We start from the raw sequence: 56,938 nt of genomic DNA, 5'->3' as shown, positions 1-56,938 counted from the left end.
CCTGACCGACGAAAGCAAATGGGCGCCGCTGTGGATTATCGACTTCCCGATGTTTGAAGACGACGGTGAAGGCGGCCTGACCGCGATGCACCACCCGTTCACCTCGCCAAAAGACATGACGGCGGCGGAGCTGAAGGCAGCACCGGAAGATGCGGTAGCGAATGCCTACGATATGGTTATCAACGGCTACGAAGTGGGCGGCGGCTCCGTGCGTATTCACAGCGGTGAAATGCAGCAGACCGTGTTCGGCATTCTGGGCATTAACGAGCAGGAGCAGCGCGAGAAGTTTGGCTTCCTGCTGGACGCCCTGAAGTACGGTACGCCTCCGCACGCGGGTCTGGCCTTCGGTCTTGACCGTCTGACCATGCTGCTGACCGGCACCGACAACATCCGTGATGTTATCGCCTTCCCGAAAACCACCGCAGCGGCGTGTCTGATGACCGAAGCGCCAAGCTTTGCCAACCCGGCCGCGCTGGCCGAGCTGGGCATTGAGGTGGTGAAGAAGGAAGAGAAAAACTGATATGGCATACAAGCTTCCCGTTTCTGTCTTAGTTGTCATTTATGCCCTGGACACGAAGCGGGTGCTGATGTTGCAGCGGCGCGACGATCCTGATTTCTGGCAGTCGGTTACCGGCAGCCTGGAAGAGGGGGAGACCGCGCCGCAGGCCGCCGCGCGTGAAGTAAAGGAAGAGGTCGCCATTGACGTTGCTCGCGAGCAACTGACCCTGAAGGACTGTCAGCGCACGGTGGAGTTTGAAATTTTTAGCCATTTACGTCATCGCTATGCGCCGGGCATTGAGCGCAATACGGAATCGTGGTTCTGCCTTGCGCTTCCCCATGAGCGGGAGATCGTGTTCACTGAACATCTGACCTACCGCTGGGTCGATGCGGCGGATGCCGCCGCACTGACCAAGTCATGGAGCAACCGGCAGGCGATTGAAGAATTTGTAATTAACGCTGCCTGAGAAGGCGCGATTTTTGGAGAACTTTTTATGGCAGGTCATAGTAAGTGGGCCAACACCAAACACCGTAAAGCGGCACAGGATGCCAAGCGCGGTAAAATCTTTACCAAAATCATTCGTGAGCTGGTAACAGCGGCGCGTCTGGGCGGCGGCGATCCGGCCTCTAACCCGCGCCTGCGTGCGGCGGTGGATAAAGCCCTGTCCAACAACATGACGCGTGACACCCTGAACCGCGCCATCGCACGTGGCGTGGGCGGTGACGAAGACGCGAACATGGAAACCATCATTTATGAAGGTTACGGCCCTGGCGGTACGGCGGTAATGGTTGAATGCCTGTCTGACAACCGTAACCGTACCGTTGCGGAAGTGCGCCACGCGTTCACCAAAACCGGCGGTAACCTGGGCACTGACGGCTCCGTAGCTTACCTGTTCAGCAAAAAAGGCGTCATCTCCTTCGAAAAAGGCGACGAAGACGTCATCATGGAAGCGGCGCTGGAAGCAGGCGCGGAAGACGTGGTGACCTACGACGACGGTGCGATTGACGTTTACACCGCGTGGGAAGAGATGGGTGCCGTGCGCGATGCGCTGGAAGCGGCTGGCCTGAAGGCGGATAACGCTGAAGTGTCCATGATTCCGTCCACCAAAGCGGATATGGATGCGGAAACCGCGCCTAAGCTGCTGCGTCTGATCGACATGCTCGAAGACTGCGACGACGTACAGGAAGTGTATCACAACGGTGAAATCTCTGATGAGGTGGCTGCGACGCTGTAATGCGCCAGCCTGAACCGTTTACGGGAGACGCGTGATGTCGATTATCCTTGGGATTGACCCCGGCTCGCGCGTCACCGGCTATGGCGTTATCCGTCAGGTGGGACGCCAGCTAACCTACCTCGGCAGCGGCTGTATTCGCACTAAAGTGGACGATCTGCCGTCGCGCCTGAAGCTCATTTATGCGGGCGTGTCGGAGATCATCACCCAGTTCCAGCCGGACTATTTTGCCATTGAGCAGGTCTTTATGGCGAAGAACGCGGATTCGGCGTTAAAGCTCGGTCAGGCGCGCGGCGTGGCGATAGTTGCCGCCGTGAATCAGGACCTGCCGGTATTTGAGTACGCGGCCCGTCAGGTTAAACAGACGGTAGTGGGCATCGGTAGCGCGGAGAAAAGCCAGGTGCAGCATATGGTGCGCACCCTGCTGAAGCTTCCCGCGAACCCGCAGGCCGACGCCGCGGATGCGCTGGCGATTGCGATTACCCACTGCCACGTCAGCCAGAACGCGATGCAAATGAGCGAGTCGCGGCTCAATCTGGCGCGAGGCAGGTTACGATAATAAGAAATCAGGCTGGATGTTTATCCAGCCTTTTTTTATTATGTCGCCAGTTAACACTTTTCCAGAACGCAGGAGCGTCACGTGATAGGCAGACTCAGAGGCATCATCATTGAAAAACAACCCCCGTTAGTGCTGCTGGAAGTGGGTGGCGTGGGCTATGAAGTCCATATGCCGATGACCTGCTTCTACGAGCTGCCCGACGCGGGCAAAGAGGCGATTGTTTTTACCCAGTTTGTCGTGCGTGAAGACGCTCAGCTGCTGTACGGCTTCAATAACAAACAGGAACGCACCCTGTTCCGCGAATTAATCAAAACCAACGGCGTCGGGCCGAAGCTGGCGCTGGCGATTTTATCCGGTATGTCAGCCCCGCAGTTTGTGAACGCCGTTGAGCGCGAAGATCCGGCTGCGTTGATTAAACTCCCGGGCATCGGCAAGAAAACCGCCGAGCGCCTTATCGTCGAGATGAAAGACCGCTTTAAAGGCCTGCATGGCGATCTGTTCACCCCGGCCGCCGATCTGGTGCTGACGTCACCGGGCGGGCCAGCGACGGATGACGATGCCGAGCAGGAAGCGGTTGCCGCGCTGGTAGCGCTGGGATATAAACCTCAGGAGGCCAGCCGGATGGTGAGCAAAATCGCTAAACCGGACGCCAGCAGTGAAACCCTGATTCGTGAAGCGCTGCGCGCTGCATTGTGAGGTAAAGGATGATTGAAGCAGACCGCCTGGTATCGGCAGGCACCATTCAGCCAGATGACGTGGTGGATCGCGCGATCCGTCCAAAACTGCTGGATGAGTACATCGGCCAGCCGCAGGTTCGTTCCCAGATGGAGATTTTCATCCAGGCGGCAAAGCTGCGCGGCGATGCGCTCGATCACCTGCTGATTTTTGGTCCGCCGGGCTTAGGTAAAACCACCCTGGCAAACATCGTCGCCAACGAGATGGGCGTAAATTTGCGTACCACTTCCGGCCCGGTGCTGGAAAAAGCGGGCGATCTGGCGGCGATGCTGACCAACCTCGAACCGCACGACGTGCTGTTTATCGATGAAATCCACCGTCTGTCGCCGGTGGTGGAGGAAGTGCTCTATCCGGCAATGGAAGATTACCAGCTGGATATCATGATTGGCGAAGGGCCGGCGGCGCGCTCCATTAAAATCGATCTGCCGCCGTTTACCCTGATTGGCGCCACGACGCGCGCCGGGTCGTTGACCTCTCCGCTGCGCGACCGCTTTGGCATTGTCCAGCGTCTGGAGTTTTATCAGGTGCCCGATCTCCAGCACATTGTGGGCCGCAGCGCGCGCTACATGGGGCTGGATATGAGCGAAGAGGGGGCGTTTGAAGTGGCGAAGCGTTCCCGCGGTACCCCACGCATCGCCAACCGTCTGCTGCGCCGCGTGCGCGACTTCGCCGAAGTGAAGCACGACGGCACCATATCGGCTGAGATTGCCGCCCAGGCGCTGGACATGCTGAACGTGGATGCCGAAGGCTTTGACTATATGGACCGCAAGCTGCTGCTGGCGGTACTGGATAAGTTCTTTGGCGGGCCGGTAGGGCTGGATAACCTGGCGGCGGCAATCGGTGAAGAGCGCGAGACCATTGAGGACGTGCTGGAGCCGTATCTTATCCAGCAGGGCTTCTTACAGCGTACCCCGCGCGGTCGTATGGCGACGGTGCGAGCGTGGAATCATTTCGGGATAACGCCGCCGGCGATGCCTTAAATCATGCCGGGTGGCGGAACGTTTTTGTAGCCCCGGTAAGCGAAGCGCTACCGGGGACATGCTGACTACTGCGCGGTCTTTTTCATCATACTGAAAACAAACAATACCGCCGCACTCAATACCACCGACGGTCCTGCCGGCGTGTCATAAAACGCCGAGAAGGTTAACCCGCCCGTGACGGCGATCATCCCGATAACCACCGCGATACCGGCCATTTGCTCTGGGGTACGTGCAAAACGGCGCGCCGTGGCGGCAGGGATAATCAGCAGCGACGTGATAATCAGTGCCCCGACAAACTTCATCGCCACGCCAATGGTCAATGCCGTGACCAGCATCAGCAGCAGCTTCACGCGCTGAAGCTTCACGCCGTCGACAAAGGCCAGATCCGGACTGACGGTCATCGCCAGCAAATTTCGCCACTGCCACAGAAGTATGCCCAGCACCACCACTACGCCAATGGCAATGGAAACCAGATCCTCTGGCGTAACGGCAAGCAGATCGCCAAACAGATAGGCCATCAGGTCAACGCGGATGTTTGACATCAGGCTCACCACCACCAGGCCCAGCGACAGGGCGCTGTGCGCCATAATGCCGAGCAGGGTATCAATTGCGAGGTGAGGGCGTTTTTCCAGCCAGACCAGACCGGCGGCCAGCAGCAGCGTGACGACTATCACCGCATAGAACGGGTTCACGTCCAGCAGCAAACCAAACGCGACGCCCAGCAGTGAAGCATGGGCCAGCGTATCGCCGAAATAGGACATTCTGCGCCACACGACAAACGAGCCGAGTGGACCCGCGGCGCAGGCAAGCATAATCCCGGCCAGCCAGCCGGGCAGTAACAGTTCAATCATGAGTGTCCATTTCCCCGACGCAGGACAATTCGTCCCTGTAAATCATGGCGGTGATTGTGATTATGGCGATAAATGCCCAGCTGTTCGGCGCCACGATGGCCAAACATGGAGATAAATTCAGGATGCATTGACACCACTTCCGGCGTACCGGAACAGCAGATGTGGTGGTTCAGGCACAGCACTTCGTCGGTTTTCGCCATCACCAGATGCAGGTCATGGGAAACCATCAGCACCGCACAGTTCAGTTCACGGCGAAGCTGGTCGATGAGGTCGTACAGCGCAACCTGACCGTTAACGTCAACGCCCTGCGTCGGCTCGTCCAGCACCAGCAGCTGAGGGCTGCTGAGCAGGGCGCGGGCAAGCAATACGCGCTGGGTTTCCCCGCCCGAAAGCTTTTGCAGAGGGGCATCGACGAGGTGGCCCGCCTGAACGCGCTTCAGTGCCGGGAGGATATCCGCTTTTCGCGTACCGGGGCGCAGGCGCAGGAAGCGGCTCACCGTCAGGGGCAGCGTGGCGTCGAGATGCAGTTTTTGCGGCACATAGCCGATACGCAGCTTGTCTTCGCGGGCGATCAGCCCTTCATCAGGCGTGACCAGGCCTAGCACGACGCGCACCAGCGTTGATTTACCCGCCCCGTTAGGGCCGAGCAGCGTCAGTATTTTGCCGGGCTTCAGAACCAGCGACACGTCAGAAAGGACGCGGCGCTGGCCGAATGAGACCGACACATTTTCAAGAGAAACTAAAGTCGTCATGTCAATTTAAGCTTGCAGAAGTTATCGAATGTTATAATATCACATTCCACACATTCATTACGATGATTAGTCGCATTATGTTACAGAAAAATACGCTTCTTTTCGCTGCTTTATCCGCTGCACTTTGGGGTACAACCGCACAAGATGTTAACGCTGCCGTTGTCGCTTCGCTTAAACCGCTAGGCTTTATCGCCGCTGCCATCGCCGATGGGGTCACGGAGACCCAGGTTCTGCTGCCTGACGGCGCCTCCGAGCATGATTATTCTTTGCGCCCGTCCGACGTAAAACGCTTACAGAACGCGGACTTAGTTGTCTGGATCGGTCCTGAGATGGAAGCCTTCATGCAGAAAACGGCGAAACAGGTTCCCGCCGCGAAACAGGTGGCGATTGGTGAGCTGTCCGGCGTGAAACCGTTGCTCATGAAAGGATCTGAGGACGACGGTGACGAACACGACCACGGTCATGCTCACGACGAAAAAGGTGACGACCATCACCATCACGGCGAGTACAACATGCATCTCTGGCTTTCCCCAGAGATAGCGCGGCTTTCAGCGGTTGCAATCCACGACAAATTAGTGGAACTTATGCCGCAAAGTCGAGTCCAACTCGACGCCAACCTGAAGGATTTTGAGGCTCAGTTAGCCGCAACCGATAAACAGGTAGGTAACGAGCTCGCACCGCTTAAAGGAAAAGGGTACTTCGTTTTTCATGATGCTTACGGCTATTACGAAAAACATTACGGTCTGACCCCGCTGGGGCATTTTACCGTCAACCCTGAAATTCAGCCTGGTGCGCAGCGTTTACATGAAATCAGAACACAGTTGGTTGAGCAAAAAGCGACATGCGTTTTTGCTGAGCCACAGTTCAGGCCAGCGGTCGTAGAAGCCGTGGCCAGGGGAACAACCGTGCGCATGGGAACCCTTGACCCGCTAGGTACGAACATCCAGTTGAGCAAAGCGAGCTATTCGCAGTTCCTCAGCCAACTGGCGAATCAGTATGCGAGCTGCCTGAAAGGAGATTAACGAGGAAGTGAATACGTGCAACAGATAGCCCGCTCTGTCGCCCTGGCATTTAACAATCTGCCTCGACCCCACCGCGTTATGCTGGGGTCGCTTACAGTTCTCACCTTAGCGGTCGCCGTCTGGCGGCCCTATGTTTACCACCCGAGTTCTGCCCCTATCATCAAAACCATCGAACTGGAGAAGAGCGAAATCCGCTCTCTGCTGCCCGAGGCCAGCGAGCCTATCGATCAGGCCGCTCAGGAAGATGAAGCGATTCCCCAGGACGAGCTGGATGACAAAATCCAGAATGAAGCCGGCATTCATGAATATGTGGTTTCGACGGGCGACACGCTGAGCAGCGTGCTGAACCAGTACGGTATCGACATGGGCAACATCAGCCAGCTTGCCGCCTCCGATAAAGAACTGCGTAATCTGAAAATTGGTCAGCAGCTTTCCTGGACCTTAACCCCCGATGGCGATCTGCAACGTCTGACCTGGGAAATGTCCCGCCGCGAAACCCGCACCTACGATCGCACGGCAAACGGTTTCAAAATGACCAGTGAAATGCAGCAGGGCGACTGGGTGAATAGCGTCATGAAAGGGACCGTTGGCGGCAGCTTTGTTTCCAGTGCACGCGATGCCGGCCTGACCAGCGCTGAAATCAGCTCGGTGATCAAAGCCATGCAGTGGCAGATGGATTTCCGCAAACTGAAAAAAGGCGATCAGTTCTCTGTCCTGATGTCCCGCGAAATGCTGGACGGCAAGCGCGAGCAGAGCCAGCTGGTGGGCGTGCGTCTGCGTTCAGATGGCAAAGACTACTACGCCATTCGCGCGGAAGACGGTAAGTTCTATGACCGCAGCGGTACGGGCCTGGCAAAAGGCTTCCTGCGTTTCCCAACGGCTAAACAGTTCCGCGTCTCCTCCAACTTCAACCCGCGTCGTCTGAACCCGGTAACGGGCCGCGTAGCGCCGCACCGTGGCGTTGACTTTGCCATGCCGCAGGGTACGCCAGTGCTGGCGGTAGGGGATGGTGAAGTGGTGATGGCGAAACGCAGCGGCGCTGCTGGCTATTACGTGGCTATCCGTCACGGTCGTACGTATACCACCCGCTACATGCACCTGCGTAAACTGCTGGTCAAACCGGGCCAGAAAGTGAAACGCGGCGACCGCATCGCGCTGTCCGGGAACACCGGCCGTTCGACGGGCCCGCACCTGCACTACGAAGTGTGGATCAACCAGCAGGCGGTTAACCCGCTGACGGCGAAGCTGCCGCGCACCGAAGGGCTGACCGGGAAAGATCGCAAAGATTACCTGGCGCAGGTGAAAGAGGTGATGCCACAGCTGCGCTTCGACTAAGCTAACACCCTCAAAAATAAGCCGGCGTCAGTGTGCGCCGGCTTTTTCTTTTGTACGCGGACGGCTGCCTCGCTACACTATCTGAATATATTTTTGCGTCACCAGACCCTGGAACCCGCATGGAAACCAAAAAAAACAATATTGAGTACATTCCCGAGTTTGAAAAATCTTTTCGCCACCCGCGTAACTGGGGCGCCTGGCTTGGCGTATACGCGTTTGCTGGCATGGCGTTGCTACCTGCTTCCCTCCGCGATCCGGTGCTCGGCAAGGTCGGGCGACTGGCAGGCCGCTTAGGAAAAAGCGCGCGCCGTCGAGCGCAAATCAATCTTCTGTACTGCTTCCCGGATAAAACCGACGCCGAACGCGAAGCAATTATTGATGATATGTATACCACCGCGCCACAGGCGATGGCGATGATGGCGGAACTGGCGCTGAAAGGGCCGGAGAAGATCGTCGACCGCGTTGACTGGAAAGGGCTGGAGATCATCGACGAGATGCGTCGCAATGATGAAAAGGTGATTTTCCTGGTGCCGCACGGCTGGGGAGTCGACATTCCGGCGATGCTGATGGCCTCACAGGGCCAGAAAATGGCGGCGATGTTCCATAACCAGGGAAACAAAATCTACGATTTCGTCTGGAATACCGTACGCCGTCGCTTTGGCGGACGTTTGCACGCGCGTAACGATGGCATCAAGCCCTTCATTCAGTCCGTGCGTCAGGGCTACTGGGGCTACTACTTGCCCGATCAGGACCACGGCCCTGAGCACAGCGAGTTTGTTGATTTCTTCGCGACCTATAAAGCGACGCTACCCGCGATTGGACGCCTGATGAAAGTCTGTCGCGCCCGCGTGATCCCGCTGTTCCCGGTGTATGACGGCAAAACGCATCGCCTGAGCATTGAGGTACGTCCGCCGATGGACGATCTGCTGACCGCAGACGATCGCACCATTGCGCGCCGTATGAATGAAGAGGTGGAAGTGCTGGTGGGGCCGCATAAGGAGCAATATACGTGGATCCTTAAGCTGCTCAAAACGCGTAAGCCTGGCGAAACGGAGCCGTACAAGCGTAAAGAGCTGTTCCCTAAGAAATAGGAAACCCTCTCCCTTAGGGGAGAGGGGATCGGGTCTTACTCTACGGTCAGTACGCGGGTGGTGTTGGTTGAGCCGATGGTGCTCATCACGTCACCCTGCGTCACGATAACGATGTCGCCGGACACCAGGTAACCTTTGTCGCGCAGCAGATTTACCGCATCGTGCGCAGCGGCCACGCCGTCGTTAGTGCTGTCGAAGTGCACCGGCGTCACGCCGCGATACAGCGCCGTCAGGTTCAGCGTACGCTCGTGACGGGACATGGCGAAGATCGGCAGCCCGGAACTGATGCGGGACGTCATCAGCGCGGTACGGCCAGATTCGGTCATGGTGATGATTGCCGTGACCCCTTTCAGGTGGTTTGCGGCGTACATCGCGGACATCGCAATCGCTTCTTCCACATTGTCGAACTGGATATCCAGGCGGTGCTTGGAGACGTTAATGCTTGGGATCTTCTCTGCGCCCAGGCAGACGCGCGCCATGGCGGCCACGGTTTCCGCCGGGTACTGACCGGCAGCGGTTTCGGCTGACAGCATTACCGCATCGGTACCGTCCAGCACGGCGTTGGCCACGTCCATCACTTCCGCACGGGTCGGCATTGGGTTGGTGATCATGGATTCCATCATCTGGGTGGCGGTGATCACCGCACGGTTCAGCTGGCGCGCGCGACGGATCAGCGCTTTCTGGATGCCGACCAGCTCAGGATCGCCGATTTCTACACCCAGGTCACCACGGGCAACCATCACGACGTCAGACGCCAGGATCACATCATCCATCGCGTCCTGATCGCAGACTGCTTCCGCGCGTTCAACTTTCGCAACGATTTTCGCATCGCAGCCTGCGTCGCGCGCCAGACGGCGAGCATAGTTCAGATCTTCGCCGCAGCGCGGGAAGGAGACGGCCAGATAATCTACGCCGATCTGTGCTGCGGTCACGATATCCGCTTTGTCTTTATCGGTCAGCGCTTCGGCAGACAGGCCACCGCCGAGCTTGTTGATGCCTTTGTTGTTGGAGAGCGGGCCGCCGACGGTCACTTCCGTGAACACCTTCATACCCTGAACTTCCAGCACTTTCAGCTGTACGCGACCGTCGTCCAGCAGCAGGATGTCGCCTGGCACAACGTCAGCAGGCAGTCCTTTGTAGTCGATACCCACTTTCTCTTTATCGCCTTCACCTTTGCTCAGGTTGGCATCCAGCAGGAATTTGTCGCCGATGTTGAGGAAGACTTTGCCTTCTTTGAAGGTCGATACGCGAATTTTTGGACCTTGAAGATCGCCGAGGATAGCAACATGGCGGCCCAGTTTAGCTGCGATTTCACGCACTTTATCGGCACGTAATTTATGATCTTCTGGCGTACCGTGAGAGAAGTTCATACGCACCACGTTGGCACCCGCGGCGATAATCTTCTCGAGGTTATTATCGCGGTCAGTGGCCGGGCCTAAGGTGGTAACGATCTTGGTTCTGCGAAGCCTTCTGGACATGTAATACTCCGTTGACTGAAACAACTTTGGTGTTGCGTGAACATTGAATCGGACTTCATCTATTGCAAGGCAGTAGCGAGGGGACCGAATGCCGTAAATCGTACTTCGTCGTTATTAGGGAACATCGCTCTTTATAAGCAATTCTTTATCAAAACGCGATTCTTTCAGGGCTTCCTTGACCCGCTTCAAGTTATCCCGGAATTTTGCGCCCCGGCGTAAGGTAAAACCGGTCGCCAGCACGTCAATGACCGTCAACTGCGCCAGGCGGGAGACCATCGGCATGTAGACGTCGGTGTCCTCCGGTACGTCCAGGGTAATGGCGAGCGTCGCTTCCCGGGCCAGCGGCGTACCCGCCGTCGTCAGGGCGATGACCATCGCATCATTGTCACGCGCGAGCTGCGCCAGCTCGACCTGGCTCTTGGTGCGGCCCGTGTGGGAGATGAGGACCACGACATCATCTTCGCTACAATTCATACAGCTCATGCGTTGCAGCACAATGTCATCGGAATAAATCACCGGCACGTTGAAGCGAAAGAATTTATTCATGGCGTCATGTGCTACGGCAGCCGACGAGCCAAGGCCAAAGAAGGCAATCCGTTTGGCCTGTGTGAGTAAATCAACCGCGCGGTTCACCGAACTCATATCCAGAGACTGGCGCACGTGGTCGAGCGTCGCCATAGCCGACTCAAATATTTTCGCAGTGTAAGCATCAACGCTGTCGTCTTCATCCACATTGCGATTAACATACGGGGTGCCGTTTGCCAGACTTTGGGCCAGATGCAGTTTAAAATCAGGAAAGCCGCGCGTGTCCAGACTACGACAGAATCGATTAACCGTCGGTTCGCTGACGCCCGATTCCTGTGCCAGAGCGGCGATGCTTGAATGAATCGCCTGAGCGGGGGCGGCGAGAATAACTTCAGCCACTTTGCGCTCGGATTTGCTAAGGTGTTCCAGTTGAAACTGGATTTTTTCCAGCATGTTCATTGTTAACAAGACGCTCATGAGGGCATAAACGATTTCATACAGAGATGAAACCCTGATTCGATTTAGCCGATATTAACCCCGGGACTTCCGAAAGGGTAACCGTCGACAAGAAATGTTGTTGTTTTTTTTCATTACTTGATCGAGGTCGGGTTTTGCCCTGACTCCGTTGCGCAAAGAATCGACGTTTGTTGCGTCATTAAACGGGCTGAAAGGTCTGGACGACGAAAAATCGCCGTATCGCACGTGACGTTAAGCGCTAATGGTTTCAGGAAATGCGTAAAAGCAGTACAGTGCATTGTAATAAAATTACAACGATACCTGGCAGAGTACCAGGCGATCTAACTGAGGAGAATGACATGGCGGTAACGCAAACAGCCCAGGCATGTGACCTGGTCATTTTCGGCGCGAAAGGCGATCTTGCACGCCGAAAATTGCTGCCTTCCCTGTATCAGCTGGAAAAAGCGGGCCAGATCCATCCCGACACCCGAATCCTTGGGGTAGGGCGCGCCGACTGGGATAAGGAAGCTTATACCAAAGTCGTGCGCGAGGCGCTCGAAACGTTCATGAAAGAAAAAATCGATGAAAGTCTGTGGGATAAGCTGAGCGGGCGCCTCGATTTTTGTAACCTGGACGTCAATGATGTCAGCGCCTTTACCCGTCTGGGTGAAATGCTGGACCAGGAAAATCGTGTCACCATTAACTATTTCGCCATGCCACCAAGCACCTTCGGCGCCATCTGCAAAGGTCTGGGCGAAGCGAAGCTGAATGCCAAACCGGCGCGCGTGGTGATGGAAAAGCCTCTGGGCACGTCGCTGGCAACCTCTCGTGAAATCAACGACCAGGTGGGCGAGTTCTTTGAGGAGTGCCAGGTTTACCGTATTGACCACTACCTGGGCAAAGAGACGGTTCTGAACCTGCTGGCGCTGCGCTTTGCTAACTCCCTGTTTGTGAACAACTGGGACAACCGCACCATCGATCACGTGGAAATTACCGTGGCGGAAGAGGTGGGTATTGAAGGCCGCTGGGGTTACTTTGACCAGGCCGGTCAGATGCGCGACATGATCCAGAACCACCTGCTGCAAATTCTGTGCATGATTGCCATGTCTCCACCGTCGGATCTGACGGCCGACAGCATTCGTGACGCCAAAGTAAAAGTGCTGAAATCACTGCGCCGTATCGACCGCTCCAACGTGCGTGAGAAAACCGTTCGCGGTCAGTACACCGCAGGTTTTGCCCAGGGGAAAAAAGTCCCTGGCTATCTGGAAGAAGAGGGCGCGAACAAGTCCAGCAATACCGAGACGTTTGTGGCGATCCGCGTGGATATCGACGACTGGCGCTGGGCCGGCGTGCCGTTCTACCTGCGTACCGGTAAGCGTCTGCCGGCAAAATGCTCCGAAGTGGTGGTCTACTTCAAAAACCCGGAACTGAACCTGTTCAAAGAATCCTGGCAGGAGCTGCCGCAGAACAAACTGACCATCCGTCTGCAACCGGACGAGGGTGTGGATATTCAGATCCTGAACAAAGTGCCGGGACTTGATCACAAGCACAACCTGCAAACCACCAAGCTGGACCTGAGCTACTCAGAAACCTTCAACCAGACGCATCTGGCCGATGCTTACGAGCGTCTGCTGCTGGAAACCATGCGCGGTATCCAGGCGCTGTTCGTCCGTCGCGATGAAGTGGAAGAGGCGTGGAAATGGGTCGACTCCATTACCGAAGCGTGGGCTGCCGATCAGGATGCGCCAAAACCGTATCAGGCGGGAACATGGGGACCAGTTGCCTCCGTTGCGATGATCACCCGCGATGGCCGCTCCTGGAACGAGTTTGAGTAAAGCCCTCTAGCCCATAGGTGTTATTTTACCGGTAACATGATCTAACACAGCAAGTGGCATCATTTTTACTTTTTAAGCTCCGCGTGGATTCACCCGCGGAGCTTTTTTTATTACACTCCTCTTAGACATTTTGCCCCTGCGCTCCGGATAACAGGCGTTTCAGCGTTGTTAACAACCGTCAGAACCTGTGTAAACTCCCGAGCCCGGACAGATAAATTAGAGGAGCTTTTATGAATCCGACATTGTTACGCGTAACACAACGCATTGTTGAGCGCTCGAAAGAGACCCGTTCTGCCTACCTCGCCCGCATCGAACAGGCGAAGAGCGAAACGGTCCACCGCTCGCAGCTGGCCTGCGGGAATCTGGCCCACGGCTTCGCCGCCTGTCAGCCTGGCGATAAAGACGCGCTGAAAAGCATGTTGCGTAACAACATCGCCATTATTACCTCCTATAACGACATGCTCTCTGCCCACCAGCCGTACGAGGTTTACCCGAACATCATTCGCAACGCACTGCATAGCGTAAACGCGGTGGGCCAGGTTGCGGGCGGCGTGCCGGCCATGTGCGACGGCGTCACCCAGGGGCAGGACGGCATGGAGCTGTCGCTGCTGAGCCGCGAAGTGATCGCCATGTCTGCGGCGGTTGGCCTCTCGCACAATATGTTTGATGGTGCGCTCTATCTGGGCGTGTGCGACAAAATCGTCCCGGGGCTGGTGATGGCCGCGCTGTCGTTTGGCCATCTGCCAGCGATTTTTGTGCCGTCAGGTCCGATGGCAAGCGGTCTGCCGAATAAAGAAAAAGTACGTATTCGCCAGCTGTATGCCGAAGGAAAAGCGGATCGTAAGGCGCTGCTGGAAGCGGAAGCCGCGTCCTACCACGCACCGGGCACCTGTACGTTCTACGGTACGGCCAACACCAACCAGATGGTGGTGGAGTTTATGGGGATGCAGCTGCCGGGCTCCTCGTTCATTCAGCCGGACGCGCCGCTGCGTAAGGCGCTGACCGAAGCCGCAGCCCGTCAGGTCACGCGCCTGACCGGTAACGGCAACGAATGGATGCCGATGGGCAAAATGGTGGATGAAAAAGTCATCGTCAACGGTATCGTTGCCCTGCTGGCAACCGGCGGCTCAACCAACCACACCATGCACCTGGTCGCAATGGCGCGCGCGGCGGGCATTCTGATCAACTGGGATGACTTCTCCGATATCTCCTCCGTGGTGCCGCTGATGGCGCGTCTGTACCCGAACGGTCCGGCGGACATCAACCACTTCCAGGCGGCGGGCGGCGTGCCGGTGCTGATGCGCGAGCTGCTGAAAGGCGGCCTGCTGCATGAGGATGTCAACACGGTGGCGGGCTTTGGCCTGCATCGCTATACCCTTGAGCCATGGCTGAACAACGGTGAGCTGGACTGGCGTGAAGGGGCGAGCGACTCGCTCGATCCGCAGGTCATTGCCACCTACGAAAAACCGTTCTCTCCTCACGGCGGCACCAAAGTGCTGAGCGGTAACCTTGGGCGTGCGGTGATGAAAACCTCTGCCGTGCCGGAAGAGAATCAGGTGATTGAAGCCCCGGCCGTGGTGTTCGAAAGCCAGCACGACGTTTTACCTGCCTTTGACGCGGGTCTGCTGGATAAAGACTGCGTGGTCGTTGTGCGTCATCAGGGACCAAAAGCGAACGGGATGCCAGAATTACATAAACTTATGCCGCCGCTTGGTGTATTATTGGACCGCCGTTTCAAAATTGCGCTGGTCACCGATGGACGCCTCTCCGGGGCATCCGGTAAAGTGCCTTCAGCTATCCACGTCACCCCGGAAGCCTACGACGGTGGCCTGCTGGCGAAAGTCCGTGATGGTGACATGATCCGCGTTAACGGTCAGACAGGCGAGTTAACCCTGCTGGTGGATGAAGCAGAGCTGGCGGCACGTCAGCCACATATTCCTGACCTGAGCGCGTCGCGCGTGGGTACCGGACGTGAAATGTTTGGTGCGTTGCGCGAGAAACTCTCCGGTGCGGAGCAGGGCGCAACCTGTATTACGTTTTAAGACGACTTGATTTTAACGATCTGGCGAGAGAAAACTCTGATGAAAAACTGGAAAACAAGTGCAGAAGCAATCCTGACCACTGGCCCTGTCGTGCCGGTTATTGTGGTAAATAAACTGGAGCACGCTGTTCCGATGGCGAAGGCGCTGGTTGCGGGTGGCGTTCGCGTTCTGGAAGTGACCCTGCGTACTGCCTGTGCGATGGATGCGATCCGCGCTATCGCCAAAGAAGTGCCGGACGCGATCGTTGGTGCAGGTACGGTTCTGAATGCGCAGCAGCTGGCGGAAGTGACCGAAGCGGGCGCACAGTTTGCCATCAGCCCGGGTCTGACCGAGCCGCTGCTGAAAGCCGCAACCGAAGGATCTATTCCTCTGATCCCGGGTATTAGCACCGTTTCTGAACTGATGCTGGGCATGGATTACGGCCTGAAAGAGTTTAAATTCTTCCCGGCTGAAGCGAACGGCGGCACCAAAGCGTTGCAGGCGATTGCGGGTCCATTCTCGCAGGTGCGTTTCTGCCCAACGGGCGGTATCTCTCCAGCCAACTACCGCGACTACCTGGCGCTGAAAAGCGTGCTGTGCATCGGCGGCTCCTGGCTGGTTCCTGCGGATGCGCTGGAAGCGGGCGACTGGGATCGCATCACTAAACTGGCTCGCGAAGCGGTAGAAGGCGCGAAACAGTAAGCGATTCGCAGTAAGAAAAACGGGCCACGTGGCCCGTTTTTTTTATCCTGCAACGCTGACGTTCGCAGCCGCTATTTTCGCTCTTGCAACGGCTTCGTCCACGTTATCCCCGGTTGCTAACGCCACGCCCAGACGACGGGTGCCGTCGATCTCCGGTTTGCCGAACAGTCGGACCTGCAAGCCTGCGCCAACCGCACCTTCGACGTTATCAAAGGTGACATTCTGGCTGGTCAGCTGCGGCAGGATCACCGCGGAGGCAGCCGGGCCGTACTGGCGAATGCCGCCAACCGGCAGGCCGAGGAAAGCGCGCACGTGCAGCGCAAACTCGGAGAGATCCTGTGAAATCAGCGTGACCATCCCGGTATCGTGCGGGCGAGGGGAGACTTCGCTGAAAATCACCTCGTCGCCGCAAACAAACAGCTCCACCCCGAACAGGCCGTAGCCGCCCAGCGCCAGCACCGTCTTGCGGGCGATCTCCTGCGCGCGCGCCAGCGCCAGTGCGCTCATCTGCTGCGGCTGCCAGGATTCGCGGTAATCGCCGTCTTCCTGACGATGACCAATCGGGTCGCAGAAATAAACGCCGTCCACGGCGCTGACGGTAAGCAGGGTAATTTCGAAATCAAACTTCACCACGCCTTCCACGATGACGCGCCCGGCACCGGCACGACCGCCCTGCTGGGCATAGTCCCAGGCCTGGTCCAGCGTACTGCTGTCGCGGATAAAGCTTTGCCCTTTGCCGGAGGAGCTCATTACCGGCTTAATGATGCACGGGTAGCCAATCTCTTCGACGGCCTGGAGAAACGCAGCTTTATCCCCGGCAAAACGGTAGCTTGACGTTGGGAGCTGTAATTCTTCTGCGGCCAGGCGACGAATGCCTTCCCGGTTCATGGTCAGTTTTGCTGCTGTGGCGCAAGGCACTACGCGCTGGCCTTCCTGCTCAAGGGCCACCAACACATCAGTGGCAATGGCCTCAATTTCAGGCACCACGAAATCCGGTTTTTCTTCGGCAATCAACGCCCGCAGGGCATTGCCGTCAAGCATATCGATGACGTGCGAGCGATGCGCGACGTGCATCGCTGGGGCATTCGCGTAACGGTCCACCGCAATCACCTCCACGCCCAAACGCTGGCATTCAATGGCCACTTCTTTACCCAGTTCACCCGATCCCAACAGCATTACGCGCGTCGCGGCAGGGCGCAGCGCGGTTCCTAAACGAGTCATAAAATCCCCCTGAAAAAGTTGCGGGCAGTATAAACGAAAACGTTTGCGTCTGTCTTGTATGGGGATAGCCAGGGCAGGGGAGAAATTTGCGCTTCTTTAGCACTGACAGACATTTCCTGACACCTGCTCGCTTAGGCTGTGAAAGTACGCACCGTAACGTGAGGAAAAATATGTCAGGCTGGATGAATCAACTGCAATCCCTGTTGGGACAAAAAGGCTCGTCGTCCGGCGAGCAGGGTCTAAGCAAGCTGCTGGTGCCGGGAGCGCTCGGCGGGCTGGCCGGTTTGCTGGTTGCCAATAAATCATCGCGGAAGCTGCTGACGAAATATGGCACCGGCGCGCTGCTGGCGGGCGGAGGAGCTATTGCGGGCAGCGTTTTATGGAATAAATACAAGGACAAGGTGCGCAACGCGCATCAGGATGAACCGCAGTACGGGAAGCAGGCGACGTCGCTAGACGTACGTACCGAGCGTCTGATCCTCGCGCTGGTGTTCGCGGCCAAAAGCGACGGGCATATCGATGCCAGTGAACGCGCCGCGATCGAACAGCAGATGCAGGAAGCGGGCGTCGAGGAGCAGGGCAGGGCGCTGGTGGCGCAGGCCATTGAACAGCCGCTCGATCCGCAGCGCCTGGCGCAAAGCGTGAAAAACGAAGAAGAGGCGCTGGAACTCTATTTTCTGAGCTGTGCCGCCATCGATGTCGATCACTTTATGGAGCGCAGCTACCTGAACGCACTCGGCGATGCGCTGAAGATCCCGCAGGACGTTCGTGAGGGGATCGAGCAGGATATTCAGCAGCAGAAACAGACCCTCGCGGGCTAGAAGGGCATGTTTCGCTTGCATCATACGCGCGTTTTGCCAACCTTATAGGATGTAAAACGAAAAAGTAAGAATGCCATGCCTCCAAAAGCCCGACGTACTCCTTATGCGATCGTCACGCATGGCGATACGCGTATAGATAACTACTACTGGCTGCGGGACGATTCTCGTTCCCGGCCAGAGGTGCTCGACTATCTGCACGAGGAAAACGACTATGGCCGAAAGGTCATGGCCAGCCAGCAGGCGCTTCAGGACAGGCTCCTGAGCGAAATGGTGCAGCGTATTCCCCAGCGCGATGTCTCAGCCCCATGGTGTAAAAACGGCTATCGCTATCGCCATATTTACGAGCCGGGAAACGAATATCCCATCTATCAGCGCCAGTCGGTGCTGAGTGCCGAGTGGGACGAATGGGATATCCTGCTTGATGCTAATAAACGTGCGGCCCACAGTGAGTTTTACACGCTGGGCGGCATGTCGATTTCGCCTGATAACGCCATTATGGCGCTGGCGGAGGATTATCTTTCCCGCCGGCAGTACGGTTTGCGCTTCCGCAATCTTGAAACGGGAAACTGGTATCCCGAAATGCTGGATAATGTTTCCCCCGATTTCGTCTGGGGCAACGATTCAGAAACGGTCTACTACGTTAAAAAGCATGCCTCAACGCTGCTGCCTTATCAGGTCTGGCGTCATACGGTGGGGACCGATTCCGCCGACGACGAGCTGGTGTACGAGGAAAAAGACGAGACGTTTTACGTCAGCCTGCATAAAACCTCATCTCGCCACTACGTGATTATCTTCCTTGCCAGCGCCACCACCTCTGAGGTGCTGCTGCTGGATGCCGAACTGCCGGATGCGCAGCCGCTGTGCTTCCTGCCGCGCCGTAAAGATCATGAGTACAGCCTGGATCACTTCCAGCACAGCTTTTACCTGCGTTCAAATCGCGAGGGCAAAAACTTTGGCCTTTATAAAACCAAAGTGCGCGATGAACGGAAGTGGGAAGTGTTAATTCCCGCGCGCGATCAGGTGATGCTGGAGGGGTTCACCCTGTTTACAGACTGGCTGGTGGTGGAAGAGCGTCAGCGCGGGCTGACCAGTATCCGCCAAATCAACCGCAAAACCCGCGAGGTGGTGGGTATTGCGTTTGATGACCCGGCTTACGTCACGTGGATTGGCTTTAACCCGGAACCGGAATCGTCCCGCCTGCGGTATGGCTATTCGTCGATGACTACCCCGGACACGTTGTTTGAACTGGATATGGACACCGGGCAGCGTCAGGTGATTAAGCAGGCGGAGGTCCGGGGATTTGAGTCGGAGAATTATCGCAGTGAGCACCTGTGGGTGACCGCGCGCGACGGCGTCGAAGTTCCCGTGTCTCTCGTCTACCACAAGGACCACTTCAACAAAGGTAAAAACCCCATCCTCGTCTACGGTTACGGCTCCTACGGATCCAGCATGGACGCCGATTTCAGCAGCAGCAGGCTGAGCCTGCTCGACCGCGGGTTTGTTTATGCGATTGCCCATATTCGCGGCGGCGGCGAGCTGGGGCAGCACTGGTATGAAGACGGTAAATTTCTCAAAAAGAAAAATACCTTCAATGATTACCTGGACGTCTGCGATGCGCTGCTCGCCCAGGGGTATGGCGATCCGCAGCTCTGCTTTGGCATGGGGGGCAGCGCCGGAGGCATGCTAATGGGCGCTGTGATTAACCAGCGGCCTGAACTTTTTAAAGGCGTTATCGCCCAGGTGCCGTTTGTGGACGTGGTGACGACCATGCTGGATGAGTCTATTCCGCTGACCACCGGTGAGTTTGAGGAGTGGGGGAACCCACAGGATGAAACATATTACCGTTACATGAAAGAGTACAGCCCGTACGATAACGTCGAGGCGAAAGCCTATCCGCATATGCTGGTGACCACCGGTCTGCACGATTCCCAGGTGCAATACTGGGAGCCAGCGAAATGGGTGGCGAAGCTGCGCGAGCTGAAAACAGACGATAATCTGCTGCTGCTGTGTACCGATATGGACTCGGGGCACGGGGGGAAATCAGGGCGATTTAAATCCTATGAAGGGGTGGCGCTGGAGTATGCCTTTTTGATTGGCCTGGCGCAGGATACGCTGCCAGGCCGCGCGGGAACTCAGGCTTCGCCTAAATAATACTTCAGCGTCAGGCGCAGTTCCGGGCTCATTCTGTCGAGGTTGTTGTACAGCCAGCGCAGGTAGCCCGGATCGTTGTCCGCCACTTCCGCTACCGGTTTCCCCCGGTATTTACCGAACGTGAAGGTGGTCAGTAGTGCGGGGCGGCCGGTAATGGTCGCCATATCGTCTGGCGTCCAGCCGGATGTATTCATGATATCAATCAGGAGCGCCGCGGTGATGTAGCAGTCATACAGGGCGCGGTGATGATGCAGCCCTTCCGGCGTCCGCACGCTGAGTTTGCGCGACTTATACAGCGCCATATTGCTGTATTTGATCCCCGGCCACAGGCGGCGCGCCAGCTTCATGGTGCAAATCCATTCGCCGGGCATCTCCGGCAGCACACGGCGGTCAAAACTGGCGTTATGCGCGACGTACCACTGGCTGCCGTGGTAGAGGGGGATGATCTCTTCAATCCACGGCTTGTCCGCCACCATCGATTCCGTAATGCGATGAATGGCCATCGCCTGCGCACTGATGGGGCGATCCGGGCGCACCAGATGGCTCATTGGGTTGACTATCTTTCCGTCAATCACGTCGACAGAAGCGACTTCCACAATTCCGCCCTGCAAATCGCAAGTTTCGGTATCAATAACGCGTAGCATTGATCGCTCCTGATCCTAAAAGGCTTAGCCTAATGGAATGATATCGCCTTGCCAACCCTGTCGGCCTAAAGAACCGGTTAACAGCAGTTCGCCCTTGTCGGCACGCACGATAAGCTGACCTTTTTCATCCCATAACGCGCTGCCGCTGCGCGCGTTCGCCATTAACACCGCGATGGCGTATTTATGCGCGAAGCGTTGTAACGAACCGATGGACTGCCGCCAGCGGTGCTCGCCCACCGCCAGGCTGCTGGTGAACAGGGTTGCCTCCGGGTCCAGTTCCGGGGCGTCAGCCTGGTTATCAACGATGGATAGTCGTTTATCGCCAGGTATCACACCCGCACCGTTGCCCTGCGGATAACGCCGGATGGTCGACAGGCTGGGCGTGAAAAGCGCGAGTCCTTTCTGACGCTGACCGTGTTGCTGGAGCGTAATACCGGCAATCACCGTGATGAAACGTGACTGCGCGGCGTGAAGGAGGGGAGCGAGCTGCAAATCGTCAGGCGGTGGGGGTAAAGTTGCCCCGCCAGGGCCGGTAAGGGAAAGCTCGGGAAAGACGACTAAATCGCACCCCTGGCAGGCCGCCTCGTCAATGAAGTGCAGGTGGTGTTTTACGTGCTCATCAACACAGTTGTGCCGCGGAGCATACTGGGCCGCGGCTATATTCCATCGTGACATCGTGACTTCCTTATACACTAAGTCGCTGGGATTTTAAGATTACACCTAAATTTATCAGGGTTTTCTTATCCTGCCACATAACGCGTAAGGAAGTGTAACGAGACGTTAAGCTTATTTAACTTTAGGTTCGTACGGCAGGCGCGAGAGGTTGACGGAAGCGAGGCGATGCGCGATCAGACGTTCGCGAAACCAGTCGCGCAGATGCGCAGGCTGTTCACGCTCTACCACTTCAGCCACGACGGGCATGTTGTAACGCTCTTTGAATGCGACACCCGCGGCGGCGAGATCGACATTCACTTTGTCCATCTCGTCCTGAGGAAGGGCGGCCAGGTTAACGTTCATTTCCTTCTCCTTTTTCTGCGGCGGCAACGTTACCGCGATTGTTCAACGATGACAAGGGAGCAAAGGATGTTCCTCGACTCGTTAATTATACAGAGTTATTCTTTAGCATTCAGGCATAACGAAAAGGAATGATTGTGATGCACTTTACCCCTTCCCGCGTCGCGTGCGCGCTGGTTTTTCTGCTCTCTTCAGCAACCGCGCCCTCAGCTCTGGCCCATGCGCACCTTAAGCAACAATCCCCGCAGGAGAATACCGTCGCGACGGCACCCGACGTCATTACCCTGAATTTCTCGGAAGGCATTGAGCCAGCCTTTAGCGGCGTTGTGGTGACGGACGCGCAGAAGCACACGATCCAGACCGGTGCGGTGAAGCGTGACGAGAAAGATAACGCAAAGCTGATTGTTCCCCTTGAGAAACCGTTACCGACCGGCACCTACACGGTGGACTGGCACGTGGTCTCCGTGGACGGCCACAAAACCAAGGGCAGCTATCACTTTAGCGTGAAATAGTATGCTGGCCCTGAGCTACGTAGCGTTACGCTTTATCCATTTTGCTGCGCTGATGCTGCTTTTCGGCAACGCGCTTTACAGCGTCTGGTTTGCACCGTCTTCGTTGCAGCGCCTCATGACGCAACGTTTCCAGCGCCAGCAGAAAATCGCGGCCTTAATCAGCCTGATGGCTGCTCTGCTGATGTTCGGCCTGCAAAGTGGGTTAATGGGTAACGGCTGGGGCGACGTCATTAGCCCGGCGGTCTGGCGCAGCGTGCTGGGAACGCAGTTTGGTGGCGTCTGGCTGTGGCAAATGGTTTTGGCCGCTGTGACCGCGGGCGCGGCATGGCTTACTCCACAGAAAGGTTCGCGGTTGTTACTCCTGGCCATGGGGCAACTTGTGCTGCTGGCGGGCGTCGGACATGCCGCAATGAACGGCGGCGCACCGGGAGCGTTGCATCGTCTGAACCATGCGCTTCATCTGCTGTGCGCCGCGACCTGGGTGGGCGGGTTACTGCCGCTGCTGTTCTGTATGCGTCTGGCGAAAGGCCGCTGGCAGCCAGCCGCTATCTTCACCATGATGCGCTTCTCCCGCGTGGGGCATTACGCCGTTGGCGGCGTGCTGCTGACCGGGATCATCAACACGCTCTTTATTGTGGGCTTAGACGTGCCGTGGCAGGCGCCTTATGTACGGCTGTTGTTGTTCAAATGTGCGCTGGTCATCATGATGGTGGCAATTGCGCTGGCGAATCGGTATTTTCTTGTGCCACGCTTTCGCCCTGATGCCGGGCGGGAACAACAGATTTTTATCAGGATGACACAGGCAGAAGTGGTGCTGGGCGCGCTGGTACTGGCGGCCGTCAGCCTGTTCGCGACCTGGGAACCCTTCTGACAAGGTTAAATAACATATGAAAAAGACGCTGCTTTCTCTTTTACTTCTCACCTGTGCCAGCAGTGCGCTGGCCGCGCCGCAGGTCATCACCGTCAGCCGGTTCGAGGTGGGCAAGGACAACTGGGCTTTCAACCGTGAAGAGGTCATGCTCACCTGCCGTCCCGGCCACGCGCTGTACGTCATTAATCCCAGCACGCTCGTGCAGTATCCGTTAAATGACGTTGCGGAGCAGCAGGTTGCCAGCGGCAAAAGTAACGGACAGCCTGTCAGCGTGATCCAGGTCGACGATCCGGCAAACCCCGGGCAGAAGAAGAGCCTGGCGCCGTTTATTGAGCGCGCTGAAAAACTCTGCTAGCAGTCAGGTTTCCAATAAAAAAAACCGCAGGTGCTTGTAAAAGCTCTGCGGTTTTTCACATTTAGTGATGTTTTAACGCTTTTTTTCAGGCCACTTTTACTGTGGACTGGAAAACCTGACGTCGTCATCTATTCTTAAAGGGCAAGGCGATTGAGCCTGCATTAATGCCAACTTTTAGCGCACGGCTCTCTCCCAAGAGCCATTTCCCTGGACCGAATACAGGAATCGTATTCGGTCTCTTTTTATCTGCTTCATAGTAAACGATAAAATCCGGTTTTCGTCTCAGCAGAAGGTTCACTTCCTGTGCGCCTGCTTAAAACATACCACAACCCGGCAGGCGTAAGTCCAGTCCTTTTTGGCTGTTTTGTTAAATTTTTGTTTGTTTTTCGCCTGAGGTCGACAAGGGCTCAATCCGCGCATTGACGGAAGCCGCAATATTATCGAGAAGCGCAAAGCGGCGGCGGTATTCTGCGCGTTTCTTGCTGGCGATCTCATCCAGCGATTTGCGCACTATCCGCAGCGGCAGCTGCCAGCAAAGAGGTGAGAGCTGTTTTCCGTTCAGGCTTTCCCAGAACTCGTCGTAGCTGGCGTGGAAATGTCGGCCTTTGCTCAGCCGGTAGCGCAGGGCGCGAAATACGTGCCCCTCATCGCTGACGGCAAAGATAGCGCTGATGTTCGAGTGTGAGGCGAGCTGGAAGATCACCTCCATCAGCACGCGCTTCGGGAACAGCCCGTGGCAGGCGCGTGTGGCCTGCTTGATAACGTCCCGCGAGACGCTGCGGCGCGGGCCCTGAAGGCCGCCAATAACCAGCACAGAGCGCCCGTTGCTGCGCGCAACGCAAAATGTCAGGCTGGCGAGAAGGGTGTCTTCATGGTCGTGCAGCCACAGCGTGCTTTCGCCCTCGCGTTCGGCCTTGCCCGCGGAGGAGGCTGTAACGGTATAGATCACCCCATTTTTTGCCTCAAACTGCGCCACGGGCAACTCATTGGGGCTCGCGAGGGCGTGAGCGAGCATCCGGTCTTTCAGGCTGTCAATCCAGTGGTAGTGGCTGACGATGGCGTCGGCTCTGTCATTGGCGTTCAGGCCGCGCATCAGGTACTGACGGTGGGTTTTGCTCGGCAGCGTAATTTGCGCCGCCAGTAATCTGTCAAAATCATCGCGTCCGGATAGCGCCTCCAGCATACGATGGGTGGAAGACCAGAATAAAAGCGAGCGCAAAAGAAACTTCAGACGGTATTCCCGTTTTTGCCAGATAGGCCCTGGAACGCGTTTTCCCTTAATCAGTTCCGAAATAATATTTGTGCGATGCGGATAAAAAACATCATTTTGCAGGTGTAAGTTCGACACGTAAAAATCCCTCGTTTTATTGCGCTCTATTTTAGGGGGCAGGTAATAAAGGATTAATAGCGCGGCAGGGTTTATTTCCGGCTGGTTGAGGGTTTGTTGGGGTTTGTAATATCTGACTGGACTCTTTCTGCTGCGGCTATACTTCAGAATGGAGGGCTTATGTATCAGAAAATAGAGGGTAAAGACTGGCGTCATGTCTGGGTTGTCAGCGATATTCATGGTTGCTATCAGCAGCTTTTGGATGCGCTGAAACGTCGGCATTTTAATCCTGATACGGATCTGCTGATCTCCGTGGGAGATATTATCGATCGCGGGCCTGACAGCGTAAAATGTTTACAGCTGATACAGGAAAACTGGTTTTATGCGGTGCGCGGCAATCACGAGCAAATGGCGTTAGATGCGCTGGAAAATAATGATTTTAGCCTGTGGTCGATAAATGGCGGTGTTTGGTTTAGCGCGCTTAAGGGTGAGCAACAAAAACAGGCGCTGACGTTATTCAACGCCTGCCGGACCTTACCGCACGTCATTGAAATAACCTGCATAAATGGCCTGAACGTTGTGGCTCATGCGGATTATCCCTCAGCCGAATATGTCTGGCAAAAGCCGGTTGATGCCAGGCGCGTGCTGTGGGACCGCGATCGTTTAATGGGCTTTATGGTGGGTAAAGGTCAGGGCGTTAGCGGCGCGGATCACTTCTGGTTTGGACACACGCCCGTAGACAAGCGGTATGACTTTAACAATCTGCACTATATCGATACGGGGGCGGTATTTGGGGGCTTCCTGACGCTGGTGCAGCTTCAGTAATAAATAACCCGCCTTCGGGCGGGTTCTCTTTGGGTCAGGCAAGACGCAGGACCCAGGCATCGGTTTTACTGTCGTAATGCTCACGGTACAGAACGGAATGTTCCCCATCAAGGATCGCCGGGACGCTGGTGTCTGCATCCCAGGCGTCCAGTTGCATGCACAAATCCGGATCGGATTTGCAGGGAATACTTAACGTTCGATCGCCTTGTGCTTCGCCGCGCAATTCAGCGTCGTCGATTTCAAAAGCGCCAATGCGTACGCTGGTTTTCGTCATAATGCTCTCCGGTTTGTTGCCCAAAATCTGGTATGACCAGTGCAGTCACCCATTTTTGATCCTAGACAAGGAGAGCGAAATCGCCAGTAAAAAAATGCGTTTTTTTCAGGCGGTGCGGCTGTTACCGGTAAACAGACGGCCATCGCGAACCAGTTCACGCGGATAACTGTTTTTCAGCCGCGAGCCGACTTTTTTCGCCAGACCCAGCGGAAAACCCTGATACGTCACGATCGTTTCATCCTGCGCCGGACCGTTTTCCGGATAAACGTCACGACCGCGATACCACTCTTCCGCTTCCTGATGCGTCAGGGCGAACGTGTTTTCATGACCAGCCAGCGCAATGACCGCTTCATGCTGCCAGCGATAGCCTTTGTTGTGGATCTCCGCCAGGCGAATACCAAGGCGGGAGAAACGCACTTTACCCATCAGCGGTTCGATATGGGTCGGGAACAGCCACAGCTCTTTGTCACGCATCCAGAGGTGCAGACTCTCATCCCAGCGCAGCCCCACTTTATTTGCAGCCGCCTCCACCTGTGCCGCTTCACGGCCTTTAACCGGCGTGAAGGGGAATTTACCGACCTTAAACGTCGGCGCGGGCAGGGGCTCCACGGCGCCGGTTTTACGCAGGCGCGCGACGAAGAAACCTTCGCAATCGTAAATCTGCGGGAAGACATGCAGGAAGCCTTCAGGCGTGGCGGCTTCACTGGCCGAGTCAAACAGCGTATCCAGCGGTAAAAACTCGACGGCGTCCGGATAGCGCGCCTTCAGCCACAGGCAGACATCCTCGTTTTCATCTCGGTTCAGCGTGCAGGTGGAGTAAACCAGCGTCCCGCCGGGGCGCAGGGCATGGAACGCGCTGTCGATCAGTTCACGCTGCGTGGCGGCGATCTCAAGGTTGCTTTCAACGGACCAGTTTTTTAATGCATCAGGATCTTTGCGCACCACGCCTTCGCCGGAGCAGGGCGCATCAAGCAGGATGGCATCAAAGGCTTCCGGCAGGGCAGCCCCAAAAACGCGACCGTCAAAGTGCGTTAACGCGACGTTGTGGATCCCGCAGCGGCTGATATTGGCGTGGAGAACCTTCACGCGGCTGGCGGAAAATTCGTTGGCGAGGATCGCGCCGCGGTTGTTCATCCGGGCGGCAATCTGCGTGGTTTTAGAGCCCGGCGCCGCGGCGACATCCATCACCCGTTCAGGCTGGTTATCATCGGCAAACAGCGCGGCAACCGGCAGCATGGAGCTGGCTTCCTGAATATAAAACAGCCCGCTCAGGTGCTCGGCGGTGCTGCCGAGGGGCAAACTTTCCTCGTCATCCCGCTCGATCCAGAACCCTTCTTCACACCACGGCACCGGCGTCAGCTGCCAGCCGTAGGGGGAGACGAGATCCAGAAATGCCCCGACGCTGATTTTTAGCGTATTGACGCGAATACTGCGGCGCAAAGGGCGCTGGCAGGCGGCGATGAAATCGTCGAATGAGAGATGAGCAGGAAGCGCCTCGCGCATCTGCGCGAGGAATTGTTCGGGAAGAAATACGGAGTTTTGAGCCACGGGCACACCACAGGGAAACATTCAGGCGCGCAGTGTAACATAAAGGCTCCGGCGCGTTGACACCGGAGCCTGCGAGATTAACGCGGCAGCGCCGTTCCCCATTCGCGCCACTCTTTCGGTTCACTTTCCAGCAGCAGGAAGTGTTTACCTGCCTGCGCCTTAGGTGCAAGAGGCGTGCCAGGCGGCGTCGCGAAGGCAATGCCGCCGCGAATGAACTGGTTAAAGGTACCCGTTTTCACCACGCCGCCGGTCAGGCCGAAGTCGAGGGAGTAACCTGAAGCCAGCCAGAACACCGAGTTGTTGCGGACCAGATGCTGATAACGCTGGCTGATGCGCAGGCCGACCATCACGCGATCGGACAGATTACCCAGCGTCAGGCTGGTTACCGTCCCGACCTCAATGCCGCGGAACAGCACCGGCGTGCCGATGCCCAGCGAACCGGCTTCCGGCACTTCAACCACGATGCTCAGACCGTCCAGATAACGGGAATCGGTGATGGTCGCCTCCTGCAACTCAAACTCACGACGTGCGTTGCCGCGACCCGGTTCAACGTTAATGTACGGCTGAAGTATAGTGTCGAGGTGCTCAACCCCTGCGGCAGAAATTTGCGGCGTAACCACCGAGAAGCGCGAGCCAGCGCGGGCAAACGTCTGCACATATTCCGGATAAAGCACGGCAGTGGCCTGGACTTCATTGCGCGCGGTGATGAGCTTCAGCTTCTGGACCTGCCCGATATCAATGCCGAGATAGCGGATAGGCATCCCCTCCGCCAGTTTACCGGCGTCAAAGGTATGTAGCGTAATCTGTCCCCCGACGGCGCGCGCTGCGGTTTCAGACGGGAAGAGGATCCGCTTGTCACCTTTACGCATGTTGCCGCCCGCGCCGCTCAGGTTGTCAAAGCTGATCGCACCGCGCAGGGCACGGGAGAGGGGAGACGCCTGTACGGTCAGGCCGCTGCCGTTAAGCTGCACCTTCGCGCCGCCTTCCGCCCAGAACACGCTGTTTGGCGTGAGCAGCTTGCGGTACTCCGGCTTGATGTGCAGTTCGATATCAAACGCGTCCGCGCGAGGGCGAACGGTGATCACTTCCCCGACCTCAAACTTGCGATAGAGCACCACGGAGCCCGCCTGGACATCCGGCAGCGTTTCAGCACTTAAGGTCAACGTGGTGGTCGGCAGGTCGCCCATGCTGTTTTCAATGGCTTTGTCCAGATTTGCGAACAGCGGATAGCTCTCGCGCAGCGCACCTTTGCTGCCCGGCAGAATGCGGATCCCGCCGTTAACCCACTCGCTGGCGCTGGCGCCGAGGAACTCAACGCCGTCCAGGCCCACCTTCACGTCGACCCGGCTGTTGACCACAAATTTACTGTCACCGTGCACCAGATTGCTGTACTGCGGATCGATGGCGGCGGAGAAGGAGACCCCTTTTTCTGTCAGCTTACGCTCGAGAACCTGGCCTACCTGCACACCGTGCAGGATCAGCGGCTGTCCGGCTTCGATGCCATAGCTCTCCGGTGCGTTCAGGGTAATCGTCTGCACGCCCGGCTTTTGCAGCAGCGCTTTATCCGCCGGGGCGATAACAAAGGTTTTATTCGGCTGGCCTTCTCCCGGGATCAGCTCGAAGGTACTGCCGGTCAGCAGTGAACTGATGCTGGCGTCGCTGAGCGACAGCTTCGGATTACGCAGCTCGATACGCGTCTTCTCCCGCAGGAGATCGACAACGCTAGGATCCACGGTCATTTCGCCGGTGACGGAGCCGCCTGCATTGAGGGTTAATTTCGTCAGCTGGCCGACCTCTAATCCCTGGTACATCAGCGGGGTCGAGCCGGCTTTCAGTCCTTTAGCATCCGGCAGGGTCAGCTTAACGATGACGCCGCGCTGGCTGTGCGCCAGGTCAGCATACAGGCCAAACGTATCTTCAGCGGCGGCAGGGCTTGAGCCTTCCGGGGAATCGAAGGCGATAGCGCCATTCACCAGCGCCGCCAGGCTCTCAAGCTTCACTTTCGCACCGCTTAAGCTCAGATCGGCATCGACGCCGGAGACGTTCCAGAAGCGGCTGCCTTTTTTCACCAGGCTGGTAAAGCGCCGTTCGATCAGCACGTCGATGGTCACGCCGTCTTTGTTCGGGTTAATGGCGTAATCGTACACACGGCCAACCGGAATTTTGCGGAAATAGACAAGAGAACCGCTGTTCAGCGATCCTAAATCCGGCGCGCGGAGGTGGATCATCAAATCGCCGTTATTCAGCCGGTATTTCGGCTGCGTATCCAGCGCAACGAAGTGATCCTGCGGCTCACCTTTACCGGGCATCATGCCGATATAGTTACCGCCCACAAGCGCATCCAGCCCGGAAACGCCGGCCAGCGAGGCTTTTGGCGTTACCAGCCAGAACTGCGTTTCGGCGCGCAGCGCGTCCTGCATATCGGACTTAATGCTCGCCCGCACCTGGATTTTGTTCAGCCCTTTGCCAAGGGAGATATCCTGCACGGTACCCACTTCCACCCCCTGGAAGCGAACGGGGGTACGTCCGGCGACAATGCCGTCCGCAGACTGGAAATCAATCGTGATGGTACTTCCGCGATCTTCATAGCTCGTCCAGATAAGCCAGCCTGCGATCATCAGCGCGATGACAGGCAGCAGCCAGAATGGCGAAATACGACGTTTTGTTTTAATTCTCGCTTCAGTCGGCGAAGCGGGCGTTTCCTGACTCATGTGCGTCCCAAAGTAAGCGGCTGTCCAGCCATTCCACTGCAAGAATAGTCAATATCACCGCAGAGCCGAAATAAAAAGCTGCGGGTCCCATGGTAAAAGCAAGTAACTGATCGCGATTGATGAGCGACATCATCAGCGAAATCACGAACAGATCCAACATCGACCAGCGACCGATCCAGGTCACGAATCGCAGAAGCAGGATGCGGGTGCGGAGTCCTTGTTCGCATTTAAAGTGAATGCTGATAAGTAGCGTAAACATCACCACCACTTTGGTAAAGGGCACCAGAATACTGGCGATAAAAACAATCGCGGCGACCCCCACGTTACTGTGCGCCAGAGAAATAATCCCGGAGAGGATAGTATCTTCCTGGCGGGCGCCGTTCACGTAAATCACCGAGATGGGCAGCATGTTGGCCGGGAACAAAAATACCAGAGAGGCGATCAGCGCCGCCCAGCATTTTTGCAGGCTATTGTTGCGTCGCAATCTTAGCGGAATATGGCAGCGTGGGCACCTGCCGCGTTTATCCGGAAAACCGGTGTAATGACATCCCAGGCAGACACGCAGGTTTTCATCAGGCCGTGTCGCGGGGCGCTGAGGGTAAAAGCGCTCCCAGAGCTGTTCAACGTTCAGATGGATCATGGTCAAAATGCTCAGCAGGACCAGCGATATGAATGCAAAAAGGCCAATGCCGGGCTGTAAAAACGCGTAGTCCTGCACCTTGATGGAGGCCACGCCGACGCCCACCAGATAGATATCCAGCATGACCCACTCTTTGAGCTTATCCAGCATCAGCAGCACCGGGCGCAGGTTCATCCCCAGAATATTGCCAAACCACAGGTAGGCAATCGCCGCGACCAGCACCAGCGGCGCGCCGACGACGCAGAACAGCACCATCGCGCCGGTGAGCGGATCGCCCTCGCGCGTCATCTGCCAGATCCCCTGAAATACGTTGGCGTCGATGCGCACGCCCAGAAGATAGAGCTTCAGCAGCGGTTCGGTCCAGGCAAACGGCATCAGCAGCAGCATGGTGACCGCCATTGCGGCCAGACGCGTTAGCGACCAGTCTCGTCCATCGCGAATTTTGGCATCGCAGCGAGGACAAAAGGCGCTTTGGTGCGATTTCATCTTCGGCAACATAAAAAGCGTATCGCACTGGGGGCAACGCTGATAATGTGCACGAGGCAAAGCTTCGCTTACCGTATGGATAACGATCTTTCCTGTCGGCGTAATTTTGGGTGTTTTTATGGCCATGAGTCGCGCACGGTTTAGTATTGTTGAAAGTTATAATAACTCATGTACGGATTCATCTTGAGCATGAGCGCATTTAATGCTTATTTTAATAGGCTATGCGGTAAATTTGTAAGTTAACTAAGTGATTGAAGAATGAACAAAACAGAATTCTACGCGGATCTGAATCGCGATTTTAAAGCATTAATGGCAGGGGAAACCAGTTTCTTAGCCACTCTGGCAAATACCAGCGCGTTACTCTTCGAGCGCCTCTCTGACGTGAACTGGGCCGGCTTTTATCTGCTGGAAGACGACACGCTGGTGCTTGGGCCGTTTCAGGGCAAGCTGGCCTGCGTTCGCATTCCGGTAGGACGTGGCGTGTGCGGTACCGCCGTGGCAACGCGTGAGGTTCAGCGCGTTGAAGACGTCCACGCGTTTGACGGCCATATTGCCTGCGATGCCGCAAGCAACGCTGAAATCGTACTGCCGCTGGTGGTAAAAAATCAGATTATTGGCGTTCTGGATATCGACAGCACGGTCTTCAGCCGCTTCACTGCCGAGGACGAACAGGGGCTGCGCACGCTTGCGGCGAACCTGGAAAATGTTCTTGCAGAGACCGATTATCATAAATTCTTTGCGAGCGTCGCAGGATAATCAACGGATAACGTAGCATTTACTGATAGCGTCATTATAATGTCGCCTGTTCATGCCTGCGCTTGTTGGCAACGTCCGTTGTAATCAGGAAATTTCATGGAAAATCAACCTAAGTTGAATAGCAGTAAAGAAGTTATCGCATTTCTGGCCGAGCGTTTCCCGCAGTGCTTCAGCGCTGAAGGTGAAGCGCGTCCTCTGAAAGTCGGTATCTTTCAGGATCTGGTCGCGCGCGTTGAGGGGGAGATGAACCTCAGCAAAACGCAGCTTCGCTCTGCATTACGCCTTTATACCTCGAGCTGGCGTTACCTGTACGGTATCAAGCCGGGTGCGACCCGTGTCGACCTTGACGGCAACCCGTGCGGTGAGCTGGACGAACAGCACGTAGAACATGCGCGTAAGCAGCTTGAAGAAGCCAAAGCTCGCGTGCAGGCACAGCGTGCGGAACAGCAGGCGAAAAAACGCGAAGCCGCAGCGGCAAACGGTCAGGAAGACGCCCCTCGTCGCGAGCGTAAACCGCGTCCGGCACCGCGTCGTGCAGAAAATAACGATCGCAAACCGCGTGCTGACAAACCAGCAGCTAAAGCCCCACGTGCGCCGCGCGAAGAGCCGCGCCACACCCCGGTTTCTGACATCAATGCGCTGAGCGTGGGTCAGTCTCTGAAGGTGAAAGCGGGTAACAACGCGATGGACGCCACCGTACTGGAAATCACCAAAGATGGCGTTCGTGTACAGCTGACTTCTGGTATGTCAATGATTGTACGCGCAGAACACTTGTTGTTCTGAAACGGAGGCCGAGCCTGGCATGAACACTTTTTTTAAGCTCACCGCGTTGGCTGGCCTGTTTGCTATAACAGGCCACGCTTTCGCTGTGGACGATATTACGCGTGTCGATCAAATTCCGGTTCTCAAGGAAGAGACTCAGCACGCGACGGTGAGTGAGCGCGTGACGTCGCGCTTTACTCGTTCGCACTATCGTCAGTTCGATCTCGATCAGGCCTTTTCGGCCAAAATCTTTGATCGTTATCTGAACTTGCTGGATTACAGCCATAACGTACTGCTGGCCAGCGATGTCGAACAGTTCGCGAAACGCAAATCCGAAGTGGGTGATGAGCTGCGCTCCGGAAAGCTGGATCTGTTTTACGATCTCTACAACTTATCGCAAAAGCGCCGTTTTGAACGTTATCAATACGCGCTCAAAGTGCTGGAACGTCCAATGGACTTCACCGGCAACGACACCTTTAATCTGGACCGCAGCAAAGCGCCATGGCCGAAAGATGAGGCTGAGCTGAATGCGCTGTGGGACGGAAAAGTCAAATATGATGAACTGAGCCTCAAGCTCACCGGCAAAGACGAGAAAGAGATCCGTGAGACGTTAAACCGTCGCTACAAGTTCGCTATTCGTCGTCTGGCGCAGACCAACAGTGAAGACGTTTTTTCACTGGCGATGACCGCGTTTGCGCATGAAATTGACCCGCACACCAACTATCTCTCTCCACGTAACACCGAACAGTTCAATACCGAAATGAGCCTGTCTCTGGAAGGTATCGGTGCAGTGCTTCAGATGGACGATGACTACACCGTTATCAACTCCATGGTGGCCGGTGGCCCTGCGTCTAAAAGCAAAGCGATCAGCGTAGGCGACCGCATTGTCGGTGTTGGTCAGACCGGAAAGAGCATGGTGGACGTGATTGGCTGGCGTCTTGATGACGTTGTTGCGCTGATCAAAGGGCCGAAGGGCAGCAAAGTGCGCCTGGAGATCCTGCCAGCCGGTAAGGGCACCAAAACCCGCATCATTACCCTGACCCGTGAGCGTATCCGTCTGGAAGATCGCGCGGTGAAAATGTCGGTGAAAACCGTGGGTAAAGAGAAGGTTGGCGTACTGGATATCCCGGGCTTCTACGTTGGCCTGACCGATGACGTGAAAGTGCAGCTACAGAAGCTTGAGAAGCAGAATGTCAGCAGCGTAATCATTGACCTGCGCAGCAACGGCGGCGGGGCGCTGACCGAAGCCGTCTCGCTGTCCGGGCTGTTTATCCCGTCTGGCCCGGTGGTGCAGGTGCGCGATAACAACGGTAAAGTGCGTGAAGATGCCGATACCGATGGCGTGGTCTACTATAAGGGGCCGCTGGTGGTCCTGGTGGATCGCTTCAGTGCCTCTGCATCGGAAATCTTTGCTGCCGCCATGCAGGATTATGGCCGGGCGTTAATTGTCGGCGAACCGACCTTTGGCAAGGGCACCGTTCAGCAGTATCGCTCTCTGAACCGTATTTATGACCAGATGCTGCGCCCTGAATGGCCGGCGTTGGGTTCAGTACAGTACACCATTCAGAAGTTTTACCGCGTCAACGGCGGCAGTACGCAGCGTAAAGGCGTCACGCCGGACATCATGATGCCGACAGGTACCGAAGAGACGGAAACCGGCGAGAAGTTTGAAGATAACGCGTTGCCGTGGGATAGCATCGATGCCGCGACATTCGTGAAATCGGGTGATATGAAACAGTTCGGACCGGAACTGTTGAAAAATCACAACGATCGTATTGGGAAGGATCCTGAATTCCAGTACATCATGAAGGACATTGCGCGTTTCAACGCACTGAAAGCGAAACGGAATATTGTGTCTCTGAACTACGCCCAGCGTGAGAAAGAGAACAATGAAGATGACGCGACGCGTCTGGCGCGTATCAACGATCGCTTCAAGCGTGAAGGTAAGCCTCTGCTCAAAAAACTGGACGATCTGCCTAAGGATTACCAGGAGCCCGATCCGTATCTGGACGAGACGGTGCATATCGCGCTTGATCTCGCGACGCTGGAAAAAGATAAACCTGCAGTGCAACCTGCTCCGGCAAAATAACTCCCCAACAGGCACAAGAGATTGTGCCTGTTTCTTTTTGTTCTGCATCCTTCCGTCAGGCAGATTTCCAATTGTGTAAAGTTGTGTCTTTCTGGTGACTTACGCCGTCTGGATGCTTGAAAATACCCGCAATACCCATACGATGTGGGTAATCGCATAGTGCGTTTTGTTAAACTGAGGTTAAAAGAATATTATGATGCGAATCGCGCTCTTCCTGCTCACCAACCTTGCGGTTATGGTGGTATTCGGGCTGGTGCTAAGCCTGACGGGAATTCAGTCGAGCAGCGTTCAGGGTCTGTTGATTATGGCGCTGCTGTTTGGTTTCGGTGGCTCTTTCATTTCACTGCTGATGTCGAAGTGGATGGCACTGAAATCCGTGGGCGGTGAGGTTATCGAGCAGCCGCGTAACGATATGGAACAGTGGCTGGTGAGCACGGTTGCTCAGCAGTCAAAGCAGGCGGGCATTGCCATGCCGCAGGTGGCGATCTACCACGCGCCGGATATTAACGCATTTGCTACCGGTGCGCGTCGTGACGCGTCCCTGGTGGCCGTCAGTACCGGTCTGCTGCAAAACATGAGCCGTGACGAAGCGGAAGCGGTTATTGCTCACGAGATCAGCCACATCGCCAACGGCGATATGGTCACCATGACCCTGATCCAGGGCGTGGTGAACACCTTCGTTATCTTTATTTCCCGTATTCTGGCGCAAATCGCTGCCGGGTTTATGGGCGGCAACCGTGATGAGGGTGAAGAGAGCAACGGCAACCCGCTGATCTATTTTGCTGTTTCGATGGTGCTGGAACTGGTGTTCGGTATCCTGGCAAGCATCATTACCATGTGGTTCTCCCGTCACCGTGAGTTTCATGCGGATGCCGGTTCAGCGAAACTGGTTGGTCGTGAGAAGATGATTGCGGCGCTGCAACGTCTGAAAACCAGCTACGAGCCGCAGGAAGCGAACAGCATGATGGCCTTCTGCATCAACGGTAAATCTAAGTCGCTGAGCGAGCTGTTTATGTCTCACCCGCCGCTGGATAAACGTATCGAAGCGCTGCGTAGCGGTGAATACCTGAAGTAATACCAGCCGCATGAATACAAACCGGGCAGGAGAACCTCTCCGCCCGGTTTTTTTATGCCTGCGCCTTCGGCTGGGTGATACGAAGCCCGCTGACGACAGCCGCGAGGGTTGCCAGCGTCCCAGCGGTGATCAGCGCAACGTGTGTCGCATTCTGCCCGGCAAGGTTAAAAATCAACGCCACCAGTGCGGCCCCGGTACTTTGCCCTAATAGCCGTGCCGTCCCCAGCATTCCGCTGGCACCACCGCTGCGATGGCGTGGGGCAGAGGTGATAATCGTGTGGTTATTCGGTGACTGGAACAGACCAAAACCTGCACCGCACAGGATCATGCGCCAGATAATATCCAGGTCCCCCGGCGAGGAGGGCAATAACGCCAGCGCAAACAGTCCCACTGCCATGACTACCAGCCCGATAGCCCCCAGCAGTCCGGCGTGAACTCGCTCAATAAGATACCCGGCCAGCGGGGCCATCACCATGGTTGCCAGAGGCCAGGGCGTGAGCAGCAAGCCCGTTTCCACTTCCGAACGACCAATCACGCTCTGTAAAAAGAACGGCAGCGCGACCAGCGCCAGCATCTGGGCGCAAAATGAGCAAATTGAAGTGCAAATGGAGAGCGAGAACAGCGGTATACGCAGCAAATCTACCGGCAGTAACGGCACGGGGAGCGCCAGCTGGCGTCGTACAAAGAAAAAGCCGATAACAAGCAGGGCAACGATTTCTGCGGCAATGAGCATTAGCGACTGCCCCTGCGCAAATCCGCTCAGCGCGGTGATCAGCAGGCCAAAGGTCAGCGCGTTCATCACGGCGCTGGGCAGGTCGAAGCGTGGCGTGGTGCTTTTCGGACCATTTTCCGGGAGATAGCGCAGGGCGAAGAAAATAGCCACGATGCCAAGGGGCACGTTGATGGCAAACAGCCACTGCCACGAGGCGACAGACAGAATGGCAGCGGCAATCGTCGGCCCGGCGGCAGACGACACGGCGACAATAAAGGAGTTAATGCCCATGCCGCGTCCAAGGTGGCGATGAGGGTAGATAAGCCGAATCAGGGCCGTATTCACGCTCATCAGCGCCGCGCCCCCAAAGCCCTGAGCGATACGCGCCAGAGTGAGGGTGTGCAGCGAATCGGATAGGGCACAGAAGAGCGAGGTGAGGGTAAAGACCACCAGCCCGCACTGGTAAACCCGGCGATAGCCAAACATATCGCCGAGGAAAGAGAGTGACAGGAGGGAAATCACAATCGCGATCTGGTACGCGTTCACAATCCAGATGGAGCTTGCGGGAGACGCATTAAGATCTTTTGCAATGGTAGGAAGAGCAACGTTGGCAATCGCACCGTCAAGGACGGCCATCGAAATGCCGATGACAACAGTGGCAATTGCCCCGTACCGCTGCGGTAAGGGCAGGCCATCAGAAACGTTTTTTTGCATGGGAAAAAAATGACTCAGCGTGAAATTATTTTCAGGGTAACTATTTTAGCACCGTTATTTCGGTTTTATGTCGCAGATTTGTAACGAAGTAAAGCCAGATAGATTGCAGCACGCATCACACGAATTTATAATAAAAACCGGTTCTGATTTTTATAAAACACTCTCCATGAGGTGATAAATGGCAATCGCAGATTTGGATAAGCAGCCAGATTCTGTTTCTTCCGTGCTGAAGGTGTTTGGCATCTTGCAGGCGCTCGGAGAAGAGCGTGAAATTGGTATTACAGAGTTGTCTCAGCGTGTGATGATGTCGAAAAGCACCGTTTATCGCTTTTTGCAGACGATGAAATCATTGGGTTATGTCGCGCAGGAAGGAGAATCAGAAAAATATTCTCTGACCCTGAAGCTGTTTGAACTGGGCGCTCGTGCCTTGCAAAACGTGGATCTGATCCGCAGCGCGGATATTCAGATGCGTGAACTTTCACGGCTGACGAAAGAGACAATTCACCTCGGCGCACTGGATGAAGACAGCATTGTTTACATCCACAAAATTGATTCCATGTACAACCTGCGCATGTATTCACGCATCGGTCGCCGTAACCCGCTCTACAGTACCGCAATTGGTAAAGTGCTGCTGGCCTGGCGCGATCGCGAAGAGGTGAAGCAAATCCTTGACGGCGTGGAATACAAGCGTAGTACTGACCGTACTATCACCAGTACGGATGAACTGCTGAGCGTGCTGGATAGCGTACGCGAGCAGGGCTACGGGGAAGATAACGAAGAGCAGGAAGAAGGGCTGCGCTGCATCGGTGTGCCGGTGTTTGACCGCTTCGGCGTTGTCATTGCGGGCCTGAGCATCTCGTTCCCGACGCTGCGTTTCTCCGAAGAGCGTCTTCATGAGTATGTGGCAATTCTGCATACCGCAGCGCGCAAAATTTCAGAGCAGATGGGCTATAACGACTACCCGTTCTGATCGATGCCGCCAGTAAAAAACGCCGCACTTTTGCGGCGTTTTTGCAGATTGAGTTCAACGCTGATTAGCCGTTATCAACCACGACAGAGGACTTACGCAGTACGGGACAGTTGCTTAGCCCGATGATCCCGCTGTCTGAATGGATGTACTGCGCCGTGCTTACCCCCTGGGCGGTGAGATATTTACACTGAATACCCAAACCCGCGGCATTTTCTTTGCTTCCCATTAATACGCCATACCCACTTAACAGCAGGCCTATCCACACAAGTGCCAGTACAATTACCGTACGAACGAGTAAACGCATCGATGCCTCTTTTTTCTTTGTTGTCATGGAGTAAGCGTAACGGGTTTACGCAGTGAAACAAGTGCACGATTCCGAAAAGAGTCAGTTGAAGGTACAGTTAGCCCCTGTTTAAGATAGCCGTGATAACCTGGCTACATCAGGTCATAAGACGGAGTGTGGAGTGAAAAAAATACGCTGGGTAATTCTGGTTATAGTGTTGATAGCATGCGTGGTGCTGTGGACGCAGACTATCAATGTGATGTGCGATCAGGATGTACAGTTCTTTAGCGGCATTTGTTCAATCAATAAGTTTATCCCCTGGTAGACGTCATTTTTACGCTGAGCGATGTTCTTACGTGGCGGCAGTGGTAAAATAGCGGTTTTTACTGAGGTGGTGAAATGGGTGAGTTACTGAATTCGGGGCTGCTGAGCATTGCATCCCTGGTAATGGCGTTGGTTGTGCTGGCTGTTGGCCTGGTACTGTGGTTCTTCGTTAACCGCGCCAGTTCCCGCACAAACGAACAAATTGAGCTGCTGGAAGCGTTGCTGGATCAGCAGAAAAGGCAGAATGCGTTGCTGCGTCGTTTGTGCGAAGCCAACGAACCGGAAGCGAAAGCGATACCGAAGGACGCTACTGCTCCGCAACAAGACGAGGAAGACTTCATTCGCCTGGTAGCCGAACGATAGTCTGCCCGGATCGGGGAGGTGGCCTGAGCGTACGGCGTAAATCTCCTCCCTTATCACGTTTTTCCCGCAACATCCCCGCAAAGAATTAAGCAGTAGTTAACTCTTGTTTCAGTGCACTGAAAACTGGCGAATATTTATCCTTATTTAACAAATACCGTTTCGTTGAATAAATAGTGTGCTTTAACTCGCCAAAAGTGTTTTATTTTTATCGAAACGTTTTGCTTGCCTTCTTTTGAGGCAGAGTCATAAAAATTTCATTATTTTGGTGCAGAATAACGCTTATTAAATGGTGGATTTTAATACAGTTAGCAATAGCTGATTAACTTTTTATATTCACTGTCACACGTTGGTGCGTTGCATTGTTTTCAGCATAACTTTTCACAAAAAGTTCTAACTCAGTCATTCCTTTAAAGAAAAGTAGGGTTTGGGATGGACGCTTTGAAATGATTGAGCTATGTTTAAAAAGTCTTTGATTACAGGGCGCGTCAAGGCACTCTGTAGGCCGTTAGATCAGGTGGCGCTTCATTTGACAATACGCATAACCGTGCAGATTGTTCTGGAGTAACACGTGAATTTGTGCGGCGGATCGAGACACGTTTAAAAATGGCTTGCCATATTAAACGTTGTGTGTGATAACACGTTTTGGGTCAAACGAGGTACAGTTCTGTTTATGTGTGGCATTTTCAGTAAAGAAGTCCTGAGTAAACACGTTGTCGTTGAATACCGCTTCTCTGCCGAACCTTATATTAGTGCCTCAAGCAGTAATGTCTCAGTTTTATCTATGTCAAAGCCTGCGGGCTAAGAAAACACTCTAAGGAATTTTGCAAATGGCAAAGATTAAAGGTCAAGTTAAGTGGTTCAACGAATCTAAAGGTTTTGGTTTCATTACTCCTGCTGACGGCAGCAAAGACGTGTTCGTACACTTCTCTGCAATCCAGGGTAACGGCTTCAAAACTCTGGCTGAAGGCCAGAACGTTGAGTTCGAAATTCAGGACGGCCAGAAAGGCCCAGCTGCGGTTAACGTAACTGCTATCTGATCGAATCACTGCTGACTGAAGCGCCAGGCGCTTCGCTCTCAGACATAAGCCTCGCCGATGCGGGGCTTTTTTATTCGCTTATTTTTCAAAATATTACGTAATCCACCTCTGTTAGTATCTTGTTGCAAACCCGTGAGGTTATTAGCATTCTTTTCCCGTCTTATTATCCGTTTTTCTCGTTAAATCAGGGCGTTGATCAATAGCCCTGGGGTTAAGGTGAAAAAAAAGACAATAACGACCACCGGAAACTTTACGCCGGCACGTTTTGCACTTCTGTGTCTCGCCATCTTTTGTAGCCTCGCGTTTCTGCTGGGCCGCGTGGCGTGGCTACAAATTATCAAACCGGATAATCTGGTGAAGCAGGAGGATATGCGCTCCCTGCGCGAAGTGGCGATAGATGCCCCGCGTGGAATGATTGTTGACCGTGAAGGGCGTCCCCTTGCGGTAAGCGTACCCGTGCAGGCCGTCTGGGCCGATCCCAAAACCGTGCTGGAAAAAGGGGGCGTCGGGTTTGATTCGCGCTGGCAGGCTCTGGCAAATGCCTTACACCTTTCTCTGAGCACGCTCGCATCCCGGATTAACAGCAACCCGCACGGGCGATTCATTTATCTTGCCCGTCAGGTTGATCCCTCCCAGGCAAAGTGGATCGATAAGCTGCGTCTTCCCGGTATTAACCTTCGCGATGAGTCCCGCCGCTTTTATCCCGCCGGACACGTGGCGGCTAACCTGATTGGCTTCACGAACATTGATGGTCAGGGTATTGAGGGCGTCGAGAAAAGTTTCAACACCCAGCTCACCGGGAAAGCAGGCGTGCGGCTGGTCAGGAAAGATCGCTATGGACATGTGGTGGAGAACCTCACTGAGGTGGCCCCCGTTCCTGCCCACAATATCCAGCTAAGTATTGATGAACGCCTGCAAACCATCACCGAAGACGCGCTGGATAATGCCGTGGCGTGGAACAAAGCCGAGTCAGGCGCGTCGGTACTGATTAATATCCAGACGGGCGAAATACTGGCGATGGCCAGCTTCCCGGACTTCAACCCCAACAATCGGGAAGGGGCAACGCTGGATGATTTTCGCAATCGCGCGATCAGCGACACCTTTGAACCGGGCTCGACCGTTAAGCCTCTGGTGTTGATGACGGCGCTACAGCAGGGGCTGGTTCAGCCTGACAGCGTGATAGACACGCATCCCTACACTATTGATGGGCATCGTATTCGCGACGTGGGCTACTATCCGGAACTGACGATGACCGGGATCCTGCAAAAGTCCAGCGACACGGGCGTATCCCGTCTTTCGCTGGCGATGCCCGTGCAACGGTTACTGGATACCTATAAGCACTTTGGGTTTGGCGAGAGTACCGGGCTTGGCTTAACGGGGGAAAGCGCTGGCTTACTGCCACAGCGAAAATTCTGGAGCCAGTTAGACCGGGCGACCTTTGCATTCGGCTATGGCCTGATGGTCACCCCCCTCCAGCTGGCGCATGTGTATGCCACCATCGGCAGCTATGGTATTGAACGGCCTCTGTCCATTACCCGTATCGATCCGCCGGTGATCGGCAAACGGGTGATGCCCGAGGAAATTGTTCACGAGGTGGAACACATGATGGAGAGCGTCGCGTTACCCGGCGGTGGCGGGATCAAAGCAGCGGTGCGTAACTATCGCGTGGCGATTAAAACCGGGACGGCCAAAAAAATCGATGAACACGGTAAGTATGTGGATAAATACGTCGCCTACACTGCGGGCGTTGCGCCCGCCAGCGATCCCCGTTTTGCACTGGTGGTGGTGATCAACGACCCGAAAAACGGCGCCTACTACGGCGGGGCCGTTTCTGCGCCCGTTTTCAGCGAAATTATGGGGAACGTACTGCGTCTGGAAAACGTAAAGCCTGATGGGCTGCCGGCAGATTCTGACCATCTGATTGTGATGCGTCACCCAGCCGTTTATAACCCTGGCGAATAGCGGTACACTTCGCCTTTTGGTTTACGCCCTGGAGTTGTCATGTCTTTCAGCTGTCCCCTTTGCCACGCGCCGCTGACGCGCGCGGAGAAAACGTTTATCTGTCCACAGGGACATCAGTTTGACAGGGCGAAAGAGGGCTATGTGAATCTTCTGCCTGTACAGCACAAGCGCTCCCGGGACCCGGGCGACAGCGCGGAGATGATGCAGGCCCGCCGGGCGTTTCTCGATGCCGGGCACTATCAACCGCTCAGGGATTGTGTCGTCGACTTACTCGGTAACTGTCTGACAGAAGGCGCATCCGCCATGCTGGATATCGGCTGTGGCGAAGGCTACTACACCGCAACGTTTGCAGACGTGGCGGCTGAGAAGGGCGCCGAAACGTACGGCCTGGACGTATCGAAAGTGGCAATCCGTGCGGCAGCAAAACGCTATTCCGCGGTGACGTTCTGCGTGGCCTCCAGCCACCGTCTGCCGTTTGAGGAGGCGAGCATGGACGCCGTGGTGCGTATCTACGCGCCGTGCAAGGCAGAGGAGCTGGCGCGCGTGGTTAAGCCCGGCGGGTGGGTTATCACCGTTACGCCTGGGCCCCGTCATCTGCTGGAGCTGAAAGGGCTGATCTATGATGAAGTGCACCTGCATGCGCCTCACTCAGAACAGCTGGCGGGCTTTGCGTTAAAGCAGGAGCTGTCGGTGGCGTATGAAATGACGTTACAGGGAAGCGAAGCCGTGGCGTTACTGCAAATGACGCCGTTTGCGTGGCGGGCAAAACCCGCGGTGTGGGAAACGCTGGCAGCGCAGACAGAATTTCGCTGCCAGACAGATTTCAGCATCCATTGCTGGCAGCGCGAAGGTTAACCCGCGAAGTGTGCCCAGAGGATTTGGGCACCAATCCCGATCAACACGATACCGCCCAAAATTTCGGCTCGTTTACCCAGCAGCGGGCCAATGAACCGGCCAACCATCATCCCCAGCGTTGACATGATAAGCGTCGCGCAGCCAATCGCCAGCGCGGTGGCGATAATATTGACCTGCAAAAACGCCAGACCGACACCGACGGCCATGGCGTCCAGGCTGGTTGCGATAGCGGTGGTCACCAGAAGCCAGAAGCCGTGGCGGTGCAGCGGCGCGTCATCTTCATCGCTGTTGCCCCGCAAACCTTCAATCACCATCCGGCCGCCGAGAAAGACCAGCAGCACGAAGGCAATCCAGTGGTTCCACTCCAGCACAAACTGGCTGGCGAGCATCCCCAGACCCCATCCGATAAGCGGCGTCAGCGTTTCGATAGCGCCAAAGATAAGACCGGTACGCAGGGCTTCGGAAAATTTAGGTTTATGGAGGGTGGCACCTTTACCGATAGAGGCGGCAAATGCGTCCATTGACATGCCAAAGGCCAGGAGGATCGTAGCGGAGATATTCATAAGCGCGTCCAGACCGGGGATATCCATATGACACATCACTGCCCCCAGTAAACAGCAGTTGATGTATCTATGGTCTCGCCTGATCCCTTTGGCACAGTAAGTGCTGAAAGCGATCCGTACGCGCCACGTTTTTCAACGAGTATGTTGACACGTACATTTCCTGAAGGCAGGAAATCGGCTACTCCCCAACGACGGGCGCAACCTTAACATATTTTGAGAATATAAAACAACAGTCAGAAAGGCTTAATTCAGGGACTGCGTTGATAACGATTTTCATTTAGATTTATGCGTGAAAATATCGTTAAGAAATATAAGCTATTTAACGGGGAAGATATAGCATCGGCTATATTACGAACAAAAAAATTACGCAATATATAGCCGAAGCTATAATATTAAATCATTGAGTTTTAACGAGTAATCTGTAGATCTTTTCCAGGTCATCAATATTTTTAACCCGAATGAGCAGGCGGCGTTGTTCTAATTGCATCACCAGCACCCCGTCCTCGGATAAATTCATCTCTTTAATACGGTTATATTCTATCCAGACATTGGCGAAGAAGAATCCCTGTTTTTTAAAAATGAGTTTTGGCGAGCGGATCCAGAACAGGTAAATCGCCATTAATGCCAGCGCACATAATAACCATGTGGTTAATATTGCACCGTGGCTGGTCACGTTATTGTAAATCAGAATGACCACCAGCCCGGCGAAGATGAATGCATCAATGCGTCCACGGCGTAAGAGGGGAAGGGTCAGCAGCGTCTCGCCGTGGCGGCGAGGCATAATGAACTCGTCATAGATCGCGTAAGCCAGAAGGGCAACAATAAACAAAACCAGTACGGTGTCCGTGACAGTCATTCATCCTCCAGATAAAAAGACCGGGGGCAAGCCCCCGGTCGGTAACGCATTTTATTACAGACCCAGCAGGCCGACGGCGTAGCCCGCGATACCGATGACGAAGAAGCCAACGATGATCCACAGCGGGTTCACTTTCTTACGCAGCAGCCACATGCAGGCGAAGGTTAACAGCAGCGGTACCAGGCCCGGCATCAGCTGGTCCAGAATGGTCTGCACGGTGGTAACGCGCGTCTGACCATCCTGACCGGTGATGGTCGATACCACCAGCGGGATGTTCACATGCGTCCACTTGTTAACCAGCGCCCCCATCACAAACAGGCCGAGGATAGACGCCCCCTCAGTCAGTTTTTGCAGGAAGCCGCCGCCCATATCCTTAACGATATCCACCCCTTTACGGTAGCCGTACGCCACGCCGTAGTAACGGGTCAGCAGACGCACCGCGTTAAACAGGATGAAGAACAGCAGCGGACCAAGCAGGCTGCCGCTCATGGCAATACCGGCACCCAGCGCCGCAAACACCGGACGCACGGTTCCCCAGAAGATAGGATCGCCCACGCCTGCCAGCGGCCCCATCAGACCGACTTTGATCCCGTTGATGGCACCATCGTCAATCTCAGCCCCGTTCGCACGCTGCTCTTCCATCGCCAGCGTTACGCCCAGAACAGGCGCCGCGACGTAGGGATGGGTGTTGAAGAATTCCAGGTGACGCTTAATTGCCTGACGGCGCGCTTCGTTGTTTTCCGGATACAGGCGTTTGATTGCCGGCACCATGGAGAAGCAGAAGCCGAGCGCCTGCATACGTTCGAAGTTCCATGAACCCTGAAACAGGTTAGAACGGATGAACACGCCACGAATATCACCCGGAGTGAGTTTTTTCTCAGTGGTAGTTTTTGTCATATCAACCATTTCGCTCACCTGTTAGTCCAGTTCGTTATCGAGATCGTTGTTACCAGCAGCCTGCGCAGGGGCACCCGCGACGCGGTTGTATTTCGGGCTGAGCTGGATATAAAGAATCGCCATCACCGCGCCAATCACGCCCAGCGCAACCAGGTTGAAGTTGGTGAACGCAGCGGTAACGAAGCCGAGGTAGAAGAATGGCATCAGGTAGCCCGCGCGCATCATGTTGATGACCATCGCATAACCGACCACCACGATCATGCCGCCGGCGATGTTCAGACCGCTGGTGACCACTTCAGGGATGGCGTTCAGCATGCTCTGAACTTCGCTGGTCCCCACGGAGATCGCCACGATAACCGCCGGGATCGCGATACGCATCGCTTGCAGGAACAGGGAGGAAACGTGGATCCAGGAGAGCGCCGTAAGGTTACCGTTTTCGGCTGCCTTATCCGCCGCGTGCTGGAAGGCCACGGTGATAGTACGAACGATGATGGTCAGTACCTGGCCCGCAGCGGCCAGTGGGATAGCCAGCGCGATACCGGCACCAATACTCTGGTGACCGGCGATAACCAGAACGGTTGAGATAATGGACGCCAGGGCGGCATCTGGCGCAACGGCTGCACCGATGTTCATCCAGCCGAGGGCGATCATTTCCAGCGTACCACCGATAATGATACCGGTTTTCATGTCACCGAGAACGGCGCCAATCAGCGTACAGGCCACCAGAGGACGGTGGAACTGAAATTCATCAAGTACGGATTCCATACCCGCAATACATGCGACGATGAACACCAGTACAATTTGAAGAGTAGTAATCTCCATTGCACTTCTCCTATTACATAAGCTTTATATGAAAAACCGGCCCGGGCTTATTTCCCCACTTTGCCGATCAAATCCATCATTTTCAGTTTCTGATCCGTGGAAACCTTACGGGCTTCCAGTTCGATACCGCGGGCATTCAGCTTATTGAAGGCCTCAATATCTTTCGCATCGACTGAAATCGCGTTATTGACCTGCGTTTTGCCCTGACGGAATGCCATACCGCCAATGTTAACGGAGGTGATTTTCACGCCGCCTTCAACAAGGCGTTCGACGTCTGTCGGGTTGGTGAAGAGAAGCATCACGCGTTCGCCCGCATATTTCGGGTTGTTGTAAACGCGGATCATTTTGGCGACATCCACGACGTGCGCGGTAACGCCCGGCGGTGCAACCTGGGTAAGAAGTGTTTTGCGGACAGTGTCAGCGGCCACTTCGTCACTGACCACGATAATGCGTTGTACGTTTGTCTCTTTGGTCCAGCGTGTCGCCACCTGGCCGTGGATCAGACGGTCATCAATACGCGCAAGGCCGATAACCATGTAATCGTTCGGACCCATTGGCTTCGCCGGTGCAGCGGCCTTTGGTGCAGCAGGGGCAGGGGCGGGTTTTTCAACCGGCTGTGCTTTCAGCGCCTTAACGCCTTCGCGACCGGTTTCCACCGCCAGCGCCACCAGCTCGTCAAAGCCTGGGTTGTCGTCACGCGCCATCAAGGTTTCCACCAGCATCGGGATATTCACCCCGGCGACGACTTCATAATGCTCTTTATCGACGACAATGCGGCTGGCAGCGTTGAACGGGCTGCCGCCCCATGTATCCACGAGAAACAGCACGCCTTTGCTGGTATCCAGCTTCTCAAGCTGAGCAGTGTATTTTTCAATCAGCGTCTCGGCGTTTTCACCGGGAACGAAATCGATCCAGCCGACGTTTTCCTGCTCGCCCAACAGCATCTCTGCCGTTTTGAGTAACTGCTCCGCAGCCCAACCATGTGTGCCTATGACAATAGCAATGGTCACTTGCTACCTCCTATTATTATCATTTATACGTCTGCCAGGCAGGCGTACTGAGAATCGTATTGGCGAACCGAATCGATTCAGATAAGGGTTAGAGTTCTAAAAAACCAAGACTTCCGCGAATTATTTTAGATAGTGAAAAAATAATTTATGTGATGAAGATCCGTAATTTAGCTACGCATTACAGATTTTTCTAAAAGATAAACCGCGTGTGTTACAGAAGTTTGCAAAGGAACGTAAATCTTTGCTAAATACCAATTGTCTCTGATATGTTTAGCGTCCGTTTAATTATTCAGGAGTATAGGGCTACAGCCCACTATATGGACCGTCACCGACGTCAGTCATCTTCCAGGCCATCCCGCGCCTTATTCACCGGCGATCTTCGCCACGCATCGACTCTCATTTCCTTTGAACTGCCCGAAATCAGCGGGGCACCGTTTTGTCATTCCTTTAGCAGGAGCGTGTCATGGAATTCTTAATGGACCCGTCAATCTGGGTAGGACTGCTTACGCTGGTCGTGCTGGAGATCGTTCTCGGTATTGATAACCTGGTGTTTATCGCCATCCTGGCGGACAAGCTGCCGCCGAAACAGCGTGACAAAGCCCGTCTGATCGGCCTCTCGCTGGCGCTGATCATGCGACTGGGCCTGCTGTCCGTGATCTCGTGGATGGTTACGCTGACGAAGCCGCTGTTCACCGTGATGGATTTCACCTTCTCCGGTCGCGATTTGATCATGCTGGTGGGGGGGCTTTTCCTGCTGTTCAAAGCCACAACGGAGCTGCATGAACGGCTGGAAAACCGGCAGCACGACGGTGGACACGGTAAAGGCTATGCCAGCTTCTGGGTCGTTGTTCTTCAGATTGTGGTGCTTGATGCGGTCTTCTCGCTGGATGCGGTGATTACGGCGGTCGGCATGGTGAACCATCTGCCGGTGATGATGGCGGCGGTTGTGATTGCGATGGCGGTAATGCTGCTGGCCTCGAAGCCGCTGACGCGTTTCGTCAACCAGCACCCGACGGTAGTGGTGCTGTGTCTGAGCTTCCTGCTGATGATTGGTCTGAGCCTGGTGGCAGAAGGTTTTGGCTTCCATATTCCGAAAGGCTACCTGTACGCCGCGATTGGCTTCTCGATCTTAATCGAGCTGTTTAACCAGATTGCGCGCCGTAACTTTATTAAGCAGCAGTCGAATCAGCCGCTGCGCGCCCGTACCGCCGATGCGATCCTGCGCCTGATGGGCGGCCGTCGCCAGGTGAACGTGCAGGCGGACAGCGAGAACCGCAACCCGGTTCCGGTGCCGGAAGGCGCGTTTGTGGAAGAAGAACGCTATATGATCAACGGCGTGCTTTCGCTGGCCTCCCGCTCCCTGCGCGGCATTATGACGCCGCGCGGAGAAATCAGCTGGGTGGATGCCAACCTGAGCGTCGACGAAATTCGTCAGCAGCTGCTCTCCTCGCCGCACAGCCTGTTCCCGGTCTGTCGGGGCGAGCTGGATGAGATCATCGGCGTGGTGCGCGCGAAAGAGATGCTCGTGGCGCTGGAAGAGGGCGTCAACGTCGAGGCCGTTGCGGCCGCGTCGCCTGCCATCGTGGTGCCGGAGACGCTGGATCCGATTAACCTGCTGGGCGTGCTGCGTCGTGCCCGCGGCAGTTTTGTTATCGTCACCAACGAATTTGGTGTGGTACAGGGTCTGGTCACGCCGCTTGACGTGCTGGAAGCGATCGCAGGTGAATTCCCCGATGCGGATGAAACGCCGGAAATCGTTGCCGACGGTGACGGCTGGCTGGTGAAAGGTACCACCGATCTGCACGCGCTCTCGCACACGCTGGGCGTTGAAAACGTAGTCAATGACGATGAAGACATCGCCACCGTGGCGGGGCTGGTGATTGCCGTTAACGGACAGATCCCGCGTGTCGGGGATGTGCTGGAGCTGCCGCCGCTGCAAATTACCATCGTTGAAGCCAACGACTATCGCGTTGATATGGTGCGTATTGTTAAAGAGCAGTCTGCACACGACGAAGAAGAGTAACGCTTGCTAGCGTAACGGCAATAACGGCACGATGTGTCCATTGTGACGGGCTGGCGGAGAGGCACTTTCCGCCAGCCATGTCGGGAACTCCCGCAGCGGCATCGGTCGCGCATACAAGAACCCCTGCAAAATGTGTACGCTGTGACGGCGCAAATAGCGTGACTGCTCCTCGGTTTCAACCCCTTCCGCAACCAGTTCTATATTCAGCCGCTGGCCCAGCGCAATAATGATATCCGTGACCGTTGAGTTCACGGCGTCGGTGCCGATCGCGGTGGTGAAGGATTTATCAATTTTCAGCACGTCCGGACGCAGCTTTTCAAGCCACGAAAGTGAGCTATTGCCGGTACCAAAATCATCAATCGCAAGTTTCACCCCTTTACGGTGCAGCTCGCGCACGATGCGGTAATCCACATCAAGCAACGCATCGCGTTCAGTTAACTCCACAATCAGCTGCTGAACCGGATTGGCGTTAAACCAGATGCGGTTGAGATCCCGGATCAGCGCAGCGCGGCGAAAATGGCTGGCGGCCACGTTAATGCCGATATGGAAATCGCGCGAGGCCGGGAAATAGCCTATCTGCCGCACCGTTTCGCTGATGACGTAGCGGGTAAGCGGAACAATCAGGTTATGTTCTTCGGCCAGAGGGATAAAGACATCGGGTGAGATCCATCCCTGACGCGGGTTATTCCAGCGCAGAAGGATCTCGACGCCGACGCACTCCCGCGTGCGGGCATTCATCAGCGGCTGGCAGAAGAGTTCAAACTCCCGGGCGGCAATCCCCATATTGATTTCCCAGGTGAAACTGATGCGCCGCGCCGTGGCGAGCCAGACGATATAGCCCATCAGTAAGCTGAGCATCAGCGCCAGCGGCAGCTGAGTGGGCAGATTCCTCAACGCCATTTCGCCTGGCCCCGGGCCGCTGACCGTGACGCTAAAGGGGTACCGCTGTGACGACTGTTCCAGCAGGGAGGCGTGTTCATCGAAGGTCAGCGTATTCGTGACCTGTTGCCCGTCGCGGAGAAAATTTTCGCCCACCTTGAGGACAACGTCGGTAATCAGCGGCCGCTGCGGCTCAAGGATCATTTTGGTGATGAGATCGATATTCACCACCTCCATCACCCCATCCTTGCTCCGGCCCGCCACGGGGGACCACTGGATCAGCACCGGGCTGCCCTTTAACAGCCACCGGTCGGTCAATAACAGCAGCCTGGGATCGCTCGCCGGCAGTATCGGGTGAAATTCGCTGACGGGAACATTACGAATGCCGAACACGCTTGAACAATACAGCGTGCCGTCTTTTACAAGGGCGATTGAGCGTACGGTTTGCAGAATCGCCGCCTGTTTTCGCAGGACAAGATTCACCCCGGAACAGGGTTCACCCACCAGCGCGATGAGGGTTTCACGGTGGGTTTCCAGGGACATCAGCACCTTGTCCAGCGCGCGGACGGTGCTCTGAGCAAAGTCCTGGATCCGATCCTGATTTATGTTGCGCTGTGAAATAAAGCGAATGCCCAACGTCAGGACGAGCGTCATGAGCGCAACCGTGACGCAGACGATAACGCGTTTTCGGCGATAGTCTTTAATGATCGTTTGTGCATTTTGCATGAACGGTCGCCTGTTAAGCACCGGCCGGAAGAGCCAGACGCAACAGTGACAGTGTAGTGGGGATTACGTGAAGCGACGAGACGAGAGGAGAAAATTCGCCCATCCGTTGTGGATGGGCGAAAGGAAGGCTTAGTCGCACTGCACCTTAATGGCCAGACCACCGCGGGAGGTCTCGCGGTACTTCGCATTCATGTCCTTGCCGGTTTCGTACATGGTTTCGATAACCTTATCCAGCGACACGCGGGGCTCGCTGGTGCGGCGCATCGCCATGCGTGAGGCGTTGATCGCCTTAACGGAGGCGATGGCGTTACGCTCAATGCACGGCACCTGCACCTGGCCGGCAACCGGGTCACAGGTCAGACCGAGGTTATGCTCCATGCCGATTTCCGCCGCCACGCAAACCTGCTCAGGGCTTGCGCCCAGCAGCTCCGCCAGTCCCGCTGCCGCCATAGAGCAGGCAACGCCCACTTCACCCTGACAGCCCACTTCCGCACCGGAGATAGAGGCATTCATTTTGTACAGCGCGCCGATGGCGCCTGCCGCGAGGAAATAACGGATGTAGATGTCCGGCGTGACGGGCTCGATAAAGTGATCGTAGTAGGCCAGCACCGCCGGAACGATACCGCAGGCGCCGTTGGTCGGCGCGGTCACCACGCGGCCCCCTGCGGCGTTCTCTTCGTTCACCGCCAGAGCAAACATGTTCACCCAGTCAACCACGTTCATCGGGTCGTTGGAGAATTTGTCCGTGGTGACCAGCATACGGCGCAGCGCGGATGCACGACGCGGCACGCGCAACGGGCCCGGCAGAACGCCTTCGGTGTTCATACCACGATCGATACAGGCGCGCATGGTTTGCCATACGTTAGCAAAATAGTCTTCGATCTCTTTTTTGCTGTGCAGCGCCAGCTCGTTCTTCATCACCATGCCGGAGAGGGACAGACCGGTCTCTTTGCAGTAGCCCAGCATTTCGGTGGCGGATTTGAACGGATAGGGCACATTGACGTCGCCCGCGCTCTCTTTACCAAAGTGTTCTTCGTCAACGATGAAGCCACCGCCGATGGAGTAGTAGGTTTTGCTGTATATCTCTTTTTCGCCGCTCCAGGCGTGGATGGTCATGCCGTTTTCGTGCAGCGGCAGGTTGTCGCTGCGAAAACGCATCCCGTCATCCTGCGGGAAGTCAACTTCATGCTGACCGTTAGCCAGCAGCAGGCGTCCGCGCGTTTCCACGTCGCGGATAAATGCCGGAATGGCATCAATATCAACAGTGTCCGGCATGTTGCCCGCCAGACCCATAATAATGGCGATATCGGTGTGGTGGCCTTTACCCGTTAATGACAGTGAACCGTAAACGTCTACGGCGACACGGGTAACGCTTTCCAGTAATCCTTTTTCGACCAGATCATCGACGAACTGTTTACCGGCCTTCATCGGCCCTACAGTGTGGGAAGAGGACGGGCCAATCCCCACTTTGAACATGTCGAATATACTAATCACTTTCACACTCCTGACAGGGTTACTGGGGTTCCAGTAACGATGTTATAACTGCGCATAGTGTAAGAGGGAACACCAACCTCGGCTTAACTATTCACATGAATTAAACTAATGGTTAACGATGGTTTTGCTAATAGCGCGACGCCGATCGCAAACCTGCCAGAAAAGGGTGGAATGTAAAGTATAGTCAAGGCTTCAGGCCGATTTGCAGCGCCAGTTCACGAATAATGCCTGCCGTCATGCCCCAGACAAAATAATGCTGATACCACGATAGCCAGACCCGATGATCGTGTCCGCGACGGTGAATATCCAGCGGGTGATAGCGACCCAGACGAAGGGCCTCTTCAAGCGGCATTTCGAACACAGCTGAAACTTCATCGACGCTGGCGTGATATTGAAGATCGGGCGGAATAATGCCGACCACCGGCGTGACCTGAAAACCGGTGACGCTGTCGACCGGCGGCAGCACGCCAATCACCTCCACCGCTTCCGGGGGGATCGCCACTTCCTCGTGCGCCTCGCGCAGCGCGGCGGCAATCAGGGAAGCATCGGTGCTGTCCACCGCGCCGCCGGGAAACGCAACCTGACCGGCGTGTTTTCGCATATGCGGTGCGCGCTGGGTAAGCAACAGACCCGGCTGTTCACGACGCACTACCGGGATCAGCACCGCCGCCTGACGTTGATTCAACGTGGCGCGGTTGACCTGGGGCCGCAGAAGCTGAAAGCGCGACAAAAAATCATCCAGCGTCAGGTTTTCTTTCTTCACCGTGAGTTCTCCAGTTGTTTCAGGATACGATTCACTTTATCAAACGTTTCCTGATATTCCGCCCCGGCCTGGCTGTCGGCCACTATGCCACCGCCTGCGGAGCAGTACAGATTCCCGTCGCAGGCGGTGAGCGTGCGAATGGTGATGCTGGTGTCCATGGTTCCGCACAGGCTCACATAGCCGATGCTGCCGCACCAGGCGTTGCGTCGATGGGGTTCCAGTTCGTCGATAATCTCCATCGCGCGCACCTTTGGCGCGCCGGTGATGGAACCTCCCGGAAACGCGGCGCGGAGCAGATCGCAGGCGGTGCGCGAGGACGGCAGACGGGCGGTAATGGTGCTGACCAGATGATGCACAGCCGGGAAAGGCTCCACGATAAACAGCTCCGGTACGCGCACGCTGCCCGGCTCGGCGACGCGGCCAATGTCATTGCGCATTAGATCGACAATCATCAGGTTTTCGGCACGATCTTTGGGCGAGGCAGCCAGCTTCTCCGCCTGCTGACGGTCTGCATCCGGATCGGCAAGGCGCGGCAGGGTGCCCTTGATCGGCCTGGTCTGAATCGTCCCTTCCGCCAGATGGATAAAACGCTCGGGCGAAAGGCTGAGGATCGCGCCGCGCTCCAGGCGTATAAACGCGCTGAACGGGGCCTTGTTGCTGGCATTGAGGCGAATAAACGCCTGCCATTCATCCCCCCGGTATGCTGCCTGGAAGCGCTGGGCCAGGTTCACCTGATAGCAGTCGCCGCTTTGCAGATACGCCTGCACGCGGGAGAATTTTTCCGCGTATTCCATCGCGCTCATGTTTGAGCGCCAGCCGGAGGTCAGCATAAACTGATCCGTTACGGCGGGCCGTTGCGCCTCAAGCCAGGCCAGACGCGCCTGCACGTCACGGTGGCTCAGCAGGGATACCGTCTGTTTACGGTGATCCACGATCAGCGCCCAGTCGTACAGCCCCACCGCCATATCCGGCAGGGCAATATCCGCCTGCGCTAACTCGGGCAGCTTTTCGAATCGACGACCCAGATCGTAACCAAACAGCCCCAGCGCGCCCCCCTGGAAAGGAAGGTCCGGGTTCGGCGTGGCGGATAAGCCCAGCGCGTTAATCTCCTGCTGAAGCCGCAGCAGCGGATCGTCCGTTGGCGACAGCTCATCGGTCGTCAACGTTTTCACCGGATCGGCCACCAGAATATCAAAGCGGCTGTAAGGGTGATCCGCATGGCCTGAGTGCAGCAGCATGGCAAAAGGAAGATGGCTCAGACGGGCAAACCAGAACTCGGCGGCGTCCGTACGCCAGGGCAAGGTAATAACAGTGGGGAAGCGCATGTTCATGTATGGCATACTACCGGGCAGCGTGAAATAATTAGCGCGAATAATTTAGCAGGAGTTAACGATGTTTGCAGGTTTACCTTCTCTCAGCCATGACCAACAGCAGAAAGCCGTTGAACGTATTCAGGAGCTGATGTCCCAGGGGATGAGCAGCGGACAGGCGATTTCCCAGGTCGCGGAAGAACTTCGCGCCACCCATACCGGTGAGCGTATCGTGGCGCGTTTTGAGGATGAAGATGAAGAATAACCGGCTTACACTGCCGCGATAATCTTGATCTCAACTTTGTATTCCGGTTTCATCAGCGTGGCCTGTACAGTGCAGCGTACAGGCGCGTGACCCGCCACGACCCACGCATCCCAGGCTTTGTTCATCGCCGCGAAATCGTCTTTATTCGCCAGAAAAATGGTCGCATCCAGAATGCGCGATTTATCGCTGCCCTGTTTTTCCAGCACAGCATCAATTTGCGCCAGGGTGTTCGCCGTCTGCTCGAAGGCGTCCGCGTCCAGATTGGCAGGGACACCGGTGTAGTACAGCGTCTGGTTATGGATCACTACATCAGACCAGCGGGCTTCGGCATCAATGCGCGTAATTGTCATAAACGTATCCTCGTTATCTTTCGTCGTCAGGCGGCAAGACTGCCATAATGTTCCGCCGTCGTCACTATTTGGGGTGGCACCGGAGAGAAGGGGCTGACATAATCCCTGTGCAAAAATACAGTGAGAGAACACCGTGGCAGACGATTTTTCCCCAGAAGGTCAGTTAGCACAGGCTATTCCCGGTTTTAAACCGCGTGAACCCCAGCGTCAGATGGCGCATGCCGTCGCGCACGCTATCGACAAAGCGCAGCCGCTGGTCGTGGAGGCCGGAACCGGTACGGGGAAAACCTACGCTTACCTCGCCCCTGCGCTGCGGGCGAAAAAGAAGGTGATCATCTCTACGGGGTCGAAAGCGCTCCAGGACCAGCTCTACAGCCGCGACTTGCCCACGGTGGCGAAAGCGCTGAAATACAAAGGGCGTCTGGCCCTGCTGAAAGGGCGCTCAAACTACCTGTGCCTGGAGCGTCTTGAACAGCAGGCGCTGGCCGGCGGAGATCTGCCGGTACAAACCCTGAGTGATGTGATCGTCCTGCGCGCCTGGGCCAACCAGACGGAGGAGGGGGACATCAGCACCTGCGCGAGCGTGCCGGAAGACTCCCCGGCCTGGCCGCTGGTGACCAGCACCAACGACAACTGCCTCGGCAGCGACTGCCCGCTGTACAAAGACTGTTTTGTGGTGAAAGCGCGTAAAACAGCGATGGATGCCGACGTGGTGGTGGTGAACCATCACCTGTTTCTTGCGGATATGGTGGTCAAGGACAGTGGATTTGGCGAGCTGATCCCGGAGGCGGAGGTGATGATCTTCGATGAAGCCCATCAGCTTCCGGACATCGCCAGCCAGTATTTTGGCCAGTCGCTCTCCAGCCGTCAGCTTCAGGATCTGGCGAAAGATATCACCATTGCCTATCGCACCGAACTCAAAGATACCCAGCAGTTGCAGAAGTGCGCGGACCGCCTGGCACAATGCGCGCAGGATTTCCGCTTACAGCTTGGCGAGCCGGGCTATCGCGGCAACCTGCGTGAACTGCTGGCAGACAAAAATATCCAGCGCGCGCTGCTGCTGCTCGACGATGCCCTTGAGCTCTGCTACGACGTGGCGAAGCTGTCACTGGGCCGTTCCGCCCTGTTAGACGCTGCCTTTGAACGCGCCACGCTCTATCGCGGGCGGCTGAAACGGCTGAAAGAGATCAACCAGCCGGGGTACAGCTACTGGTACGAATGCACCTCCCGCCACTTCACCCTGGCGCTGACGCCGCTGACCGTTGCCGATAAATTCAAAGAGGTGATGGCGCAAAAGCCCGGCACCTGGGTCTTTACCTCGGCCACGCTGTCGGTGAATGACGATCTGCATCACTTTACCGAGCGCCTCGGCATTGAGCAGGCTGAATCTCTGCTTCTGCCGAGCCCGTTTGACTACGAAAAACAGGCGCTGCTGTGCGTGCCGCGCAATCTGCCGCTGCCTAACCAGCCGGGGGCCGCGCGCCATCTGGCGGCCATGCTGAAGCCGATGATTGAGGCCAACAACGGGCGTTGTTTCATGCTGTGTACATCCCACGCCATGATGCGCGATTTGGCCGAGCAGTTCCGCGCCACCATGACGCTGCCG

56 protein-coding genes, 1 pseudogene and 1 riboswitch (1 of these 58 cut by a window edge) are annotated in these 56,938 nt (G+C 55.8%); of the genes and pseudogenes, 32 read left to right on the top strand and 25 right to left on the bottom strand.

Translation table 11 applies throughout. The features are described from left to right. From aspS to ruvB, 6 genes are all read left to right on the top strand, one after another. Window positions 1–520: the 3' portion of an aspartate--tRNA ligase gene (gene aspS / locus IM267_RS16840; protein ID WP_193033854.1), read on the top strand. The gene continues 1,253 nt to the left of window position 1, outside the view; only the last 520 of its 1,773 coding nucleotides appear in the window; the start codon falls outside the window, past its left edge; the stop codon is at window positions 518–520. 1 nt (window position 521) lies between these two features. After that, a complete protein-coding gene (gene nudB, locus IM267_RS16835; RefSeq protein ID WP_063450111.1) occupies window positions 522–965 on the top strand; it encodes a dihydroneopterin triphosphate diphosphatase in 444 nt (147 codons plus the stop codon). A gap of 27 nt (window positions 966–992) precedes the next feature. After that, window positions 993–1,733, top strand: a complete 741-nt coding sequence (locus tag IM267_RS16830) for a YebC/PmpR family DNA-binding transcriptional regulator (RefSeq protein ID WP_006176049.1) — start codon at window positions 993–995, stop codon at window positions 1,731–1,733. A 34-nt stretch (window positions 1,734–1,767) separates the two neighbouring features. Further along, window positions 1,768–2,289 carry a crossover junction endodeoxyribonuclease RuvC gene (gene ruvC, locus IM267_RS16825; protein ID WP_003859749.1) on the top strand — a complete coding sequence of 174 codons (522 nt, stop codon included), beginning with the start codon at window positions 1,768–1,770 and terminating at the stop codon, window positions 2,287–2,289. A gap of 81 nt (window positions 2,290–2,370) precedes the next feature. Further along, the gene (ruvA, locus tag IM267_RS16820; protein ID WP_023312236.1) at window positions 2,371–2,985 is read left to right on the top strand and encodes a Holliday junction branch migration protein RuvA; all 615 of its coding nucleotides are present in this window, start codon (window positions 2,371–2,373) and stop codon (window positions 2,983–2,985) included. An 8-nt stretch (window positions 2,986–2,993) separates the two neighbouring features. Beyond that, the gene (gene ruvB / locus IM267_RS16815; protein WP_003859753.1) at window positions 2,994–4,004 is read left to right on the top strand and encodes a Holliday junction branch migration DNA helicase RuvB; all 1,011 of its coding nucleotides are present in this window, start codon (window positions 2,994–2,996) and stop codon (window positions 4,002–4,004) included. Window positions 4,005–4,069: 65 nt separating this feature from the next. Here ruvB and znuB read toward each other — a convergent pair whose 3' ends face one another. Beyond that, a complete protein-coding gene (gene znuB, locus IM267_RS16810; RefSeq protein ID WP_063450110.1) occupies window positions 4,070–4,855 on the bottom strand; it encodes a zinc ABC transporter permease subunit ZnuB in 786 nt (261 codons plus the stop codon). Further along, on the bottom strand, window positions 4,852–5,607 hold the full coding sequence (znuC, locus tag IM267_RS16805) for a zinc ABC transporter ATP-binding protein ZnuC (protein ID WP_063450109.1): 756 nt from the start codon (window positions 5,605–5,607) through the stop codon (window positions 4,852–4,854). Before znuC ends, znuB begins: the two co-directional genes overlap by 4 nt. A 77-nt stretch (window positions 5,608–5,684) precedes the next feature. On the opposite strand from znuC, the gene znuA reads away from it, so the two are divergent. The 3 genes from znuA to lpxM all read left to right on the top strand — a co-directional run bounded on the left by znuA (window position 5,685) and on the right by lpxM (window position 9,055). Further along, a complete protein-coding gene (znuA, locus tag IM267_RS16800; RefSeq protein ID WP_193033853.1) occupies window positions 5,685–6,629 on the top strand; it encodes a zinc ABC transporter substrate-binding protein ZnuA in 945 nt (314 codons plus the stop codon). A gap of 15 nt (window positions 6,630–6,644) precedes the next feature. After that, complete coding sequence (gene mepM / locus IM267_RS16795; RefSeq protein WP_006811031.1) at window positions 6,645–7,964, top strand: murein DD-endopeptidase MepM; 1,320 nt, start codon at window positions 6,645–6,647, stop codon at window positions 7,962–7,964. A 119-nt stretch (window positions 7,965–8,083) separates the two neighbouring features. Beyond that, window positions 8,084–9,055, top strand: coding sequence for a lauroyl-Kdo(2)-lipid IV(A) myristoyltransferase (gene lpxM, locus IM267_RS16790; protein WP_063868466.1), 972 nt, complete (start codon window positions 8,084–8,086; stop codon window positions 9,053–9,055). A 35-nt stretch (window positions 9,056–9,090) separates the two neighbouring features. On the opposite strand, the gene pyk is transcribed toward lpxM, so the two are convergent. Together pyk and IM267_RS16780 are read right to left on the bottom strand one after the other, a co-directional pair. Further along, entirely contained in the window at window positions 9,091–10,533 is a 1,443-nt protein-coding gene (pyk, locus tag IM267_RS16785) for a pyruvate kinase (RefSeq protein WP_010432595.1), read from the bottom strand. A gap of 114 nt (window positions 10,534–10,647) precedes the next feature. Continuing rightward, the gene (locus IM267_RS16780; RefSeq protein WP_063450107.1) at window positions 10,648–11,517 is read right to left on the bottom strand and encodes a MurR/RpiR family transcriptional regulator; all 870 of its coding nucleotides are present in this window, start codon (window positions 11,515–11,517) and stop codon (window positions 10,648–10,650) included. 356 nt (window positions 11,518–11,873) lie between these two features. Between IM267_RS16780 and zwf the strand changes: the two genes are divergently transcribed. The 3 genes from zwf to kdgA all read left to right on the top strand — a co-directional run bounded on the left by zwf (window position 11,874) and on the right by kdgA (window position 16,072). Next, the gene (gene zwf, locus IM267_RS16775; protein ID WP_022648481.1) at window positions 11,874–13,349 is read left to right on the top strand and encodes a glucose-6-phosphate dehydrogenase; all 1,476 of its coding nucleotides are present in this window, start codon (window positions 11,874–11,876) and stop codon (window positions 13,347–13,349) included. Between the two features lie 230 nt (window positions 13,350–13,579). Then, complete coding sequence (edd, locus tag IM267_RS16770; protein ID WP_193033852.1) at window positions 13,580–15,391, top strand: phosphogluconate dehydratase; 1,812 nt, start codon at window positions 13,580–13,582, stop codon at window positions 15,389–15,391. Window positions 15,392–15,430: 39 nt separating this feature from the next. Continuing rightward, entirely contained in the window at window positions 15,431–16,072 is a 642-nt protein-coding gene (gene kdgA, locus IM267_RS16765; protein WP_112792795.1) for a bifunctional 4-hydroxy-2-oxoglutarate aldolase/2-dehydro-3-deoxy-phosphogluconate aldolase, read from the top strand. 42 nt (window positions 16,073–16,114) lie between these two features. Here the strand turns inward: kdgA and purT are convergent, their stop codons facing one another. Beyond that, a complete protein-coding gene (gene purT, locus IM267_RS16760; protein WP_193033851.1) occupies window positions 16,115–17,293 on the bottom strand; it encodes a formate-dependent phosphoribosylglycinamide formyltransferase in 1,179 nt (392 codons plus the stop codon). Between the two features lie 170 nt (window positions 17,294–17,463). On the opposite strand from purT, the gene IM267_RS16755 reads away from it, so the two are divergent. Both IM267_RS16755 and ptrB read left to right on the top strand, forming a co-directional pair. Further along, window positions 17,464–18,114 (top strand): tellurite resistance TerB family protein, encoded by a 651-nt coding sequence (locus IM267_RS16755; protein ID WP_193033850.1) that lies wholly within the window; start codon window positions 17,464–17,466, stop codon window positions 18,112–18,114. Window positions 18,115–18,189: 75 nt separating this feature from the next. Then, complete coding sequence (ptrB, locus tag IM267_RS16750; RefSeq protein WP_112792797.1) at window positions 18,190–20,265, top strand: oligopeptidase B; 2,076 nt, start codon at window positions 18,190–18,192, stop codon at window positions 20,263–20,265. On the opposite strand, the gene exoX is transcribed toward ptrB, so the two are convergent. The 3 genes from exoX to IM267_RS16735 form a co-directional block, all read right to left on the bottom strand. Then, a complete protein-coding gene (gene exoX, locus IM267_RS16745) occupies window positions 20,247–20,909 on the bottom strand; it encodes an exodeoxyribonuclease X (RefSeq protein WP_131636895.1) in 663 nt (220 codons plus the stop codon). The two genes, ptrB and exoX, sit on opposite strands and share 19 nt — an antisense overlap. A 24-nt stretch (window positions 20,910–20,933) precedes the next feature. Further along, window positions 20,934–21,584, bottom strand: a complete 651-nt coding sequence (locus tag IM267_RS16740; protein ID WP_193033849.1) for a carbon-nitrogen hydrolase family protein — start codon at window positions 21,582–21,584, stop codon at window positions 20,934–20,936. A gap of 111 nt (window positions 21,585–21,695) precedes the next feature. Next, window positions 21,696–21,926 (bottom strand): DNA polymerase III subunit theta, encoded by a 231-nt coding sequence (locus IM267_RS16735; RefSeq protein ID WP_003859784.1) that lies wholly within the window; start codon window positions 21,924–21,926, stop codon window positions 21,696–21,698. A gap of 137 nt (window positions 21,927–22,063) precedes the next feature. Between IM267_RS16735 and yobA the strand changes: the two genes are divergently transcribed. From yobA to IM267_RS16720, 3 genes are read left to right on the top strand one after another with little or no spacing between them, the layout of a single operon-like run. Beyond that, window positions 22,064–22,435 (top strand): CopC domain-containing protein YobA, encoded by a 372-nt coding sequence (gene yobA, locus IM267_RS16730; protein WP_107535597.1) that lies wholly within the window; start codon window positions 22,064–22,066, stop codon window positions 22,433–22,435. Between the two features lies 1 nt (window position 22,436). Continuing rightward, window positions 22,437–23,306 (top strand): copper homeostasis membrane protein CopD, encoded by an 870-nt coding sequence (gene copD, locus IM267_RS16725; RefSeq protein WP_193033848.1) that lies wholly within the window; start codon window positions 22,437–22,439, stop codon window positions 23,304–23,306. A 16-nt stretch (window positions 23,307–23,322) separates the two neighbouring features. Then, entirely contained in the window at window positions 23,323–23,661 is a 339-nt protein-coding gene (locus IM267_RS16720) for a YebY family protein (RefSeq protein WP_063868473.1), read from the top strand. A gap of 367 nt (window positions 23,662–24,028) precedes the next feature. Here the strand turns inward: IM267_RS16720 and IM267_RS16715 are convergent, their stop codons facing one another. Continuing rightward, window positions 24,029–25,009, bottom strand: coding sequence for a VirK/YbjX family protein (locus tag IM267_RS16715; protein WP_193033847.1), 981 nt, complete (start codon window positions 25,007–25,009; stop codon window positions 24,029–24,031). Between the two features lie 159 nt (window positions 25,010–25,168). Here IM267_RS16715 and pphA point away from each other — a divergent pair, with 159 nt between their 5' ends. Beyond that, window positions 25,169–25,813 carry a protein-serine/threonine phosphatase gene (gene pphA, locus IM267_RS16710; protein WP_193033846.1) on the top strand — a complete coding sequence of 215 codons (645 nt, stop codon included), beginning with the start codon at window positions 25,169–25,171 and terminating at the stop codon, window positions 25,811–25,813. A 34-nt stretch (window positions 25,814–25,847) separates the two neighbouring features. Here pphA and IM267_RS16705 read toward each other — a convergent pair whose 3' ends face one another. The 4 genes from IM267_RS16705 to yebS form a co-directional block, all read right to left on the bottom strand. Then, entirely contained in the window at window positions 25,848–26,087 is a 240-nt protein-coding gene (locus IM267_RS16705; RefSeq protein WP_006176013.1) for a YebV family protein, read from the bottom strand. A gap of 105 nt (window positions 26,088–26,192) precedes the next feature. Next, the gene (gene rsmF / locus IM267_RS16700) at window positions 26,193–27,635 is read right to left on the bottom strand and encodes a 16S rRNA (cytosine(1407)-C(5))-methyltransferase RsmF (RefSeq protein ID WP_370551743.1); all 1,443 of its coding nucleotides are present in this window, start codon (window positions 27,633–27,635) and stop codon (window positions 26,193–26,195) included. Window positions 27,636–27,712: 77 nt separating this feature from the next. Beyond that, a complete protein-coding gene (locus tag IM267_RS16695) occupies window positions 27,713–30,346 on the bottom strand; it encodes a PqiB family protein (RefSeq protein ID WP_102750892.1) in 2,634 nt (877 codons plus the stop codon). Beyond that, entirely contained in the window at window positions 30,315–31,598 is a 1,284-nt protein-coding gene (gene yebS / locus IM267_RS16690) for a membrane integrity lipid transport subunit YebS (RefSeq protein ID WP_063449630.1), read from the bottom strand. The genes IM267_RS16695 and yebS overlap by 32 nt, the downstream gene beginning before the upstream one ends. A gap of 132 nt (window positions 31,599–31,730) precedes the next feature. Here yebS and IM267_RS16685 point away from each other — a divergent pair, with 132 nt between their 5' ends. The 4 genes from IM267_RS16685 (at window position 31,731) to htpX (ending at window position 36,154) form a co-directional block, all read left to right on the top strand. Then, complete coding sequence (locus IM267_RS16685) at window positions 31,731–32,228, top strand: GAF domain-containing protein (RefSeq protein ID WP_063868478.1); 498 nt, start codon at window positions 31,731–31,733, stop codon at window positions 32,226–32,228. Between the two features lie 96 nt (window positions 32,229–32,324). Further along, window positions 32,325–33,011, top strand: a complete 687-nt coding sequence (gene proQ / locus IM267_RS16680; RefSeq protein WP_006811005.1) for an RNA chaperone ProQ — start codon at window positions 32,325–32,327, stop codon at window positions 33,009–33,011. Between the two features lie 19 nt (window positions 33,012–33,030). Beyond that, complete coding sequence (prc, locus tag IM267_RS16675; RefSeq protein WP_063868479.1) at window positions 33,031–35,079, top strand: carboxy terminal-processing peptidase; 2,049 nt, start codon at window positions 33,031–33,033, stop codon at window positions 35,077–35,079. A gap of 193 nt (window positions 35,080–35,272) precedes the next feature. Beyond that, window positions 35,273–36,154, top strand: a complete 882-nt coding sequence (htpX, locus tag IM267_RS16670; protein WP_063868480.1) for a protease HtpX — start codon at window positions 35,273–35,275, stop codon at window positions 36,152–36,154. A 52-nt stretch (window positions 36,155–36,206) separates the two neighbouring features. Here the strand turns inward: htpX and IM267_RS16665 are convergent, their stop codons facing one another. Next, entirely contained in the window at window positions 36,207–37,580 is a 1,374-nt protein-coding gene (locus IM267_RS16665; protein WP_193033844.1) for an MFS transporter, read from the bottom strand. A gap of 178 nt (window positions 37,581–37,758) precedes the next feature. On the opposite strand from IM267_RS16665, the gene kdgR reads away from it, so the two are divergent. Continuing rightward, window positions 37,759–38,550 carry a DNA-binding transcriptional regulator KdgR gene (kdgR, locus tag IM267_RS16660; RefSeq protein WP_063449625.1) on the top strand — a complete coding sequence of 264 codons (792 nt, stop codon included), beginning with the start codon at window positions 37,759–37,761 and terminating at the stop codon, window positions 38,548–38,550. 64 nt (window positions 38,551–38,614) lie between these two features. On the opposite strand, the gene IM267_RS16655 is transcribed toward kdgR, so the two are convergent. After that, complete coding sequence (locus IM267_RS16655) at window positions 38,615–38,854, bottom strand: YobH family protein (protein ID WP_063449624.1); 240 nt, start codon at window positions 38,852–38,854, stop codon at window positions 38,615–38,617. Between the two features lie 160 nt (window positions 38,855–39,014). Here IM267_RS16655 and mgrB point away from each other — a divergent pair, with 160 nt between their 5' ends. From mgrB to rlmA, 6 genes and pseudogenes are all read left to right on the top strand, one after another. Beyond that, the gene (gene mgrB, locus IM267_RS16650; RefSeq protein ID WP_063868482.1) at window positions 39,015–39,158 is read left to right on the top strand and encodes a PhoP/PhoQ regulator MgrB; all 144 of its coding nucleotides are present in this window, start codon (window positions 39,015–39,017) and stop codon (window positions 39,156–39,158) included. Between the two features lie 74 nt (window positions 39,159–39,232). After that, entirely contained in the window at window positions 39,233–39,520 is a 288-nt protein-coding gene (locus tag IM267_RS16645; protein ID WP_107535549.1) for a YebO family protein, read from the top strand. Between the two features lie 670 nt (window positions 39,521–40,190). Next, window positions 40,191–40,335 (top strand): annotated as a pseudogene (locus IM267_RS16640) (DUF2627 domain-containing protein). Between the two features lie 12 nt (window positions 40,336–40,347). After that, window positions 40,348–40,557 carry a transcription antiterminator/RNA stability regulator CspE gene (gene cspE / locus IM267_RS16635; RefSeq protein ID WP_001062678.1) on the top strand — a complete coding sequence of 70 codons (210 nt, stop codon included), beginning with the start codon at window positions 40,348–40,350 and terminating at the stop codon, window positions 40,555–40,557. A gap of 216 nt (window positions 40,558–40,773) precedes the next feature. After that, window positions 40,774–42,519, top strand: a complete 1,746-nt coding sequence (ftsI, locus tag IM267_RS16630) for a peptidoglycan glycosyltransferase FtsI (RefSeq protein ID WP_063868484.1) — start codon at window positions 40,774–40,776, stop codon at window positions 42,517–42,519. Window positions 42,520–42,558: 39 nt separating this feature from the next. After that, window positions 42,559–43,374 (top strand): 23S rRNA (guanine(745)-N(1))-methyltransferase, encoded by an 816-nt coding sequence (rlmA, locus tag IM267_RS16625; protein WP_193033843.1) that lies wholly within the window; start codon window positions 42,559–42,561, stop codon window positions 43,372–43,374. Here rlmA and mntP read toward each other — a convergent pair. From mntP to manX, 5 genes are all read right to left on the bottom strand, one after another. After that, window positions 43,371–43,937: a manganese efflux pump MntP gene (gene mntP, locus IM267_RS16620; RefSeq protein WP_063449661.1), complete on the bottom strand. Its 567-nt coding sequence runs from the start codon at window positions 43,935–43,937 to the stop codon at window positions 43,371–43,373. The two genes, rlmA and mntP, sit on opposite strands and share 4 nt — an antisense overlap. Before the next feature lie 10 nt (window positions 43,938–43,947). Continuing rightward, window positions 43,948–44,136, bottom strand: a riboswitch (yybP-ykoY riboswitch). Between the two features lie 198 nt (window positions 44,137–44,334). Next, complete coding sequence (locus IM267_RS16615; RefSeq protein WP_063449620.1) at window positions 44,335–44,793, bottom strand: DUF986 family protein; 459 nt, start codon at window positions 44,791–44,793, stop codon at window positions 44,335–44,337. A gap of 54 nt (window positions 44,794–44,847) precedes the next feature. Beyond that, complete coding sequence (locus IM267_RS16610; protein WP_006810994.1) at window positions 44,848–45,699, bottom strand: PTS mannose transporter subunit IID; 852 nt, start codon at window positions 45,697–45,699, stop codon at window positions 44,848–44,850. A 12-nt stretch (window positions 45,700–45,711) separates the two neighbouring features. Beyond that, complete coding sequence (gene manY, locus IM267_RS16605; RefSeq protein ID WP_063868486.1) at window positions 45,712–46,512, bottom strand: PTS mannose transporter subunit IIC; 801 nt, start codon at window positions 46,510–46,512, stop codon at window positions 45,712–45,714. A 47-nt stretch (window positions 46,513–46,559) separates the two neighbouring features. Next, entirely contained in the window at window positions 46,560–47,522 is a 963-nt protein-coding gene (gene manX, locus IM267_RS16600) for a PTS mannose transporter subunit IIAB (RefSeq protein WP_063868487.1), read from the bottom strand. Window positions 47,523–47,985: 463 nt separating this feature from the next. Here manX and yoaE point away from each other — a divergent pair, with 463 nt between their 5' ends. After that, complete coding sequence (gene yoaE, locus IM267_RS16595) at window positions 47,986–49,545, top strand: CNNM family cation transport protein YoaE (protein ID WP_063449617.1); 1,560 nt, start codon at window positions 47,986–47,988, stop codon at window positions 49,543–49,545. 6 nt (window positions 49,546–49,551) lie between these two features. Here yoaE and IM267_RS16590 read toward each other — a convergent pair whose 3' ends face one another. The 4 genes from IM267_RS16590 to pabB form a co-directional block, all read right to left on the bottom strand. Next, a complete protein-coding gene (locus IM267_RS16590) occupies window positions 49,552–51,150 on the bottom strand; it encodes an EAL domain-containing protein (protein ID WP_193033842.1) in 1,599 nt (532 codons plus the stop codon). A 129-nt stretch (window positions 51,151–51,279) separates the two neighbouring features. After that, window positions 51,280–52,644: an L-serine ammonia-lyase gene (gene sdaA / locus IM267_RS16585; protein WP_047354210.1), complete on the bottom strand. Its 1,365-nt coding sequence runs from the start codon at window positions 52,642–52,644 to the stop codon at window positions 51,280–51,282. Window positions 52,645–52,828: 184 nt separating this feature from the next. Continuing rightward, window positions 52,829–53,407, bottom strand: a complete 579-nt coding sequence (locus IM267_RS16580) for a CoA pyrophosphatase (protein WP_063868489.1) — start codon at window positions 53,405–53,407, stop codon at window positions 52,829–52,831. Then, window positions 53,404–54,738, bottom strand: a complete 1,335-nt coding sequence (gene pabB / locus IM267_RS16575; protein ID WP_107535545.1) for an aminodeoxychorismate synthase component 1 — start codon at window positions 54,736–54,738, stop codon at window positions 53,404–53,406. The genes IM267_RS16580 and pabB overlap by 4 nt, the downstream gene beginning before the upstream one ends. A gap of 61 nt (window positions 54,739–54,799) precedes the next feature. On the opposite strand from pabB, the gene IM267_RS16570 reads away from it, so the two are divergent. Next, on the top strand, window positions 54,800–54,982 hold the full coding sequence (locus IM267_RS16570; protein ID WP_003859925.1) for a YoaH family protein: 183 nt from the start codon (window positions 54,800–54,802) through the stop codon (window positions 54,980–54,982). A gap of 5 nt (window positions 54,983–54,987) precedes the next feature. On the opposite strand, the gene IM267_RS16565 is transcribed toward IM267_RS16570, so the two are convergent. After that, window positions 54,988–55,332 (bottom strand): RidA family protein, encoded by a 345-nt coding sequence (locus IM267_RS16565; protein WP_003859927.1) that lies wholly within the window; start codon window positions 55,330–55,332, stop codon window positions 54,988–54,990. A 133-nt stretch (window positions 55,333–55,465) separates the two neighbouring features. Here IM267_RS16565 and IM267_RS16560 point away from each other — a divergent pair. Further along, on the top strand, window positions 55,466–56,938 hold a 1,473-nt coding region (locus IM267_RS16560), incomplete at its 3' end, for an ATP-dependent DNA helicase (RefSeq protein ID WP_321206337.1).

It is taken from the genome of Enterobacter cloacae complex sp. P15RS (assembly GCF_014895905.1).
Classification (GTDB): Bacteria; Pseudomonadota; Gammaproteobacteria; order Enterobacterales; family Enterobacteriaceae; genus Enterobacter; species Enterobacter quasihormaechei.
Note: the sequence above shows the minus strand (reverse complement) of the source record. Positions and strands in the feature narration are given on the sequence as shown.

Bases quoted from the DNA above. Each gene is read 5' to 3' on its own strand.
- nudB (WP_063450111.1), top strand. From the start codon at position 522: ATGGCATACAAGCTTCCCGTTTCTGTCTTAGTTGTCATTTATGCCCTG.
- IM267_RS16830 (WP_006176049.1), top strand. From the start codon at position 993: ATGGCAGGTCATAGTAAGTGGGCCAACACCAAACACCGTAAAGCGGCA.
- ruvC (WP_003859749.1), top strand. From the start codon at position 1,768: ATGTCGATTATCCTTGGGATTGACCCCGGCTCGCGCGTCACCGGCTAT.
- ruvB (WP_003859753.1), top strand. From the start codon at position 2,994: ATGATTGAAGCAGACCGCCTGGTATCGGCAGGCACCATTCAGCCAGAT.
- znuB (WP_063450110.1), bottom strand. From the start codon at position 4,855: ATGATTGAACTGTTACTGCCCGGCTGGCTGGCCGGGATTATGCTTGCC.
- znuC (WP_063450109.1), bottom strand. From the start codon at position 5,607: ATGACGACTTTAGTTTCTCTTGAAAATGTGTCGGTCTCATTCGGCCAG.
- znuA (WP_193033853.1), top strand. From the start codon at position 5,685: ATGTTACAGAAAAATACGCTTCTTTTCGCTGCTTTATCCGCTGCACTT.
- lpxM (WP_063868466.1), top strand. From the start codon at position 8,084: ATGGAAACCAAAAAAAACAATATTGAGTACATTCCCGAGTTTGAAAAA.
- pyk (WP_010432595.1), bottom strand. From the start codon at position 10,533: ATGTCCAGAAGGCTTCGCAGAACCAAGATCGTTACCACCTTAGGCCCG.
- IM267_RS16780 (WP_063450107.1), bottom strand. From the start codon at position 11,517: ATGAACATGCTGGAAAAAATCCAGTTTCAACTGGAACACCTTAGCAAA.
- zwf (WP_022648481.1), top strand. From the start codon at position 11,874: ATGGCGGTAACGCAAACAGCCCAGGCATGTGACCTGGTCATTTTCGGC.
- edd (WP_193033852.1), top strand. From the start codon at position 13,580: ATGAATCCGACATTGTTACGCGTAACACAACGCATTGTTGAGCGCTCG.
- kdgA (WP_112792795.1), top strand. From the start codon at position 15,431: ATGAAAAACTGGAAAACAAGTGCAGAAGCAATCCTGACCACTGGCCCT.
- purT (WP_193033851.1), bottom strand. From the start codon at position 17,293: ATGACTCGTTTAGGAACCGCGCTGCGCCCTGCCGCGACGCGCGTAATG.
- IM267_RS16755 (WP_193033850.1), top strand. From the start codon at position 17,464: ATGTCAGGCTGGATGAATCAACTGCAATCCCTGTTGGGACAAAAAGGC.
- ptrB (WP_112792797.1), top strand. From the start codon at position 18,190: ATGCCTCCAAAAGCCCGACGTACTCCTTATGCGATCGTCACGCATGGC.
- exoX (WP_131636895.1), bottom strand. From the start codon at position 20,909: ATGCTACGCGTTATTGATACCGAAACTTGCGATTTGCAGGGCGGAATT.
- IM267_RS16740 (WP_193033849.1), bottom strand. From the start codon at position 21,584: ATGTCACGATGGAATATAGCCGCGGCCCAGTATGCTCCGCGGCACAAC.
- IM267_RS16735 (WP_003859784.1), bottom strand. From the start codon at position 21,926: ATGAACGTTAACCTGGCCGCCCTTCCTCAGGACGAGATGGACAAAGTG.
- yobA (WP_107535597.1), top strand. From the start codon at position 22,064: ATGCACTTTACCCCTTCCCGCGTCGCGTGCGCGCTGGTTTTTCTGCTC.
- copD (WP_193033848.1), top strand. From the start codon at position 22,437: ATGCTGGCCCTGAGCTACGTAGCGTTACGCTTTATCCATTTTGCTGCG.
- IM267_RS16720 (WP_063868473.1), top strand. From the start codon at position 23,323: ATGAAAAAGACGCTGCTTTCTCTTTTACTTCTCACCTGTGCCAGCAGT.
- pphA (WP_193033846.1), top strand. From the start codon at position 25,169: ATGTATCAGAAAATAGAGGGTAAAGACTGGCGTCATGTCTGGGTTGTC.
- IM267_RS16705 (WP_006176013.1), bottom strand. From the start codon at position 26,087: ATGACGAAAACCAGCGTACGCATTGGCGCTTTTGAAATCGACGACGCT.
- IM267_RS16695 (WP_102750892.1), bottom strand. From the start codon at position 30,346: ATGAGTCAGGAAACGCCCGCTTCGCCGACTGAAGCGAGAATTAAAACA.
- yebS (WP_063449630.1), bottom strand. From the start codon at position 31,598: ATGGCCATAAAAACACCCAAAATTACGCCGACAGGAAAGATCGTTATC.
- IM267_RS16685 (WP_063868478.1), top strand. From the start codon at position 31,731: ATGAACAAAACAGAATTCTACGCGGATCTGAATCGCGATTTTAAAGCA.
- proQ (WP_006811005.1), top strand. From the start codon at position 32,325: ATGGAAAATCAACCTAAGTTGAATAGCAGTAAAGAAGTTATCGCATTT.
- prc (WP_063868479.1), top strand. From the start codon at position 33,031: ATGAACACTTTTTTTAAGCTCACCGCGTTGGCTGGCCTGTTTGCTATA.
- htpX (WP_063868480.1), top strand. From the start codon at position 35,273: ATGATGCGAATCGCGCTCTTCCTGCTCACCAACCTTGCGGTTATGGTG.
- IM267_RS16665 (WP_193033844.1), bottom strand. From the start codon at position 37,580: ATGCAAAAAAACGTTTCTGATGGCCTGCCCTTACCGCAGCGGTACGGG.
- kdgR (WP_063449625.1), top strand. From the start codon at position 37,759: ATGGCAATCGCAGATTTGGATAAGCAGCCAGATTCTGTTTCTTCCGTG.
- IM267_RS16655 (WP_063449624.1), bottom strand. From the start codon at position 38,854: ATGCGTTTACTCGTTCGTACGGTAATTGTACTGGCACTTGTGTGGATA.
- IM267_RS16645 (WP_107535549.1), top strand. From the start codon at position 39,233: ATGGGTGAGTTACTGAATTCGGGGCTGCTGAGCATTGCATCCCTGGTA.
- cspE (WP_001062678.1), top strand. From the start codon at position 40,348: ATGGCAAAGATTAAAGGTCAAGTTAAGTGGTTCAACGAATCTAAAGGT.
- rlmA (WP_193033843.1), top strand. From the start codon at position 42,559: ATGTCTTTCAGCTGTCCCCTTTGCCACGCGCCGCTGACGCGCGCGGAG.
- mntP (WP_063449661.1), bottom strand. From the start codon at position 43,937: ATGAATATCTCCGCTACGATCCTCCTGGCCTTTGGCATGTCAATGGAC.
- IM267_RS16615 (WP_063449620.1), bottom strand. From the start codon at position 44,793: ATGACTGTCACGGACACCGTACTGGTTTTGTTTATTGTTGCCCTTCTG.
- IM267_RS16610 (WP_006810994.1), bottom strand. From the start codon at position 45,699: ATGGTTGATATGACAAAAACTACCACTGAGAAAAAACTCACTCCGGGT.
- manY (WP_063868486.1), bottom strand. From the start codon at position 46,512: ATGGAGATTACTACTCTTCAAATTGTACTGGTGTTCATCGTCGCATGT.
- yoaE (WP_063449617.1), top strand. From the start codon at position 47,986: ATGGAATTCTTAATGGACCCGTCAATCTGGGTAGGACTGCTTACGCTG.
- IM267_RS16590 (WP_193033842.1), bottom strand. From the start codon at position 51,150: ATGCAAAATGCACAAACGATCATTAAAGACTATCGCCGAAAACGCGTT.
- pabB (WP_107535545.1), bottom strand. From the start codon at position 54,738: ATGAACATGCGCTTCCCCACTGTTATTACCTTGCCCTGGCGTACGGAC.
- IM267_RS16570 (WP_003859925.1), top strand. From the start codon at position 54,800: ATGTTTGCAGGTTTACCTTCTCTCAGCCATGACCAACAGCAGAAAGCC.
- IM267_RS16565 (WP_003859927.1), bottom strand. From the start codon at position 55,332: ATGACAATTACGCGCATTGATGCCGAAGCCCGCTGGTCTGATGTAGTG.